The 57,671-nt window shown below is 51.4% G+C and carries 47 protein-coding genes, 5 tRNA genes, 2 rRNA genes and 1 other annotated feature (1 of these 55 cut by a window edge); of the genes, 7 read left to right on the top strand and 47 right to left on the bottom strand.

Annotated elements, in window-relative coordinates; translation table 11 throughout:
* Positions 1–1,848, top strand: partial view of a class 1b ribonucleoside-diphosphate reductase subunit alpha gene (gene nrdE, locus FG166_RS01840; protein WP_004562757.1) — the 3' portion only. Its footprint begins 324 nt before the window's first position; 1,848 of the gene's 2,172 nt are visible here — the last part of the coding sequence; the start codon falls outside the window, past its left edge; it ends in the stop codon at positions 1,846–1,848.
* A 61-nt stretch (positions 1,849–1,909) separates the two neighbouring features.
* A complete protein-coding gene (gene nrdF, locus FG166_RS01835; RefSeq protein WP_004562756.1) occupies positions 1,910–2,911 on the top strand; it encodes a class 1b ribonucleoside-diphosphate reductase subunit beta in 1,002 nt (333 codons plus the stop codon).
* A 74-nt stretch (positions 2,912–2,985) separates the two neighbouring features.
* Here nrdF and brnQ read toward each other — a convergent pair whose 3' ends face one another.
* The 8 genes from brnQ to rplJ form a co-directional block, all read right to left on the bottom strand.
* The gene (brnQ, locus tag FG166_RS01830; protein WP_004562755.1) at positions 2,986–4,365 is read right to left on the bottom strand and encodes a branched-chain amino acid transport system II carrier protein; all 1,380 of its coding nucleotides are present in this window, start codon (positions 4,363–4,365) and stop codon (positions 2,986–2,988) included.
* A 526-nt stretch (positions 4,366–4,891) separates the two neighbouring features.
* Entirely contained in the window at positions 4,892–7,495 is a 2,604-nt protein-coding gene (gene adhE / locus FG166_RS01825; protein ID WP_004562754.1) for a bifunctional acetaldehyde-CoA/alcohol dehydrogenase, read from the bottom strand.
* A gap of 478 nt (positions 7,496–7,973) precedes the next feature.
* Complete coding sequence (gene cydC, locus FG166_RS01820) at positions 7,974–9,725, bottom strand: thiol reductant ABC exporter subunit CydC (RefSeq protein ID WP_004562753.1); 1,752 nt, start codon at positions 9,723–9,725, stop codon at positions 7,974–7,976.
* Entirely contained in the window at positions 9,715–11,445 is a 1,731-nt protein-coding gene (gene cydD / locus FG166_RS01815; RefSeq protein ID WP_004562752.1) for a thiol reductant ABC exporter subunit CydD, read from the bottom strand. Before cydD ends, cydC begins: the two co-directional genes overlap by 11 nt.
* A complete protein-coding gene (cydB, locus tag FG166_RS01810; RefSeq protein WP_004562751.1) occupies positions 11,445–12,461 on the bottom strand; it encodes a cytochrome d ubiquinol oxidase subunit II in 1,017 nt (338 codons plus the stop codon). The genes cydD and cydB overlap by 1 nt, the downstream gene beginning before the upstream one ends.
* A gap of 1 nt (position 12,462) precedes the next feature.
* Positions 12,463–13,899, bottom strand: coding sequence for a cytochrome ubiquinol oxidase subunit I (locus FG166_RS01805; protein ID WP_004562750.1), 1,437 nt, complete (start codon positions 13,897–13,899; stop codon positions 12,463–12,465).
* 444 nt (positions 13,900–14,343) lie between these two features.
* Positions 14,344–14,709, bottom strand: coding sequence for a 50S ribosomal protein L7/L12 (rplL, locus tag FG166_RS01800; protein WP_004562749.1), 366 nt, complete (start codon positions 14,707–14,709; stop codon positions 14,344–14,346).
* A 68-nt stretch (positions 14,710–14,777) separates the two neighbouring features.
* Entirely contained in the window at positions 14,778–15,281 is a 504-nt protein-coding gene (rplJ, locus tag FG166_RS01795; protein WP_004562748.1) for a 50S ribosomal protein L10, read from the bottom strand.
* A 32-nt stretch (positions 15,282–15,313) separates the two neighbouring features.
* Positions 15,314–15,430, bottom strand: a sequence feature (ribosomal protein L10 leader region).
* Between the two features lie 227 nt (positions 15,431–15,657).
* On the opposite strand from rplJ, the gene FG166_RS01790 reads away from it, so the two are divergent.
* Positions 15,658–16,986 carry an APC family permease gene (locus FG166_RS01790; protein WP_004562747.1) on the top strand — a complete coding sequence of 443 codons (1,329 nt, stop codon included), beginning with the start codon at positions 15,658–15,660 and terminating at the stop codon, positions 16,984–16,986.
* Between the two features lie 103 nt (positions 16,987–17,089).
* Here FG166_RS01790 and FG166_RS01785 read toward each other — a convergent pair whose 3' ends face one another.
* From FG166_RS01785 to FG166_RS01715, 15 genes are all read right to left on the bottom strand, one after another.
* Positions 17,090–18,076: an IS30 family transposase gene (locus tag FG166_RS01785; RefSeq protein ID WP_014562415.1), complete on the bottom strand. Its 987-nt coding sequence runs from the start codon at positions 18,074–18,076 to the stop codon at positions 17,090–17,092.
* A 154-nt stretch (positions 18,077–18,230) separates the two neighbouring features.
* The gene (rplA, locus tag FG166_RS01780; RefSeq protein ID WP_004562746.1) at positions 18,231–18,923 is read right to left on the bottom strand and encodes a 50S ribosomal protein L1; all 693 of its coding nucleotides are present in this window, start codon (positions 18,921–18,923) and stop codon (positions 18,231–18,233) included.
* A 93-nt stretch (positions 18,924–19,016) separates the two neighbouring features.
* A complete protein-coding gene (gene rplK / locus FG166_RS01775; RefSeq protein ID WP_004562745.1) occupies positions 19,017–19,442 on the bottom strand; it encodes a 50S ribosomal protein L11 in 426 nt (141 codons plus the stop codon).
* Between the two features lie 119 nt (positions 19,443–19,561).
* Positions 19,562–20,107 (bottom strand): transcription termination/antitermination protein NusG, encoded by a 546-nt coding sequence (nusG, locus tag FG166_RS01770; RefSeq protein ID WP_021349745.1) that lies wholly within the window; start codon positions 20,105–20,107, stop codon positions 19,562–19,564.
* Positions 20,108–20,215: 108 nt separating this feature from the next.
* Positions 20,216–20,392, bottom strand: coding sequence for a preprotein translocase subunit SecE (gene secE / locus FG166_RS01765; protein ID WP_004562743.1), 177 nt, complete (start codon positions 20,390–20,392; stop codon positions 20,216–20,218).
* Between the two features lie 14 nt (positions 20,393–20,406).
* Positions 20,407–20,553: a 50S ribosomal protein L33 gene (rpmG, locus tag FG166_RS01760; protein ID WP_004562742.1), complete on the bottom strand. Its 147-nt coding sequence runs from the start codon at positions 20,551–20,553 to the stop codon at positions 20,407–20,409.
* A 64-nt stretch (positions 20,554–20,617) separates the two neighbouring features.
* Positions 20,618–21,196 (bottom strand): RNA polymerase sigma factor, encoded by a 579-nt coding sequence (locus tag FG166_RS01755; protein ID WP_004562741.1) that lies wholly within the window; start codon positions 21,194–21,196, stop codon positions 20,618–20,620.
* A gap of 238 nt (positions 21,197–21,434) precedes the next feature.
* On the bottom strand, positions 21,435–22,190 hold the full coding sequence (gene rlmB / locus FG166_RS01750) for a 23S rRNA (guanosine(2251)-2'-O)-methyltransferase RlmB (RefSeq protein WP_004562740.1): 756 nt from the start codon (positions 22,188–22,190) through the stop codon (positions 21,435–21,437).
* The gene (locus tag FG166_RS01745) at positions 22,180–22,593 is read right to left on the bottom strand and encodes a Mini-ribonuclease 3 (protein WP_004562739.1); all 414 of its coding nucleotides are present in this window, start codon (positions 22,591–22,593) and stop codon (positions 22,180–22,182) included. The genes rlmB and FG166_RS01745 overlap by 11 nt, the downstream gene beginning before the upstream one ends.
* Positions 22,594–22,599: 6 nt before the next feature.
* The gene (gene cysS / locus FG166_RS01740) at positions 22,600–24,018 is read right to left on the bottom strand and encodes a cysteine--tRNA ligase (RefSeq protein WP_004562738.1); all 1,419 of its coding nucleotides are present in this window, start codon (positions 24,016–24,018) and stop codon (positions 22,600–22,602) included.
* A 347-nt stretch (positions 24,019–24,365) separates the two neighbouring features.
* A complete protein-coding gene (locus tag FG166_RS01735) occupies positions 24,366–24,935 on the bottom strand; it encodes a TIGR01440 family protein (protein ID WP_004562737.1) in 570 nt (189 codons plus the stop codon).
* Between the two features lie 67 nt (positions 24,936–25,002).
* Positions 25,003–26,499 (bottom strand): glutamate--tRNA ligase, encoded by a 1,497-nt coding sequence (gltX, locus tag FG166_RS01730; RefSeq protein ID WP_012390831.1) that lies wholly within the window; start codon positions 26,497–26,499, stop codon positions 25,003–25,005.
* 70 nt (positions 26,500–26,569) lie between these two features.
* Complete coding sequence (locus tag FG166_RS01725; protein WP_004562735.1) at positions 26,570–27,703, bottom strand: PIN/TRAM domain-containing protein; 1,134 nt, start codon at positions 27,701–27,703, stop codon at positions 26,570–26,572.
* A gap of 32 nt (positions 27,704–27,735) precedes the next feature.
* Positions 27,736–29,109: a DNA repair protein RadA gene (radA, locus tag FG166_RS01720; protein WP_004562734.1), complete on the bottom strand. Its 1,374-nt coding sequence runs from the start codon at positions 29,107–29,109 to the stop codon at positions 27,736–27,738.
* A 12-nt stretch (positions 29,110–29,121) separates the two neighbouring features.
* Entirely contained in the window at positions 29,122–29,661 is a 540-nt protein-coding gene (locus FG166_RS01715) for a dCTP deaminase/dUTPase family protein (protein ID WP_004563338.1), read from the bottom strand.
* A gap of 199 nt (positions 29,662–29,860) precedes the next feature.
* Between FG166_RS01715 and FG166_RS01710 the strand changes: the two genes are divergently transcribed.
* From FG166_RS01710 to FG166_RS01695, 4 genes are all read left to right on the top strand, one after another.
* Positions 29,861–30,172, top strand: a complete 312-nt coding sequence (locus FG166_RS01710; RefSeq protein ID WP_004562732.1) for a GNAT family N-acetyltransferase — start codon at positions 29,861–29,863, stop codon at positions 30,170–30,172.
* An 11-nt stretch (positions 30,173–30,183) separates the two neighbouring features.
* The gene (rpiA, locus tag FG166_RS01705; RefSeq protein ID WP_004562731.1) at positions 30,184–30,870 is read left to right on the top strand and encodes a ribose-5-phosphate isomerase RpiA; all 687 of its coding nucleotides are present in this window, start codon (positions 30,184–30,186) and stop codon (positions 30,868–30,870) included.
* 27 nt (positions 30,871–30,897) lie between these two features.
* Positions 30,898–31,512 carry a sugar O-acetyltransferase gene (locus FG166_RS01700; protein WP_035431296.1) on the top strand — a complete coding sequence of 205 codons (615 nt, stop codon included), beginning with the start codon at positions 30,898–30,900 and terminating at the stop codon, positions 31,510–31,512.
* 63 nt (positions 31,513–31,575) lie between these two features.
* A complete protein-coding gene (locus FG166_RS01695) occupies positions 31,576–32,913 on the top strand; it encodes a C1 family peptidase (protein WP_004562729.1) in 1,338 nt (445 codons plus the stop codon).
* 316 nt (positions 32,914–33,229) lie between these two features.
* On the opposite strand, the gene FG166_RS01690 is transcribed toward FG166_RS01695, so the two are convergent.
* The 24 genes from FG166_RS01690 to FG166_RS01575 form a co-directional block, all read right to left on the bottom strand.
* Entirely contained in the window at positions 33,230–34,105 is an 876-nt protein-coding gene (locus tag FG166_RS01690; protein WP_004562728.1) for an alpha/beta hydrolase, read from the bottom strand.
* A 3-nt stretch (positions 34,106–34,108) separates the two neighbouring features.
* Positions 34,109–34,786 (bottom strand): 2,3-bisphosphoglycerate-dependent phosphoglycerate mutase, encoded by a 678-nt coding sequence (locus tag FG166_RS01685; protein ID WP_004562727.1) that lies wholly within the window; start codon positions 34,784–34,786, stop codon positions 34,109–34,111.
* Positions 34,787–35,074: 288 nt separating this feature from the next.
* Complete coding sequence (locus tag FG166_RS01680; RefSeq protein WP_004562726.1) at positions 35,075–36,031, bottom strand: AEC family transporter; 957 nt, start codon at positions 36,029–36,031, stop codon at positions 35,075–35,077.
* A gap of 141 nt (positions 36,032–36,172) precedes the next feature.
* Positions 36,173–37,135 carry a beta-galactosidase small subunit gene (locus FG166_RS01675; RefSeq protein WP_004562725.1) on the bottom strand — a complete coding sequence of 321 codons (963 nt, stop codon included), beginning with the start codon at positions 37,133–37,135 and terminating at the stop codon, positions 36,173–36,175.
* On the bottom strand, positions 37,119–38,999 hold the full coding sequence (locus FG166_RS01670; RefSeq protein ID WP_014562148.1) for a glycoside hydrolase family 2 TIM barrel-domain containing protein: 1,881 nt from the start codon (positions 38,997–38,999) through the stop codon (positions 37,119–37,121). Before FG166_RS01670 ends, FG166_RS01675 begins: the two co-directional genes overlap by 17 nt.
* Before the next feature lie 151 nt (positions 39,000–39,150).
* A tRNA-Leu gene (locus FG166_RS01665) sits at positions 39,151–39,235 on the bottom strand.
* A gap of 50 nt (positions 39,236–39,285) precedes the next feature.
* Complete coding sequence (locus tag FG166_RS01660) at positions 39,286–39,741, bottom strand: SprT family protein (protein WP_004562723.1); 456 nt, start codon at positions 39,739–39,741, stop codon at positions 39,286–39,288.
* Complete coding sequence (locus FG166_RS01655) at positions 39,734–41,911, bottom strand: Tex family protein (RefSeq protein WP_004562722.1); 2,178 nt, start codon at positions 41,909–41,911, stop codon at positions 39,734–39,736. Before FG166_RS01655 ends, FG166_RS01660 begins: the two co-directional genes overlap by 8 nt.
* Before the next feature lie 3 nt (positions 41,912–41,914).
* On the bottom strand, positions 41,915–42,745 hold the full coding sequence (gene nadE / locus FG166_RS01650) for an ammonia-dependent NAD(+) synthetase (protein ID WP_004562721.1): 831 nt from the start codon (positions 42,743–42,745) through the stop codon (positions 41,915–41,917).
* Positions 42,746–42,761: 16 nt separating this feature from the next.
* The gene (locus FG166_RS01645; protein WP_004562720.1) at positions 42,762–44,222 is read right to left on the bottom strand and encodes a nicotinate phosphoribosyltransferase; all 1,461 of its coding nucleotides are present in this window, start codon (positions 44,220–44,222) and stop codon (positions 42,762–42,764) included.
* 30 nt (positions 44,223–44,252) lie between these two features.
* On the bottom strand, positions 44,253–44,954 hold the full coding sequence (locus FG166_RS01640) for a GntR family transcriptional regulator (RefSeq protein WP_004562719.1): 702 nt from the start codon (positions 44,952–44,954) through the stop codon (positions 44,253–44,255).
* Between the two features lie 154 nt (positions 44,955–45,108).
* Positions 45,109–45,822, bottom strand: coding sequence for an aspartate/glutamate racemase family protein (locus tag FG166_RS01635; RefSeq protein ID WP_004563349.1), 714 nt, complete (start codon positions 45,820–45,822; stop codon positions 45,109–45,111).
* 82 nt (positions 45,823–45,904) lie between these two features.
* A complete protein-coding gene (locus FG166_RS01630) occupies positions 45,905–46,546 on the bottom strand; it encodes a hypothetical protein (RefSeq protein ID WP_004562717.1) in 642 nt (213 codons plus the stop codon).
* Between the two features lie 56 nt (positions 46,547–46,602).
* Positions 46,603–46,674 (bottom strand) — tRNA-Gln (locus FG166_RS01625).
* Positions 46,675–46,683: 9 nt separating this feature from the next.
* A tRNA-Tyr gene (locus FG166_RS01620) sits at positions 46,684–46,766 on the bottom strand.
* A 76-nt stretch (positions 46,767–46,842) separates the two neighbouring features.
* Positions 46,843–47,688, bottom strand: a complete 846-nt coding sequence (locus FG166_RS01615; RefSeq protein WP_004562716.1) for a metallophosphoesterase — start codon at positions 47,686–47,688, stop codon at positions 46,843–46,845.
* A gap of 93 nt (positions 47,689–47,781) precedes the next feature.
* Positions 47,782–49,278, bottom strand: coding sequence for a peptide MFS transporter (locus FG166_RS01610; RefSeq protein ID WP_035431291.1), 1,497 nt, complete (start codon positions 49,276–49,278; stop codon positions 47,782–47,784).
* 232 nt (positions 49,279–49,510) lie between these two features.
* Positions 49,511–51,736: an SEC10/PgrA surface exclusion domain-containing protein gene (locus FG166_RS01605; RefSeq protein ID WP_003684238.1), complete on the bottom strand. Its 2,226-nt coding sequence runs from the start codon at positions 51,734–51,736 to the stop codon at positions 49,511–49,513.
* Between the two features lie 203 nt (positions 51,737–51,939).
* The gene (locus FG166_RS01600; protein WP_178958856.1) at positions 51,940–53,115 is read right to left on the bottom strand and encodes an RNA-guided endonuclease TnpB family protein; all 1,176 of its coding nucleotides are present in this window, start codon (positions 53,113–53,115) and stop codon (positions 51,940–51,942) included.
* Positions 53,115–53,513, bottom strand: a complete 399-nt coding sequence (gene tnpA / locus FG166_RS01595) for an IS200/IS605 family transposase (RefSeq protein WP_014081459.1) — start codon at positions 53,511–53,513, stop codon at positions 53,115–53,117. The genes FG166_RS01600 and tnpA overlap by 1 nt, the downstream gene beginning before the upstream one ends.
* 729 nt (positions 53,514–54,242) lie before the next feature.
* A tRNA-Thr gene (locus FG166_RS01590) sits at positions 54,243–54,315 on the bottom strand.
* A 47-nt stretch (positions 54,316–54,362) separates the two neighbouring features.
* Positions 54,363–54,435, bottom strand: a tRNA-Asn gene (locus tag FG166_RS01585).
* A gap of 5 nt (positions 54,436–54,440) precedes the next feature.
* Positions 54,441–54,557, bottom strand: a 5S ribosomal RNA gene (rrf, locus tag FG166_RS01580).
* Positions 54,558–54,622: 65 nt separating this feature from the next.
* Positions 54,623–57,543, bottom strand: a 23S ribosomal RNA gene (locus FG166_RS01575).
* Positions 57,544–57,671: the final 128 nt, after the last annotated feature.

Here is a 57,671-nt window from a genome sequence, read left to right as displayed (position 1 = left end):
GCCATGCGGACCAACGACAAGGAATACTACCTGGAAAACTACATCGACCGGGTGGCTATGAACGCCTTGTACCTAGCCAACGGGGACGAACAACTGGCCATGGACCTGGCTGATGAGTTAATCCACCAACGCTACCAACCGGCCACGCCAACCTTCTTAAACGTTGGTCGCAAGCGGCGCGGGGAATTCGTTTCCTGCTTTGAAATCCAAGCTACCGATGACATGAACACGATCGGGCAGACGATCAACTCCGCTTTGCAACTATCCAAGATCGGTGGCGGGGTCGGCATCAACTTAAATAACCTCCGCGAAGCCGGCGCCCCAATCAAGAAGATCAAGGGGGCCGCTTCCGGGGTTGTCCCGGTCATGAAGCTCTTAGAAGACGCCTTTTCATACTCCAACCAACTGGGGCAGCGCCAAGGAGCGGGGGTTGTTTACCTCTCCGTCTTCCACCCCGACATCATTGACTTTTTGGGGGCCAAAAAGGAAAACGCCGACGAAAAGGTTCGCTTAAAGACCCTTTCCCTGGGGGTAACGGTGCCGGACAAGTTCTACCAGTTAGTGGAAGAAGACGCCCCAATGTACCTCTTCTCCCCGTACGACGTGGAACGAATCTACGGTAAGCCCTTCTCTTACGTTGACATCACCAAGGAATACGACAACCTGGTTGCTAACCCTGAAATCACCAAGAAGAAGGTCAACGCCCGTGAGTTGGAAGACGAAATCTCCAAGTTACAACAAGAATCTGGCTACCCATACATTGTTAACGTCGATACGGTTAACAAGGCCAACCCAATTGAAGGAACAATCGTAATGTCTAACCTCTGTTCCGAAATTGCCCAAGTTCAGATTCCGTCCCGGGTCAACGATGACCAAACCTACGAAACCCTCGGCACCGACGTTTCTTGTAACCTCGGTTCCACAAACATCGCTAACCTGATGGAAACACCAGACCTCGGACGCTCCGTTCGGGCGATGATGCGTGGTCTGACCCACATTTCCGATGCTGAAAGCTTAACCGTAGTCCCATCCATCAAGCACGGCAACGACCTTTTCCACTCGGTTGGGTTAGGAGCGATGGGGCTACACGGCTTCTTAGCTAAGCACCACATCATGTACGGTTCTCCGGTTGCCCTTGAGTTCACCAGCGTTTACTTCATGCTTTTAAACTACTGGACCTTAGTGGCTTCTAACGAAATCGCCCAGGAAAAGGGTGAAAACTTTGCCAACTTCGAACGGTCTGCCTACGCTGACGGTTCCTACTTTGACAAGTACCTGACTAAGGACTGGGGGCCAAAGTCCGCCGCCGTTAAGGAACTCTTTGCCGGCTTCTTTATCCCAACCCCAGACGACTGGCAAGAACTCAAGCAACGGGTTCAAGAATCCGGTCTCTACAATGCCTACCGCCTCGCCGTGGCACCGAACGGCTCGACCTCTTACATTGGGGACTCCACGTCTAGCCTACACCCCATCATCAACCGGATCGAAGAACGGCAAGAAAAGATGATTGGTAAGGTCTACTACCCGGCCCCATACCTATCCAACGACACGATGCCGTACTACCGCTCCGCTTACGATACGGACATGCGTAGCGTCATTGATACCTACGCCGCCGCCCAGGAACACGTCGACCAGTCCCTGTCGATGACCCTGTTCATGCGCTCGACCATTCCAGCCGGCATGTACGAATGGAAGGACGGGCGGACGGAAAAGATGACCACCCGCGACCTAAACATCCTTCGTCACTACGCCCACCAAAAGGGCATTAAGTCGATTTACTACATCCGGACCTTCACGGATGATAACGAAGAAGTCGGCGCCAACCAATGTGAATCTTGCGTAATTTAAGCTGATCAGTCATAATTAAATCGTTCACATTAACAAATTAATTGATAGGGAGATTAATCGAATGGCAATTAAGAATTATAAAGCAATCAATTGGAACCAAGTGTCCGATATGATTGACAAGGCGACCTGGGAGAAGTTGACGGAACAATTCTGGCTAGACACCCGGATCCCGGTTTCAAACGACCTGGATGACTGGCGCGAATTAGACGACGACCACAAGTGGACGGTTGGCCACGTCTTCGGTGGCTTGACCCTGCTGGATACCTTGCAATCAGAAGCTGGGCTGACCGCTTTGAAACAAGACGTTAAGACCCCTCACGAAACGGCGGTCTTAAACAACATCCAATTCATGGAATCCGTTCACGCCAAGTCTTACTCAACGATTTTCTCCACCTTAAACACGCCAGACGAAATCGATGAAATCTTCTCATGGTCCGATAGTGAAGAATACCTGCAAAACAAGGCCGTTAAAATTGGTAACCTCTACTTGGACGCCCAAGAAGACCCGCTGAAGAAAAAGGTGGCTAACGTCTTTTTGGAAACCTTCTTATTCTACTCCGGCTTCTACACCCCGCTGTACTACTTGGGGCACAACAAGCTTAACAACGTTGCTGAAATCATCAAGTTGATTTTGCGGGACGAATCCGTCCACGGCACTTACATTGGCTACAAGTTCCAAGTTGGCATGAACCAACTGACCGAAAAGCAACAACAAGACATGAAGCGTTGGATGTACGACTTCTTGTACGAACTTTACGACAACGAAGAGAAGTACACTCACGTCTTATACGACCAAATCGGCTGGACCGATGACGTCTTGGTCTTCATCCGCTACAACGCTAACAAGGCCTTAATGAACCTTGGTCAAGACCCACTCTTCCCTGACACGGCTTCCGATGTCAACCCAGTGGTCATGAACGGGATCTCCACGACCACGTCCAACCACGACTTCTTCAGCCAAGTTGGGAATGGTTACCGCTTGGGGGCCGTTGAAGCAATGAGCGACAGCGACTACCACGTGGCCGACCCGAACGCCGGCAAGGACATTAACGCTAAGGACTAATTTCAAGTAAAAACACCCGCCATGGTCACGGCCATGACGGGTGTTTTATTATGGTTAAATGAATTGGATCCCACCTAGTCTCGTTCCCCCTGCATCGTCGGCGCCGTACTAGCTTGCCGGTTCAACAGGAAGTGGCCGGCCAGGCCCAACCCGAAGCCGGCAATCCCAAAGGTCAGCCAGCCAAAGCCGAGGTTGAAAAACGGCAAGAAGTGACTGGCTAGGTTGATCAACCATTGAGCTGATGCGGTTGCCCGTAAGATGGCTGGTAAGTTGTTCACCATGTCGAAGAAGGCCGGGATCAGGGTTAACCCAGTGGTCAGCCGGTAAACCAAGCGGTCATTATTAAAGAGTGGCGAGGCAATTCCCAAGATAATCAGCGTGATTGCTAACGGGTAGAGGAACATCAACACCGGCGTCGACCAGGTGATGATCCGGTTCAAACCGAGGTTGGCCACCACAAAGGACAGGCCACAGTTAAAGAGTAAAAAACGCTGGTAGGAAACCTTAGGGAAGCGCTTGTGGAAGTCCTGGGCAAAGGCCACCACCAGCCCCATCGCCGTCGTCAAACAGCCAACCGTGGCTAGGGTGGCTAACAGGGCGTCGCCAAAGGTCCCCAGGTAAAAGTGAGCGATCTGCGCCAGGGTGATCCCCCCGTTTTCGGCCATTGTAAAGTGATGTAAGCTAGTCGCTCCTAAGTAAATCAGGCCGATGTAAATCAGGGCAATCCCGATGATCCCAACGGCCCCACCCTTGGCCGTGGCAATCGCAACTTGACGATCGTTTTTAAGCTTAAAGGACCGGATCGCGGTGATCACCGTCACCCCAAAGGCCAGTGCGGCCAAGGCGTCCATCGTGTTGTAGCCCTGCAAGAAGCCGTTCGTCCAGGCCGCGTGTTGGTAAGCCGCCGTGATCGTGGTGGTGGACGCCTTCCCCAGTGGGCTGATGTCGGCGAGTAAGAAAATGGCCAGCAGCATTAGCAAGAAGAGCGGGTTTAAGACCTTACCAATGATGGTCGTAATGCTGGTTTCCTTTGAGGAGAAGTAGTAAACCAGGCCAAAAAAGATTGCCGAATAGATCAACAGACCCACCCAGTTTAGGTTCGCTGGGATATGGGAGGCAAAGCCGATCGTGTACGGAACGGTGGCCGTCCGCGGGGTGGCAAAGAGCGGCCCCAGGGTGGCGTGCACCAGGATTAAAAAGAGCAAGGCGTACCAGTGTCCGTTGGGCCGGGCGAGGTCGTAAATCCCCTTAGCACGGGTAATGGAAATCGCCAGGAGCGCCATCAGCGGTAGCAACACCCCGGAGAACAAAAAGCCCCCAGTAGCCGCCAACCAGTAGGCCCCCGCCATTTGGCCCAGGTGAACCGGAAAGATCAAGTTTCCCGCCCCAAACAGCATCCCGAAAATTAACGAGCCGATTAATAGGTATTTGCGAATTGATAATGTTTGTTTCATGAGTTGGTCCTCCTTATAAATGCTTACGTCAGAGAACTTAGCTAAGTTCAGATCCCAACGAAAGAAAAAAGGCGCCCCCTCAGGTCATTAACCTGAAGGGACGCCTAAGCGTGTTACCACCCTTGATTTACGGCACCATCGCTGGCCCCGCCTCAACGCGTACTCCGCGGAATACGCCGGCGCGATTACGGGCGCACCCGTTCGACACTCAAACTTCGCATCGACCACTCCCAGGCTACTTTCGCTCCCTTCAAACCAGACCCCCTTCCACTCAACGGGGCTCGCTTACTGGTTTATAACGGGAGTTACTCTCCTGTTCACCGTGTTTCTTTCGTTGTTAACTTATTTCTAGAATAACGGAGGGGCGCCGCTATGTCAATCAGCAAATTAGAGTCCTTTAACCTAAAGGGGCCGGAAAAAGCTCTGTTTTCCCGGCCCCTTGCTGTATTCCCGAATGTTAGACAGAAATTGTGGTAACGGCCTAGTGTCTAAGCAGGCCCAAGAGATTATTCCCCACTTTTCGTACTTACTTGGTTTCGACGCCCTTCCCGTCGTATTCGTCGATCATGATTTGCTTCAGGTCGGCAATCAGTGGTTCTTGCGGGTTAGCCGTCGTACATTGATCTTCGTAGGCTAAGACGGCTAGGTGGTCAACCACCTTGTCGAAGTGAGCCTTGTCGACGCCCCAGGCCTTCAAGCTCAGGGTTACGCCCAGCGAGTGGGCCAAGTCCTTGATCTTGTCGCAGAGCTTGTTGATCAACTCTTCGTTGGAGTCGCCGGTCAAACCGATCGTGCGGGCGATCGTTGCGTAGTCATCGGCGGCCCGGAAGGCTTCGTACTTCGGCCACGTGCTAAACTTCTTTGGCAGGGTGGCGTTAAACTTGATGACGTGTGGCATCGTGATGGCGATGGCGATCCCGTGGGTCAGGCCAAACTCACCACCCAGCTTGTGGGCGATTGAGTGGTTGATCCCTAAGAAGGCGTTCCCAAAGGCCATCCCGGCTAAGGTCGAAGCGTTGTGCATGGCAGCCCGGGCTTCTTCATCCCCATTGTACGAAGCGGTTAAGTTGTCAAAGACTAACTTGATGGCTTGCAAGGACAGCGGCCGGGTGTAATCGGAGGCCATGCTGGAAACGTAGGATTCAATCGAGTGGCACAAGACGTCCAAACCGGAAGCGGCGATGTTGCCCTTTGGTACCGTGTCCACAAACTGGGGGTCAACGATGGCCACGTCCGGCGTCAAAGCGTAATCGGCCAGTGGGTACTTCACGTGGGTCTTGGCGTCCGTAATCACGGCGAACGGCGTTACTTCGGACCCGGTCCCGGAAGTGGTTGGGATCGCCACCATTTGGGCCTTCTTCGGCTTGTCGAAGCGGTAGGCCCGCTTACGGATGTTCAAGAACTTTTGCTTTGCCCCGAAGAAGGAAGCATTTTCGTCCTCGTAGAACATCCACATCCCCTTGGCGGCGTCCAGCGGCGAACCCCCACCCAAAGCGATAATCGTGTCCGGCTTGAAGCTCTTCATCAGGGCGACCCCTTTTTCAACCGTCGTCGTGGATGGATCGGCTTCGACATCGGAGAAGACCAGGTATTGGACATCGTTTTCCCGCAGCCTCAATTGGTCGGTCACCACATCAACGTAGCCGTGGGCTTGAATTGATGGGCCAGTAACGATGAAGACCCGCTTGATCCCTGGCATATCCTTGAGGTAACGAACAGAATCGCGTTCGAAGTAGATCCGTGGTAATTTAATCCATTGCATGTTATTCCGCCTCTTGGCAATTGTCTTTACGTTTAGCAAATCGTAATCGGTCACGTTGTGGGAAATCGAGTTCTCCCCCCATGAACCAGTCCCTAGGGTCAAAGATGGGGTCATCCGGTTGTAGATGTTCCCAATCCCACCGAGTCCGGACGGGGAGTTAACGATGATCCGTGAGGCCTTCATCGCCACCCCAAATTCACGAGCTAGGTCCATGTTTTGGGTTTGAATGGCAGCCGTGTGGCCCAGTCCCCCGTAGTTAAGTAGGGCTTCACACTTATCAAAGGCATCTTGTTGATCCATGGCCTTGTAAACCGACAAAACTGGGCTCAGCTTTTCACCGGAGAGTAGTTCTTGCTTACCAATGGCATTAACTTCGACGGCCAGGACCTGGGTGTCTTCTGGCACCTTAATGTCGGCCATTTCGGCAATTTGCATAGCGGACTTACCGGCGATCGGGCCGTTAACCCCACCGGTTTGTTCGTTAAACATTACCTTGCGCAACTTAGCGTGTTCATTTTGGGGAACGAAGTAGACGCGGTTCGCCTTCAAGTCGGCCTTCACTTCATCGTAAATTTCGTGGTCAATAACGGCAGAGTTTTCCGTGGCACAGATCATCCCGTTATCAAAAGTCTTGGATAAAACAATGTCGTTGACGGCCCGGGCAATCTTAGCGGTTTTTTCGATATAAACCGGACCGTTACCAGGTCCCACCCCCAGGGCTGGCTTCCCGGTGGAGTAAGCAGCCCTCACCATGCCGGGGCCCCCAGTAGCTAAGGTACAGGCAATTCCAGGGTTGTTGATCAATGCGGTTGAAGATTCCCGACTTGGTTCGTCAATCCATTGGATCGCTCCTTCCGGTGCCCCGGCGGCGATGGCGGCATCCCGCACGATTCGAGCGGCGTGACGGGAGCATTCCAAGGCTTGTGGGTGGAAGGAGAAGATGATTGGGTTGCGGGTCTTCATGGCAATGATGGCCTTAAACAGCGTCGTTGAGGTTGGGTTGGTAACCGGCGTGATTCCGGCTAAGACCCCGAGCGGTTCGGCAACCGTAATTAACTCATCGGCCTTGTTGTCTTCAATTACCCCAACGGTGTGGTCCTTGCGAATGTTGTGCCAAATTTCTTCAGTCGCAAACATATTCTTGATCGCCTTATCTTCCACGATCCCACGACCGGTTTCCTTGACGGCTTCGATCGCCAGTTCCATGTGCTTATCTTGGCCAGCCTCGACCATTTGGTGGGTAATGTAGTCCACCTTCTTTTGGTCGAATTCGCTCATGATATCGAGCGCTTGGTGGGCCTTTTGGACCAGGTCGTCCACCATCTTTTCGGTCTTCGTCATCTTTTGTGGTTCACTTTGCTTCGCCATTTTAAAGCTTCCTCCTCAGGTTTTGTGAAGAAATTAACTTGTTTACGGTTATAAGATTAATCCATTTTTGTGATTTAGTCAACAAGGTTTTTTCCCTTATATAAAAAGGTCTAATGGCTTTTTACTGGATTGATTGTGAATTAAATTTCAAGACATAAAATCGTTAACCCGTCTTGTAAGTAAGAAAGCGTTTTCAAGATTATGTGAATAATTGAATTTGTTTACTGACCAAAAAATATTGGTCTAATTTTACCCACCAAATACCTTTGGGCCGCCCCTAGCTCCCGGAAGAAAATAAAAAAGGTCGGGAGAAAACAGGCTTCTCCCGGCCTCTTACTTTATTCATGAATGTTATAATCGCAAGCCAAGTGCCTAAGAAGGCCGAAAAATGGTACGTAACGCCTTAGTCTTCGTCCGACCTTACCTATAATCTTGTCAGGAGGGTACTTCCCAACCGCTCAGCCATCATTTCATTCGTTTACTCCTCACCCCGGTCGGCCGCCAGTAGGTGACGGTACCGTGCGGAACTGACTTCCAATTCTGCCGGGGTCCCCTGCATGGCGAGGTGACCATCTTCAATGAAGACCACCTGATCCATTTTAGCGACCCCCTGGAGGTGGTGAGTAATCCAGATTAGGGTCTTGCCCTGTAACTGGGTCATAAAGGTGTCTAAGACCTCCTGTTCCGTAACCGGGTCCAGCCCGACCGTTGGCTCGTCCAATAGGATGATTGGAGCGTCTTTTAGCAGGATCCGGGCCAGAGATAGGCGGTGGCGTTCCCCACCGGAGAAGCGGAGGCCGGCTTCGTCAACCTGGGTCTCCAGCCCCTGGGGAAGCTTCTTGATCATCTCGGCTAACCCCACCCGTTCGAGCACGTCCCACACCTGCTCGTCACTGGCGTTCTCATTCCCGATCCGGACGTTATTGGCGACCGTCGTATTGAAGAGGTGAGGTGACTGGTTAATCACCCCTACGTAATCGGCCACCTGGTCGCCCAACGTGGCCGTAGCTACCCCGTTTAAGGTGATTTGCCCCTTGGTTGGTGTTCGGTCCCCCCGCAACAGGGCGGCGAGGGTGGACTTCCCAGACCCCGACCGACCAAGAATGGCCAGCTTTTGGCCGGGCGTGATTGTTAAATCAATACCACTTAAGACCTCGCGCGTTGTTTGCGGGTAGGTGTAGTGGACGTCTTCAACCTTGACCGTGAACGGGCCATTCAGGGCCACGGCGGTTTCTGGGGTAGCTTGTGGCTTAGGCAGGTTATTTAACCGTTCCAAGGAATCGGCGTAAATGTTGGTTTCCTGGGCCGCATCCGGTAAACCGGCAAAGGCGTCGACCAGTGGAAAGGCCGCTAAGACGAAGGCGGCGATCCAGTTAGCCGGGCCCCCATATTGCCCGCCAAAGTAAGTCCCGGCCCACAAGAGCAAGCTGACCACGATTAGGATGAATAGCATTTGCAAAACGAAGTTACGGAAGAATTCAAACCGGTGCATCCGGTGTTGCACCTTCATCAACTGCTCTTCGTGTTGGTTATGCAAGTTAACGTATTCCTGCCCCCGTTCGGCCAGGACCCAGTCGGTGATTCCCATTACGTTATCGGTTAGGTCGGTGTAGAGATCATTTTTAGTCTTCTTTTCCACCGCCTGCCGGGCCCCGTTAATGATGACGGACCAGAGTGGAATCGCAAAGATCATTAGGCCAAAGGTGATTAGCACCCATAGCCCCATCAAAGGTGACAAAAAGCCAATCCCCACCACGATGATGACGTACAGGCTCCAGGAAACGATCATCGGAAAAACCGTCCGTAAGTAGAGGTTTTGGATGTGGGAAACGTCTTCGGACAAGAGCCCCAAGATGTCGCCCAGCTGGTACTTACTGTTAAAGAAGACGGCGTCACCTTCTAAGGAATCATACAGCTTCTTGCGAAAGGCCGAGGTCATCCTTAACACCCAGTTGTGGCTGACCAGCCGTTCCACGTAACGTAGGGCCGGCCGGCCAATCCCAAAGGCCCGGGTCAAGACAATTGGTACGTAGATCAAGAGGATGTTATCCGGGTGGGTGGCGGCCTTTGAAATCAGGTAACCGGAGTCAAACATCAACCCGGCCCCACAGACAAAGGTTAATACCCCGAGCGTCAGGGCTAGCCACAGGGTCTTTTTGTAGTAATGCAAAAAGGGGCGCACCCATTGGTCATTTTTCAAATCCCGTAAGAGACGAACTTTATTGAACATCTTGCTCCCCCTCTCCCTTCGTTTGTTGAATCAGCTTGGTGAAGTAACCATTCTTGGCCAACAGTTCTTGGTAAGTCCCCTGCTCGACCAGTTGACCGTGGTCCATCACCAAGATGTAGTCCATCTTCTTCATCCAGTGCAACCGGTGGGTGGCAAAGAAGACCAGGCGGTTTTCCATCAACGGTAACATCCGTTCCTTTAAGTCTAGCTCGGTTTCGATGTCCAAGTGGGCGGTTGGTTCGTCAAAAATCATCACCCGCCGCTTGTGGTCCAAAAAAGCCCGGGCCAACGCAATCCGCTGGGCTTGGCCACCGGAAAGGGCTCGTTTCCCGCCCCCAATCATGGTGTCTAAGCCCGCTGGTAGGTCAGCCAACAGGTCATCGAGACCAACGACGTGGATGGCATCCTTCACTTCTTCATCGGAAACCCCCGGGGTATAAAAGGCGACGTTATCCCGTAAGCTAGCGGCGAAAACGTAGGGGCTTTGGGGGATGTAGGTGATTTGGTGTTGCCAATCGGCGATGTTCATCGTCGCACTAGTTTGGCCCTGAAACTTAATCTCCCCTTGCTCAGGCGTTAAAAATCCCGCCAAGAGGTTAATTAAGGTGGTCTTACCGGAACCGGACATCCCGATGATTCCGACCTTTTGGTAGCCACGCAACCGAACGGACAACGGGGCGATCTTGCCCCCCTCGTGGTAACGGAAGGCCAGGTCGTTAATTTCTAGCTGGTCATCAGCTTGCCAGGCGTGCAGCTTAAATTCTGGTGCGGGGGCTTGCTTTTGACCAACGATTTCCATCACGTCTCGAAAGGAGTTCTTCCCGTCCAAGGTAGCGTGGTAATCATTGGCGAAGTTGCGGATCGGTAAAAAGTAGTCCGGGGCCAAAATCAAGGTGGCCAGGGCCGGGAAAAGCGGAATTTCGGCGTCAATCAAGCCAAACCCCAGGTACACGGCCACGATGGCAATCGATAGGGTGGTGAAGAAATCAAGGGCGAAGGTCGATAGCATGGCGACCTTTAAAACGTCCATGGTCGACTTACGAAAGGACTCGCTCGACTTAAAGATCGAGTTGGAGTAACGCTTGGACAAGCCAAAGTACTTTAGGGTATCAATTCCCCGCAAGGAGTCGATAAAGTTGTTGGAGAGGCGCTGAAAATTTTCGTACTGCCGGTCGGCCCGGGTCTGGGCGGCGTAACCTAAGATGATCATAAAGAGGATGATGAGTGGGTAGATCACCAACATGATGGCGGCTGATTGCCAGTTTAAAAAGGCTACTGCAATCAGAATCATGACAGGAGTGATCATCATCGTCACGATCTTAGACAGGGTCAGTTGCAGGTAATCTTCAACGTTAGAAATCCCATCGAGGGTGACGGTAACCATACTCCCGGTCCCCTTCTTGGCCACCGCTTCGGGACCGAGTGCGAAGACTTTTTGTAGCAGTTGTTTGCGCATATCCTTGGCCACGGACCCGGCAAAATCGTCCAGGCGCCGGGCGTTGAACCAGTTAATTAACTGGCGGCCAATGAAACACAGTGCAAAGTAAGCAATCGGACCCGCCACCGTCTTTAGGGCGTGACCCTGCCACAACCCGGTTATTGACTGACTCAAGAAGAGTGCTTGACCGATAATCAAAAGAGCTTGTAGGACATCGAGTCCCACAAGCCCCATGATCATTGATCGGGCACCCGGTAATTTAAACAGGGCACGATCAATCATTAGTTACTCCCCCCAATGGCTGGCATTTCAATCCGCTTACGGAAGATCCAGTAAGCCCAAGCCGTGTAAAGTAACACGATTGGAACTAAGATTACCGCAGCCGTCGTCATGATCACCAGCGTGTACGGCGACGAGGAACCACTCTTAATTAACAGGTCGTACGAAGAGGAGATGGAAGAAACCATCAGCCGTGGGTACAGGCCTTGGAACAACAGCACCACCAAAGCGACCATCGTCAACCCGCTGGAAATGAAGGCCATTCCCTGCCGGTTGGTGATCACCCCAACGTGGGCGATCACGGAGAAGGCCACGATTAAGACCAGGCAAATCAGAGTGCCGGCCGGGTGAAGCTTCATAAAGTCGGTTTGGAAGATCAACAGCAGGGCGAAGACCACTTCACCCGCGTAAAGGACCCAATAAAGCAACTTAGCAAAACTCTTGGACCGTTCGTGGATTGGTCCCACCGTCTTCAAGGTTAGGTAGTTTAACCCGTGTAGGTAGGTCAAGAGTGTCAAGGCTACCCCTCCAACGAGCGAGAACCAGTTGAAGTAGTCAAAGAACGTGGCGTGCATGTTCCCCTGAGCGTCAATTGGCATCCCCTTAATCATCGAGATGAACAGGGTCCCGAATAAGAAGGGCACAATGAAACTCCCCAAGGCCAAGGTGGTGTCCCAAACATGCTTGTACTTAGCTGGGCTCTTAGCCCGGAATTCAAAGGAAATCCCCCGAATAATCAGGCCAACCAAAATGAACAAGAGCACCAGGTAGTAACCGGAGAACAGGGAAGCGTACCAGTACGGGAAGGAGGCAAACATGGCCCCCCCGGCGGTAATTAACCACACTTCGTTCCCGTCCCAGACGGGTCCAATTGTTTGAATCACTTGTGTACGTTCTTCATCGTTGGTTGCCAAGGTCTTAACGGCCATTCCGACCCCGTAGTCGAAACCATCAAGGAAAAAGAAGCCGGAGAATAAGACCGCAATTAAGATGAACCATACGAGTTGTAATGCTGACATCTTAGAAGGCCCCCTTTGCAAACGGATCGGCGGTAAGCTTTTCTAATTGTCCTTCTTCAACTTCGTTCGGGTCGTGACGAAGCTCCCGGCAAACCAAGGCGATCATCACGGCGGCTAAACCAGTGAAGAGTAAGAAGTAGACAATGTTAGAAATGAGCAGGGACGTAACGGAAACGTTTGGCGAAACGGATTGGGCAATCGTGAAGAGCCCGTACACCGTCCACGGGTAACGACCAAATTCAGTGATCATCCACCCGGTCGTGTTAGCCAGGAACGGGCTGAAGGTTAAGAGGCCAAACAGCCACATTACCCAACGCTTCTCGTACATTGCGGTCCTGCCCCTTCTGGTGGCAATTAGTCCACAAAGCGATACCAAGAAGAGTAAGCTACCAAACCCGACCATCACCCGGAAACTCCAGAACAGGGTGTTAACCGGAACGTAGTAGCTAACCTTTTGGCCGCCAATCTTGGTGCCGTACTTCTTTTCAAGCTGAGCGTTGATTTCCTTCATCCCGGTAACGGAACCAGTCGTCTTACCGTAAGTCAGTAGCGACAACATGTCCGGAATGTCAATGCTTGCTTCCGTCTTGTGGGTCTTCGGGTCAACCAGGGCCACCACGGACCATGGCGCCTTTTTACCCGTCGTCGTGTAAACCGCTTCGGTAGCGGCGAACTTCATTGGTTGTTCCTTAACAAGGTACTTCATTTGAAGGTCCCCAACTAAGATCGTCCCCAACGAGAAGATGAGCATCATCCACATCCCCATCCGCATCGTCTTGTGGTAGATCTTCTTGTTGACGTCGGAAACCGTCCGCTTCTTTTTAAGCAGTTGGAAGGCTGCCAACCCGGTAATGACCGTCGCACCGGTTAAAAGGGCTGCTAATACAACGTGACCGTATTCGAATAATAATTGCTTGTTAGCGAGCAGCGCCCCAAAGTTAACCATTTCGGCCCGGCCGTTTTTGATCGTGTAACCAACTGGGTGTTGCATAAAGGAGTTGGCAGTTAAGATCCACAGGGCCGAAACGGTCGTCCCAATGAAGACCATCCAGATGAAGAAGAGGTGCAAGCCCTTCTTTACCCGGTCCCAAGTAAACATCCACAGTCCAATGAAGGTGGATTCCACGAAGAAGGCCATCAAGGCTTCAAAGGCTAACGGCGCCCCGAAGATGTCCCCCATAAACCGTGAGTAATCCGACCAGTTCATCCCGAACTGGAATTCTTGAATCAAACCAGTAACCACCCCAACGGCAAAGCTCAAGAGGAAAATGTTCCCCCAAAACTTGGTCATCTTCCGGTAGGCTGGATCCTTGGTCTGAACATAGCGCGTTTCCATCACGGCAACAACGAAGACCGTTCCGATTGAAAACGGAACGAAGAAATAGTGGAAAATCGTCGTCATCGCGAACTGGAAACGTGCAAGACTAACAATTGTCATTTTCAGTTCCTCCCCAAATGATAGGCGGTGATAAGTTCTTATCACCTGTTAATAATAATTGCTTCTTCCACTAAAGAATACACCAGATCACTAATCATTTCAACGACTGTTTTTTCATAATATAACGAAATTAATTACCACGAAGGCTAAGGGGACGCCTTGAAGGTTCTCTTAGCGACACCATAAAAACGGTTATTGTTTAGCGGACGATTTGTTCATTTTTGTATTAATGATCATTCGATAATCAAATATCACTTTTAGACAAAAACGAGCTAGCTATTCAACAACACCCCTTTACTACCCGCTAACCCATTTAACATCGTAGTCATCACTATTTCTAATTAACTGACGGTTTTGATTACCGATCAGGAAAACCAAGCCTCTTTTCTTAGGCAACAAAAAAAACACTCACCAAAGCTAGTGAGTGTTTTAAATGATGCTTGATTACTTAAGGGTAACGGAAGCACCAACTTCTTCAAGCTTAGCCTTGATGTCGTTGGCTTCGTCTTCCTTAACGTCTTCCTTAACGTTAGAAGGTGCACCATCAACAAGAGCCTTAGCATCCTTCAAGCCAAGACCAGTGATGTCCTTAACCACCTTGATAACCTTAACCTTAGCAGAACCTGCAGAAGTAAGTTCTACAGTGAAGCTGTCCTTAGCAGCAGCTTCGCCACCAGCAGCGCCGGCAACGGCTACCGGAGCAGCAGCAGAAACGTCGAATTCTTCTTCGATTGCCTTAACAAGGTCGTTAAGGTCAGAGATAGAAGCTTCCTTGAGGGAAGCGATGATAGCATCCTTATCAAAAGCCATGTTATTTTCCTCCAATATTTAGGTAATGAATTGTGTTAATGGTCGATACGATAACGTAACGATGACGCTTAGGCGGCTTCTTCGTCGCCCTTGTCGGCAACGGCCTTGACAGCCCGTGCGATCTTGCGCATTGGATCTTGCAATGCGGAAGCAAGCATGGACAGCAAGTCTTCGCGACCAGGCATCGTAGCGTATTCGTTGATGGCGTCGAGCGTTTGGACCTTCTTTTCGATGATCCCACCCTTGATTTCAAGGGCATCGTGATCATCAGCAAACTTCTTCAAGATCTTTGCTGGCGCAATCGGGTCTTCATCAGAAAAGGCAACGGCCGTTGGGCCAACAAAGGTAGCCTTCAGGTCTTCGTAGTCAGTCCCTTCAACGGCCCGTTCCAAGATCTTGTTCTTGATAACGCTCATCTTGATGTTGGCGTCACGGAGTTGCTTACGCAAGTCAGTGACTTCTTCAACAGTTAAACCACGGTAATCAACCACGATGGCGGATTCAGCGGCCAACAGTTGGGCGTTAACGGACTTGACTTCTTCCGCCTTCTTAGCGATAGCTGCTTCACTCATGAAATTACACCTCCTACATGTTAGTTTGATTGGAATTTATAAAAAATTCCCTATGACTGGCAGACATAGAGAAGGAACATTTCATTTCTTCCTCGGCAGGGTATTGAGGCTTGCGCCACCTGAGTCTTAGGCAGAGTCATATTTAATCAACTCCCCTAGGATACCAAGGTTCACCTTTAATTGCAAGTCTTTTTTGATTGTTCAGCAAAGTTCGTTTCCTAGCGGTGAAAATTTCATTTCTTCACTTTTACTAACAAATAAAGGCGAACTTTATTAAATATCTACACTAGATTGTTTTTATCTATGACCTTTGTTAGGATAGATTTATCTAATATTAACAATTTTTCCAGATTACGCATAAGGAGGTTCATCGGTTATGCAAGAACAACCACAAGAAGAGCTTAAGCGATCCCTCGGTTTGTGGTCGGCCCTTTCAATCGTGATTGGGACGATCATCGGCTCCGGGATCTTCTTTAAACAAGGGGCCGTCCTTGACTCCGCCGGCTCTTCCACCATGGCTATTTTCGCCTGGATTTTTGGTGGCGTCATCACCCTGGCCGCCGGGCTTACCATCGCCGAAATCGGTTCGCAAATGCCCTACACCGGGGGGCTGTACGTCTACATCGAAAATCTGTATGGCCGAATCTGGGGCTTTTTAGCCGGGTGGATGCAAGTCATCGTTTATGGTCCCGCCATCATCGCTTCGGTGGCTGGCTTCATGGCAATCATGATGACCAACCTCTTTGGCCTCTCCAGCGACTGGCGAATTCCCCTCGCCCTGATCACAATCCTTTTTATCGGGGCCTTAAACCTGCTCGAAAACAAGGTTGGCGCCGCCTTTTCCGTTATCACCACCGCCGGCAAGTTAATCCCGATCGCTGCCATCATCATTTTCGGTTTGCTTTGGGGACACCACAATGCCTTTGGGCAAACCGTGGGTCAAGTTAGCCAGGCCGGGGGCGGCTTCGGGGTCGCCGTTTTAGCAACCCTCTTTGGTTACGACGGCTGGATCTTGATCGCTAACCTCGGTGGGGAAATGAAAAACCCCCAAAAGTTACTACCCAAGGCGATCGTGATCGGGATCACCGCCGTCCTCGTCATCTACACCTTGATCACGGTCGGGGTGCTGCGTTTCTTACCGGCCATAATGATCCACAAACTTGGCGATAACGCCACTTCCTACCTCGCCATGGCCGCCTTTGGCCAAATGGGAGGGAAGCTGTTATCAATCGGGATTATCGTCTCAATGATGGGGACGATCAATGGTAAGATCCTGACCTTTCCGCGGATCGTTTACGCCATGGCTAAGCGCCACGACCTCCCCTTCTCCCGCCCCCTTTCCTACCTAACGCCTAAGTCAAAGAGCCCGGTGGTGGCCACCCTGTTCATCATCGTCTTGGCCACTATTATGATGCTCTTCTTTGACCCCGATCACCTGTCCGACCTGTGCGTCTTTACGGTTTACTGCTTCTACACCCTGGCCTTTTTTGGTATCTTCATTCTCCGGCGCAACAAACTGGTCAAGCGGCCCTTTTCGACCCCGTGGTACCCGTTCGTTCCGCTGGTCGCCATTGCCGGGGGGATCTTCGTTTTAATCAGCGAAATCTTTAACGATCCAGAAGGGGTGCTCTTATTTATCGGGATCGTGGTCGTTGGCCTCCCCGTTTTCTACCTGGTTAAAAAAATCGACCGGCGCCATGAATAACTAGGAACAATCAATTACCGAATCACAACTTTAACCAAAAATAGCTGGGGCATGCCGCTTTAACCACGGCTCCCCAGCTATTTTCGTTTTAACGGGCGAATTGTCAAACTAAGTGCAACGGTTTGTCAAAAAATACTTCATATGGGGTTTCATAGTTTAACACTTTGCGAGGACGTTGATTTAACTGCTTTTGGCAGTGTTCAACGTCCTGTTCTGTATAATTATCAATATCTGTTCGCTTGGGAAAATATTCCCGGATTAATCCATTTGTATTCTCATTTGTTCCACGCTGTTCAGGCGAATATGGATCGGGCCAATAGACAGTAACACCTAACCTTTCGCTGATTTCATCAAGATGAAGAAATTCGGTCCCATGATCTGGTGTAATAGAATGAACAAATTCTTTAGGAATGGCCCCTAACAGTTCAACTAAGCCTTTATTTATCTCCTGCGAGTCCTTTTGCACAACCTTTTTGATAAGCGTAAGCCGACTAAGCCGATCGACAACCGTTAAAAGGATGGAGTGACCCGTTCGACCAATCACAGTATCAATTTCCCAGTCACCTATACGTTGACGCTGGTTGATAAAACCAGGGCGCTCATGGATCGAGATATAGTCGGTCTGTACTTCTCGATGTCGTCTAGTATTCTTTGAATGCCGGGTCCGATGTTTATGTCTGAGATGGCGCTGAATACCGGTATCACCACGTGAGGAGTACTTTTCACCTAAATTGTGTTGATAGATATGACGGTAAATTGTGTTGTAGCTAACACACCATTGATGTTCCTTATTAAAGCGAGCGGTAATCTGCTCTGGTGACCAGTGCAGATCTAAGATGTAATGAACAATTTGACGGCGTAATTGTGGATGGCTGTCTAATAGCCGCTTCTTGTGACAATTCTGCCGCTTTTGATGATAGTCATTATCTGCTTTGCTTGGGGAATAATTACCTGCACAACGTTTTAACTCCCGTGAAATAGTGCTTGGATTTCGCCCCAGCCGTAACGCGACAGCCCGGATAGATAACCCCTTAGCTCGTAAAAACATAAGTATTTCACGTTCTTTTATAGTAAGATGTTTATAGCTCATACCGGATACCTCGAATTGTTTGATTTGGTCGTTAAACATATTCTACCCGGTATGGGTTTATTTTTTTACTTTGTGTTGCATTTCAATTGTAAATTCGCCCGGCACAAAAAAAGACGTGGTACAGTTACCACGTCTTTTTTACTTGAACGACAACTTAAAAAGTCGTCAGGTCAAGGGTAACGCTCGGGCCGAACGTTGAAGCGATGGAAGCGTGCTTGATGTAAGTACCACGCACAGCTGCCGGACGTGCCTTAACAACAACGTCTTCGATCGTCTTCAGGTTTTCAACCAACTTAGCGGTGTCAAAGGATACCTTCCCAAACGGTACCGCAACGTTTCCGTCCCGGTCAGTCCGGTAAGTAACTTGACCAGCCTTGGCGTCAGAAACGGCCTTAGCCACGTCCATCGTCACCGTCCCAGTCTTCGGGTTTGGCATCAGGCCCTTAGGACCAAGCACCCGACCAAGACGCCCAACTTGTGGCATCATGTCTGGAGTGGCGATGGCAACGTCGAAGTCGAGCCAGCCATCTTGAATCTTTTCAACTAAGTCTTGGTCACCAACGAAGTCAGCACCGGCTTCTTGGGCCGCCTTAGCGTTTTCACCCTTGGCAAAAACGATTACGGTTTGGTCCTTACCAGTACCGTTCGGGAGCACAATGGCACCCCGAAGTTGTTGGTCAGCTTGCTTAGTGTCAACATTTAAGTTAAATGCAACTTCAACGGTTGCGTCAAAGTTTGCGAAGTCGATTTCCTTGACCAAGTCCACCGCAGCGTCAACAGCGTATTCCTTCTTGCTGTCAACCTTCTTTAAGGCGTCTTGGTACTTCTTACCACGGTTTTTAGCCATCTTGTGTTTTCCTCCTTGCAAATATGTGGTCGAACGGAGTTACCTCCCACGTAAGGTCAGCACGTTTTAGCGTGTGACCCGGACTGCTGGGTCTTAGCCTTCGACAACGAAGCCCATGCTCCGAGCAGTACCTTCAATCATGCGCATCGCTGCTTCAACGTCAGCGGCGTTTAGATCTTGCATCTTCGTTTCGGCGATTTCCTTAACTTGGTCCTTGGTTACAGTTGCAACCTTGTTCGTGTTAGGTTCACCGGAACCGTGTTCAACACCAGCGGCCTTCTTGAGTAATACCGCAGCAGGCGGCGTCTTCGTAATGAAGTCGAAGGAACGATCCTCGTAAACCGTGATTACAACTGGGATCAGCATCCCCTTTTGATCAGCGGTCCGGGCGTTGAATTCCTTCGTGAAGCCCATAATGTTAATACCTGCTTGCCCAAGCGCAGGACCTACTGGCGGAGCTGGTGTAGCTGCACCGGCAGGAATTTGCAACTTGACAACGTTTGCTACTTTCTTTGCCACGAGACAAAACCTCCTTAGTCCGTGTTGTGGTAATGATGGGGGATTGAAATTTGCCCCTCCCACAGTATGACGATAGCATACCGTATTAATCTAGCACACCCATCGCCTAATTACAAGTCTTATTCCACCGTATCGATCTGGTTGAAGTCTAGTTCAGTCGTCGTCAAGCGGCCAAACATTTCAATTTCAACTTTTAACTTCAACTTGTCGCGGTCGACTTCGATCACCTTCCCGGACAGGTCCGCAAAGGCCCCGGCGATGATCTTAACGTTGTCACCAACTGCAACGTTGATATCGGTGCGGGCAACATCTTGGCCCATCCGTACTAGGATCCGATCCACTTCTTCAGGAAGGAGCGGGGTCGGCTTGGATCCCCCACCGTGCGAACCTAAGAAACCAGTTACGCCAGGGGTGTTTCGGGCAACGTACCAGGCTTGGTCAGTCATCACCATTTCAACTAGGACGTAACCAGGGAAGGTCTTTTCTTCGACCTCTTTTGCTTGGCCGTCCTTGACTTGGCGAACCGTTTCTTCCGGAACCACCACTTGGAAGATGTAGTCTTCCATCCCCATTGATTGGGCCCGGGATTCCAAGTTACTCTTAACACGGTTTTCGTAACCGGAGTAAGTATGCAAAACATACCAACGTTTTTCGTTTGTTTCCACGATGTCTCTCCTTTTAGAAGTGTTTTTGGCAAAATAAAAAAACCCCGTCCGCAAACGAAGCTTTTGTCCTTATCAATTAGTATAGCAAACTTTTGGCCCGCTGACTAGCTAGACGAATAACAACATCAGAAGATGAATTAGCCAGCCAAAGAGGGCAAAGAAGAGAATGAAAAAGATCGTAATTGATAAAACGATGGTGGTATCGCGCCGGTTTTCCTTTGCCGTTGGCCACACCACCCGGTGCATTTCATCCCTAACGCTTCCGATAAATTTCAATGGGTGCATGTTTTCCTCCAAAATTAGCGTGTTTCCCGGTGAACGGTCACTTTTCCGCAGTGCTTGCAAAACTTTTTGAGCTCCAAGCGCTCCTCGTGGTTAGGACGTGCGGGCACGGAATAGTTCCGGCGCCCGCATTCGCTGCACTCGAGGGCCACTTTTTTCACCATGCCATCGCCTCCCTTATCTGCTCTAGATTAGCACGAATCACCCGGTTTGATCAACCGGTGTCCCCTAGCCAAGGTGCTTCTTTAACTTCGCCCGGGCCCGGTGGAGGGCGTTTTTCACCTTCCGTTCAGAACACCCCATTACCTGCGCAATTTCCGTTAAGTCTCGGCCCTCACTCTCTAGTAGGTAGGCTTCCCGCTCGTTTGTCGAACACTGGGCCAAAAATTCCTGGTAGCTGGCCCGCCACATTACGATCTGCTCTGGGGTTAGCACCGGATCTTGGATCATCGTCACGTCGTTTTCGGCGTTGAGGTCTTGAACCAGTTGGGCGGGGATCCGCTTTTCCGCCCGGGTTTGCCGGTACAAGTCGCGCAAGCGGTTGGTGAGTAACTGGCGGTAATACCAGCAAAAACGCGTCCTTTGTTCCTGGCGATAATTGTGGACCGCCCGGTCTAAAACCAAGAAGGCCTCTTGTTGCCAGTCCTGACGATCCAGGTTGGCGATTGAGTAATTTAACCACAACCGACGCACCAGTGGTTGGTAGCGGTCAAAGAGTTCTCCCAACGTCTCATTATCACCCTTAGTCGCACCATTAATCAAAGCTAACTCCACCCGCTCTTCATCACTTAATTGATAGGCTTCCATGAATTTTCCTCCCCCGTATTTATTATTCTCCTCCCTTGCAATAAATTACGTTATCAAAGTCCGGAAGCGTTTACAAATACTGAAAATCGCGTTTTAGCACTTTGTAAATTTTCATAGCCAAATTGCGAAAATTTGGTTTCGCCAATTTGGCTTTCTCGCTAATCAACTTACAAACAATTAAACCCCCAGCCCAACTTGGACTGGGGGGTCGCTTTCGCTTATTTTTATGTCGTCATGATTAGTCGAGCGGGTGACGAGTGGCAAAGCCCTGATAAATTAGTAAACTAGCCGCAACTGAAGCATTTAAACTTTGTACATGCCCAATCATCGGGATTGTTAGCATCTCGTCACAAGTTTTTTTCAGTAGTGGAGAAATTCCCTTTCCCTCGTTACCAATTACCAGCGCCACAGCGCCCTTAGCGTCCCAGCGCCGGTAGTCAGTTCCTTGCATATCGGTGCCAAACAGCCAAACACCGCTTTTTTGCAACTCTTTAGCTACCTGAACCAGGTTGGTCACCCGGGCGACCGGAACGTGTTCGATTGCCCCCGTTGACGTCTTGGCTACCACCGAGGTCAGGCCCACCGACCGCCGCTTGGGGATAATGATGCCGTGAACCCCGGCCGCATCCGCCGTCCGTAAAATCGAACCCAAGTTGTGCGGGTCTGCTAATTCATCCAAAATCAAGAAGAAGGGTTCCTCATCCTTTTGGGCCGCGTTTTCAAACAGGTCGTCCACGGTGGCATATTGGTACGCCGCCACGGCCAGGGCCACCCCCTGGTGGTTTTGCCCGGCCGTCATCTGATCCAGCTTCGTCTTGGGAACGTTTGAAATGACCAGGTGCCGTTCCTTAGCCGACTTCACCAGCTGAGCAATAGCGTCGGTCTTTAATCCCTTTTGGATAAACACCTTGTTGATTTCTTGGTCGGACTTTAAAGCCGCCATCGCCGGGTGGCGCCCAATGATAAATTCGCTGTTTTCTTCGTTAGTCTTCATGGATTAGGTTCCCCCGTTCAACTTGCTTGATGCACCACGCCGCCAGTTCGGCCACCCGCTCCTGCTGACCAGCTAGTTGCAAGTAGCCAAACAGGGCCTCAAACCCGGTTGACTGCCGGTAAGTTAAGACCGAGGTATTTTTGGCGTGGGTGTAACTGTTGGCGTTACGCCCCCGTTTGTAGTAGGCCCACTCTTCTTCGGTCAGGTAGTCTTCTTCTTGCATCTTGAGGATTAGGGCCGCCTGGGCCTTAGCCGAAACGTAGTTAGTGGCCTTTTTTTGCAGGCGGTTAGGCTTACTCATCCCGAGGGCTAACAGGTGTTGGCGGATGAACACCTCATAGACGGCGTCGCCCAAATAGGCCAGGGCGATCCCGTTCAATTGCTGATAATCTGCTTGTTCCATTGGTGACTAATTTGATTCCTTTCTGTAACGGGTCCCCTGGGGGGTGTCCTCTAAAATGATCCCCTGGTCCCTTAACTGGTCGCGGATCTGGTCACTTAAAGCGAAGTCTTTTTCCGCCCGGGCGGCGTTGCGCTTTTCGATCAGTTCCTTAATTTTTTCGTCGTTAATTTCAGTAGCGGAAACGGCCAGGTCAACCCCAAAGACCGCTACTAACCGTTTTAACATTAATTGAATGGCAACGATTGGTTCGCGCTGCACCAGGCGTTGTTCAACGTACTGGTTAGCAAAGCGCATCAACTCGTAAACCACGGCAATCCCGTTTTGAACGTTAATATCATCATCCATGGCTGCCACAAAGCGGGCCCGGAAGTCCGCTAGTTGCCGTTGCACGCCGCCATCGGTCCCGGACGTAGCGTCTTTGAGCCGGTAAGCCAGGTTGTCGTAAGTGTTTTTTAAGTGCTCTAAGTTAGCTTGGGCTTCCACCAAGCTTTCTTGACTGTATTGAATTGGGCGCCGGTACTGGGTCGTTGACATGAAGAACCGTAACACCTGCGGGTCAACTTCCTTAATTAAGTCGTGCACCGTGACGAAGTTGCCCAGGGACTTGCTCATCTTTTCGTTGTCCCTACCGATCGTTACAAAGCCGTTGTGCATCCAGTAGTTAACGAAGCGGTGGCCCGTCTTGGCTTCGCTCTGGGCGATTTCATTTTCGTGGTGGGGGAACTCGAGGTCCTGACCACCGGCGTGAATGTCTAGGGTATCACCCAGGTACTTGGTTGACATCACCGAGCACTCAATATGCCAGCCCGGGCGCCCGGCCCCCCACGGGGAGTCCCACTTGATCTCGCCGGGCTTGGCCGCCTTCCAGAGGGCGAAATCGAGCGGGTCCTTTTTTTTTGCCACCTCTTCTGTTGAAACGTGTTCGCTAGCCCCGACTTCCAGGTCGTCTAGGGACTGACCGGACAGTTGACCATAGTGGGCAAACTTGCGGGCCCGGTAGTACACGTCGCCCCCACTTTGGTAGGCGTAGCCCTTTTCAATCAGGTCTTCAATAAAGGAAATAATCCCGTCAATGTTTTCGGTTGCCCGGGGGTGGGTAGTGGCGGGTTCGACGTTCAAAGCGGCGGTGTCTTCCATGTAGGCTTGGATGTACTTATACGCCAACTCTGGCACCGTGATCCCCTGCTCCTTGGCGGCCTTTATCATCTTGTCATCAACATCGGTGAAGTTGGAGACGTAATTAACTTGGTAGCCAGAAAACTCTAGGTAGCGGCGCACCGTATCAAAGGCGACCACGCTCCGGGCGTTGCCGATGTGAATATAATTGTAGACGGTCGGACCACAGACGTACATGTTAACGATCCCTGCTTGTTGGGGGTGAAATTCTTCTTTTTGCCGGGTGAGTGTGTTGTATATTTTCAACATGTGATTACCTCCAGTGGTCGATCTAGAATAGTACTATCTTACCACAAGTTGGACGGGACCAGTGGCGAACCCAGAAATGGGGTTTGATAATTATTAAGCACTTAGTCATATTTTCTTCACAACCAACTGATACTATATAAACCGTAGCAAGGAAACGAGCTACATTTAACCGAAACCTATTATTTTTCAATTACTCCTCCCAATAGTAACCGAAAAATATACTTTTACGAAATCTCCCCCAAGATATCGTAATACTCCTCTGCGGTGGTCCTCCCAAGCCACCGCTTTTTTATTGCCAAAAATAACGCCCAGTGAGCTTCGTTAAACCGAACCCCACTGGGCGTTTGTTATTTCTTTTGATCAAACGGGTCCCATTCGTACTTGGCCCGCGCCCCACCAATTAACTTGGGCCGGGAACGTAAGTAAGTAACGTGGGCCTGGCCAATTTCTTTGACGCTGGTCCGCACCGGAATCTGGACAAACTTAACCTGCATGCCGATACTGGTGTCGCCAATGTCAATGCCGGCCTCGGCCACCACGTGTTCAACTTCAACGGGATCATCAAAGAGTTCAAAGGCCGCCACCTGTCCGGCCCCACCAGCGTGCAGCTGCGGGTAAACGGTCACGATCTCCAAGCCCCGTTGTTCTGCCACCGCCCGTTCCACCACCAGGGCCCGGTTAAGATGTTCACACCCCTGCACGGCCAGGTTAATCCCCCTCGGTGCCAATAATTCCACGATCGCTTTAACGACCGTCCTTCCAATCTCAATGTTGGAATCTTGGCCGATGTGTTCACCCTGCACCTCACTGGTGCTCAGCCCCAAGACAAACAGGTCGCCACGCTTTAAGTGGGCGGCTTCTAATAACTCCGTCACCCCGGTTTGGGTGGCCGCTTTAATTTGATTTAGTGACTCCATAGGCTCCCTCTTTTGGAACAAAAACCGTCCCTTTGCTGGCTTGCTAAGGGACGGTTTTTCAATGTGCTTACTTGTTTTCTTCTAACTGGGCAATCATCTCATCCAAGTGGGCCAAGGTCTTTTCCTGCCCAAAAAGTTCGATGCTTTCCGGTAACTCCGGCCCGTGCGTTTCGTGGGTTACGGCGATCCGCAGTGGCATCCAGAGCTTGCGCCCCTTCACCTTGGTACTCTTTTGCACGTCCTTAATGGCGGCTAAGACACCGGTTGCGTCCATGAAGTCCATGGCGGCGACCCGGTCCCGGAAGGCCTTAATCACTACCAGGGCGGTGTCTTCTTGCATTTCGGCCTTCGCTTCTTCAGAAATGTCTTCCGGGCCGTTCACAAACGGCTTAACGTAGTCGACAATTTCTCTTGCGTAAGAAATTTCGCGCTTGAAGAGTTCCACTAACCGCCGCATCCATTCCATCTTGTATGGGTTGGCGTTCTTTTCAATCAAACCAGCGTCCAACAGCTGTGGCATGGCCACGTGGAAGACCTCATCGGCTGACGAAAGTTTCATGTACTGGTTGTTGATCCACTGGAGCTTCTTGCGGTCAAAGGCGGCTGGTGACTTGGACAGCCGCTTTTCATCGTACATCTTAACGAATTCCTTTAAGGAGAAGATTTCGTCTTCCCCAACCGGGGACCAGCCCAAGAGGATGATGAAGTTATCCATTGCTTCCGGCAGGTACCCCAGGTCGCGGTATTGCTCGATGAATTGGAGCACCGATTCGTCCCGCTTGGAAAGCTTCTTACCGGTTTCGTTATTGATGATCAAGGACATGTGGCCAAATTCCGGTACCTTCCAGCCCAGGGCTTGGTAGATGGCCATTTGCTTTGGCGTGTTAGAAACGTGGTCATCGCCGCGGAACACGTGGCTGATCTTCATCAGGTGGTCGTCAATGACAACGGCAAAGTTGTACGTTGGCATCCCGTCGCGCTTTTGGATGACAAAGTCGCCCCCAATTGATTGGGCCTCAAACGACATGGGTCCCTTAACCAGGTCTTCCCATTCAAAGACTTCATCCTTAGGTACCCGGAACCGGATGACCGGCTTTAATCCCTTTTCTTCGGCTGCTTCTTGGGCCGCCTTGATTTGGTCATCGCTCATGCCGGCATATTCGTATTCATAGTGTGGCATTTGGTGGGCCGCCTTTTGGGCTTCCCGTTGGGCCTCCAGTTCCTCTTCGGTCATGTAGGACTTGTAAGCCAGGCCCTTATCCATTAATTCTTGAATGTATTGGGCATAGATGTCCTTACGTTCGGATTGGCGGTAAGGACCAAAGTCGCCGCCCTTATCCGGACCTTCATCCCAGTCCAGCCCCATCCACTTCAGGTTGTCGAGCTGGCTGCGTTCCCCGTCCGCAATGTTGCGCTTGGTGTCGGTGTCTTCAATCCGGATGATAAACTTTCCGTGGTTGTGCCGGGCAAATAAGTAGTTGAACAATGCGGTCCGTGCGTTCCCAATGTGTAGGTGTCCGGTCGGACTAGGAGCGTAACGAACGCGAATTTCATTCTTTGACAAGATTTCCGCCTCTTTCGTAAAAATAAGTGTTTCCTAACTAGTGTAGCCTTCCCCCCTTAAAAAGAAAAGGCTATTTCTTGGATTGTTCCTTTTGACCGTGGTGATGACCATCAATTCCCTTGGTGGAATGCAGGGGACGGGCAAATATCATCCGCCCGGCGTCGGTTTGCAACGCCGAGGTAACCTCCACTTCAATCCGTTCGTTCATGAAGTAGCGACCGTCTTCGACCACCACCATTGTGCCATCATCTAAGTACGCCACCCCTTGCTGGCGCTCGGTCCCCTTTTTGACCACCGTTACCGTTAAGTGTTCACCCGGGATTACCCGCGGACGAAGGGACTTGGCCAGGTTGTTGATGTTTAAAACCTGAATGTTTTGAAACTGGATGACCTTGTTTAAGTTCCAGTCGTTAGTCACAATTACCCCATCCACCTTTTTGGCCAGGGCAATCAACTTGGAGTCGACCTCGTCGATGTCATCAAAGTCGCCCTCGTACATTTCAACGGGGGCAATCCGTTCTTCTTGAAGCTTATTTAAAATGTCCAAGCCCCGCCGGCCCCGGACCCGCTTGATCGAGTCCCCGGAATCGGCGATGTATTGTAATTCATACAAGACAAAGTTAGGGACCAACAGCGTTCCTTCCAAAAAGCCGGTCTTAACTAGGTCGTAAATCCGTCCGTCAATCAAGATGTTGGTATCTAAAATCTTATAGTGGTGGTAGTTATCGTCTTGACGTTTAATAACTTGACTCTGCGTATCCTTATCGAGATCGCGCCGCATACCTAAGAGGTTTCGCCAATCATCGAGCCGGGTCGTCCCGATCCGAAACCCCCAATAAGAAAAGACCACCATTAACAAAAGGGGCAAAATATTATTCACCACCGGTACTCGCGTGCGCCAGAGAGGAATGGAAATTAAAATTGCTAAAATAAGGCCGACAATGGTGGCCAGCGCCCCAAAGATTAGGTAAATCGGGTTCTGCTTAGCTAGGGCTTGTTCGGTTCGTTTCATCAGGCTGGCGACCCAGTCGGCTAGGGATAACGATAATAAGAAAAAGAGCACCGCCCCGATTACCATGTCCACAATTGCCAACAACGAAGTGGCCAGCTTAAAGCCAATTGCCGCCCACAACAGTGGCAGGTAGTAAAAGCCAATCGCCGCCCCCACAATCGTGAAGGCTAACCGAATTATCCGTTTTTTCATTATTACACCCCCCTTCGCTACCAATTTTACCCCTATCCAAGGGCAATTTTAAGTGCTTCGCCAAGGGTCGTTACCCCCACGACTTCGATGTCTTGCGGCGGGTTCCAACCCGCTAAATTGTTTTTGGGCACTAAAATCCGCTTAAAGCCTAGTTTAGCGGCTTCGGCCACCCGCTGTTCAATTCGGCTCACCCGACGGATCTCCCCGGTTAAGCCAACTTCACCGACGAAGGCGTCGGTCGGCCGGGTCCCCTTATCCCGGTAAGAAGAAGCAATTGCCACCGCGATCGCAAGGTCGATGGCCGGCTCGTCTAACTTAACGCCCCCGGCCGCCTTCAAGTAGGCATCCTGGTTTTGTAAGAGCAGGTTCGCCCGTTTTTCTAGGACCGCCATGATCAAGGAAACCCGGTTGCGGTTTAAACCTGTCGCCGTTCTTTGGGCGTTTCCAAAGACGGTTGGCGTGATCAAGGCCTGGATTTCAACCAGGATCGGTCGGGTTCCCTCCAGGGATACGACCACGGCCGACCCGGTGGCATCCTTAAGCCGCTCTTCCAAAAAGATTTCCGAGGGGTTTGCGACCTCGGTCAAACCGCGGGTATTCATTTCGAAGATCCCTAACTCATTGGTGGACCCAAACCGGTTTTTGACCGACCGTAAAATCCGGTAGGTGTGGTGGAGGTCCCCTTCAAAGTACAGCACCGTGTCAACCATGTGTTCCAAGATCTTGGGCCCGGCTAAGACCCCACCCTTGGTGACGTGACCAACCACGAAGACCGTGATGTTTTGCCCCTTGGCAATCTGCATCAACTGGGCGGTGACCGCCCGGATTTGGGAGACCGACCCAATCGCCGAGGTCACGTCGGCCGCCTGCATCGTCTGAACCGAGTCAATGATTACAAACTCGGGCTGAATGGAATCAATCGTCGCCCGGATGGCTTCCATGTTGGTTTCCGGGTAGATATAAAAGTCCTCGCCGGAAACGTCTAAGCGTTGGGCCCGCAATTTAATTTGGGAGGCTGATTCTTCCCCGGAAACGTAAAGAACCTTGTGGTGTTCCACGCTCAGTTGCCCCGACACTTGTAAGAGCAGGGTGGACTTTCCGATCCCGGGATCCCCACCAATTAAGACCAACGAGCCGGGTACAATTCCGCCACCTAGCACCCGGTTTAACTCATTTAAGCGGGTCTTAACCCGGGGCGTTTTTTTGGTGTCAATTTCTTGGATTCGCTGGGGCCGGGCCACAATCCCGGTTAAGGTTGCCGTAGCGTTTTTAGCCGCCGGGGTACTTGCCTGCTCGACTTCTTCAACTAAGGTACTCCACTGGCCACAATTGGGACACCGCCCTAAATAGCGCGGTGAATTGTAACCGCAGTTTTGGCAGACAAAGTGTGTTTTGGCTTTTGCCATCCTGGTTCCTCCCTATTGTTTCGTGGAACCAAAGCCCCCGCTTCTCTTTGCCTGTGGAACCTCCTCTTGGTCGGCCACCAGGTAAGGGACAAAGATTCCCTGGGCGATGCGTTCGCCCTTTTTAATGTGATAATCGCGCAGGCCGTAATTGACCAGCTGAACAAAGATTTCCCCTTCGTTGGCGGGGTTATCGTAGTAATCGGCGTCGATGATGCCAACCCCGTTTGGTAAAATCAACCGCCGCTTTAGGGGGCCACTGGACCGGTTGACTAAGATTAAGACCTCATCTGGTTGCATATAAGCCTTGATTCCGGTCGGCACTAAGTACGGCTTTAGTGACTTATCGGCCCGGTCAAGCTCTTCTGTCGTCAAGTAGCGCTTAGCTTGGCGAAGCTTGTACAGGGCCCTAATGAAGTTACCCTTCCAAATTGAAGGAAGGGTAAAGTCCGTTGCCGCCGCAAAGTCGTAACCAGCCGCCTGCTTTGTTTGCCGCTTAGGAAGGGTTAACCCCGCCTCTTGATAAGTAGAGACCACTTGGAACCCACGTTTCATTTCGTTCACCTCAAAATCAATTTTGTTATTCGATTGTACCATGGTTTCAGACTTGGTTACTCCCTAAACGACCATCAAAATTCAAGACCCAGCTTGGTTCGGTATGGAAGGGGTTTCGCTCCTGAGTTGACATTTGAATTTAAAGCGGGCACAATTTAGGCAAAGGCGTCTAACGCTTGTTTTACAAGGAGGTAAAACGATGCACTACAAATACGAAAATAACGTTTTAACCGTGACTAACGATCAGGGCGAATACGTCGGCGAACTTGACTACCCGGCCATCCCTGATTACGACAACCGTTACGCTATCGAACGGGTCTTCGTCGCTTCCACTTACCGGGGCACCGGGGTGGCTAGCGACCTAGTCAAGACCTTCGTAGAACACGCTAAAGAGGAGGGCTGGGTGATTAAACTAATGTGCCCATACGCCGTGGCTCAGTTCAAGCGCCACCCCGAATACCAAAAGGTCCTCTTGCCAGAAGATCGCTTCCCCACCACTTTTACCGATTAAAAGGAATTTTTATGAACCAACAAGACATTTTAAAACAATTGGTTGGCCAAACTGCCGCCAAGCTCGTTAAAAACGGCATGATCGTTGGGCTGGGCACCGGCTCCACCGTTCGTTTTTTAGTTGACGCCCTAGGCAAACGGGTCCAAGAAGAGGGCCTAGCAATTACTGGGGTCACCACCTCCAACCGGACGACCGCCCAGGCCACTTCCCTGGGGATCAAAATCGTTGACCTCGATGACGTCGACCACGTTGACCTGACGATTGACGGCGCCGATGAAGTCGACCGAGACTTTTATGGTATCAAGGGGGGCGGGGGTGCCCTCTTGTGGGAAAAGATCGTCAACGACGCCTCAACCAATAACGTGTGGATTGTTGACCAATCCAAGGTGGTTGACCGGATTGGCGCCTTCGGGGTCCCGGTGGAAGTGATCCCGTTTGGTGCAAGCAAGGTCTTTGCGAAGTTTGAGCACCAGGGTTACCAGCCACAATGGCGAACGGACGAAGCGGGTCAATTATACCGGACTGATGAAAACAACTACATCATCGACCTCAAACTGGGGCCGTTAACCGACCCGCTGGCCCTGGCTGAAGATCTCATTAACACGGTTGGGGTGGTTGAACACGGTCTCTTCTTAAACCGGGTCAACCAAGTGATCGTCGGTAATGAGGCCGGGATTACCACCCTCACCGCTCCCTAAGCCCTTCATTTCGAAAGGATGGTTACAATGGAAGAAAACACTAACAACATGCTACAAGGCCTTCCCTACACCCCGCAAAGTGCGGAACTAACCGCCTTTCGCACCGAGGGACACCGGCTGTGTGCCGCCTACAACCAAACCCTAGAAACCGAGACCGGAAAACGGGCGTCCCTGCTCCAACAGTTGGTACCCCAGCACGGTCACAACTGTTGTTTGCAAGGACCCATCCAGTTCGACTATGGGCGCTTCACTACGATTGGTGACAATTTTTACGCCAACTTCAACTTAACCGTTTTAGACACCTGCCCGGTGACGATCGGCGATAACGTGATGTTCGGGCCCAACGTTACCCTGACCACGGCTAGTCACCCCTTACGCTACCAGCAACGTAACGCCCGGGTTAATGAAGACGGCGAACTATTCGACTACGAACTGGGCGCCCCGATCACAATCGGTAACAACTGCTGGCTGGGGGCCAACGTAACCGTCTTGGGCGGGGTCACAATTGATGACGGCGCCGTGATTGGCGCCGGTAGCGTGGTCACCAAGGACGTTCCTAAAGACGCCCTGGTGGTTGGTGTCCCCGGCCGGGTTGTCCGGATAATCTCGGCCGCCGATCGCTTAGAGAACTTTCCCTACTAACCACCCCGCCGCCCGATTTCGTATTATAATGGGTCCTAAATCAACAAAGGAGCGTATTTTTAGATGAGTTTTTCAATTTCTGCCGCCGACTTAGCGGCCTTTCACGAAGACTATGCCGGTCGTAAGGACAGCGCCGTTTTAGAGCGAGCCGTCACCAAGAACGGGGTCAAGGCCGCTAGCTTTGATTGGCACTCCAAGGCCGACAACGACCAACACTTTTCGATTGACCTTTCCACCGGTAACGTTGCCGACCAAAAGCAATCCGGACGCTGCTGGATGTTTGCGGCCTTAAACACGATGCGCCACGACATGCAACAAAAGTTCAACCTGCCCGAAGACTTTGAGCTTTCCCAATCCTACCAATTCTTCTGGGACAAGTTCGAAAAGGCCAACTACTTCTACGAAAACGTCATCCAGACCGCCAACCTTCCTCACGATGATCGGAAGGTGGCTTGGCTGATGGAAACCCCGCAACAAGACGGGGGTCAGTGGGACATGTTGTGCGCCCTGATCGAAAAGTACGGGGTCGTTCCGCAAAGCGCAATGCCGGAAAGCTACAACTCCTCTCAATCACGCGAAATTAACGCCGTTTTAAATAACCAGCTGCGCCACGACGCCGTTATTTTACGGCAACTGGTCCAACAAAACTACGCCCCCACCCGGATCGACGAAGAGCGCCGGTCGATGCTCAACAACGTCTACCGGATGCTGTCATATGCCTTTGGCGAACCAGTAACTACCTTTGATTTTGAGTACCGGACCAAAAAGGACCACGAGTTCCACCGTGACGCTAACTTAACGCCGACCGAATTCTTCCAAAAGTACGTTGGCTGGAACTTGGACGACTACGTTTCCATCATTCAGGCCCCGACTAAAGACAAGTCCTACCACCAAACCTACACGATTGACATGTTGGGTAACGTGGTCGGGGGCCGGCCAATCAAGCACTTAAACCTACCAATGGATGAATTTAAGGCCTTGGCGGTTAAGCAACTCGAAAACGGTGAGAGCGTTTGGTTCGGCTCCGACGTTTCTAAGTATTCCGAAACCAAGCTAGGCTTGATGGCTTTAAACACTTACGCCTACGAAGACCTCTTCGACACCGAACTAGCCATGTCAAAGGCCGACTCCTTAGACTATGGCGAATCAATGATGAACCACGCCATGGTTTTGACCGGGGTCGACATCGTTGACGGCCAGCCAACCAAGTGGAAGGTTGAAAACTCCTGGGGAAGCAAGGTCGGCGAAAAGGGCTACTTTGTCATGTCCGACGCTTGGATGGATAAGTACTGCTACCAAGTGGTCATCAACAAGGCTTACTTGAGCGACGACCTCTTAGCCGCCCAAGCAAAGGAACCAGTCGTTTTAAAGCCGTGGGACCCAATGGGAACTTTGGCCTAAACCTAAGATTAGTTCAGGACGAAAATTACTCGTTCTGAACTTTTTTGTTACCCTAACAGATGGAGCTAAGGTCGTCCATGGCCTCAGGGACTATGAGAGTGGGAAATAATCTCCTCGGCAGGTCGCATGTAAGCTCGGACGAACGGTTGATGCGAAACGCACCGTTCTTCGGCCGTACTTAGGCATACGGCCTGCGGTTTATTGACCACGTTTTCTGTCTAGCCTTCGGATATATAGCAAGAGGCCGGGTAAAACTCCGTTTTTCCCGGCCTCTTTTATTTTTATAATCAATGTTAAAAAGCGTGGTCAAACGTCTTTAATCGGCCACCGGTTGGTTAATTGGCTTCAAGAAGTTCGCTACGTAATCGTAGATCGCTTGACTCCAAAAATCCCGTTCGTGGTTAGCACCGTGTACCCGTACCCCGTCGACTTGAACGTGGTGGGCTAACAGGGCGTCATACATTTGCTCCATTTGTTGGTAGGGCACGATTTGATCGGCATCCCCGTGTAAGAGCAGAAACGGTGGGTAGGATTTTCCCTCCTTGATTTGGTAAAGGGGGCTCATTTCCCGCTTGAGTTGGTCCCACTTAGTCCGATCGGTGCCAAACAGGGAATACTGCAAGACATCGCTACCGGGGACGGTTTGGCTATGTTCAAAGGTCGCCACCACATCGGTAGGACCGAAGCAGGCTACCACTGCGTTAACCGCATCCGACTGGTCGGCATCGGCAGCCGTTTTGTATTTAGGATCGTCACCGGTCAACCCCACCAACATGGCGGCGTTGGCTCCCGAAGACGTCCCCCAGACCGACACACGCGCCGGGTCGATGGCATATTCCGTTGCGTGGGCCCGGAGGTAACGAATGGCGGCCTTAACGTCGGTCAAAAAGGCCGGAAAGGCGTGGCCATCAAGTGAATTCCGGTGTTGAACCGTCGCCACCACGTAGCCCTGGTGAACAAACTGGACCAGTTGGGGAATTTCTTCCCCCAGGGTTGGTAGGCACCAAGAGCTCCCCTGGACAAAAACGATTAATGGTCGGGCGGGTAACTGTGCGGCCTGATAACGCTGGGCCCAGGGGGTCAACAAAGACATTTGCTGGGCCTCACCATCCGCCGCGCCATAGACTACGTTTTCAATTAAGCGGACCTGACCGGCTAAGGTGGGGTTATTGTTTAACTCGTGAATCGCCATTAGTTATTCCTCCATTAAAATTTCCTTGTGTACGGGGACGAGGTGGTCGTCAAATTGGTAAATAATCGGTTGCCCGTTTAAGACCTCCACCTGGTCAATTTGGTCATCGCTGATCCCCTCAATGTACTTGACCAAAGCGCGCAGGGTACTCCCGTGGGCCACGATTAACTGATCGTGGCCGGCAAGGAGGCGGGGCGCCACCTGGTCTTGCCAGTAGGGAAGGATCCGCTCTAGGCACATTTCCAGGCTTTCGGCCAGTGGCTCTTTTACCCCTAACCGATCGTAGCGCCGGTCGTGAGCGGGGTGAGCAAGTTGGGGCGGGACGGCAAAGAAGCCCCGGCGCCAAGCGTGTAACTGCTGTTCGCCAACTTCTCGTTTAACCGCCTCCTTGTTGAGGCCACTTAGGGCGCCGTAATGGCGTTCATTCAGCCGCCACGTTTTGTGGATCGGCAGGTATAACTGATCCAGGGCCTCCAAAATGTAATCGGCGGTCATGATCGCCCGCTTCATGTAGGACGTGTGAACGTCGGTAAAGGTGAACTCGCGGGCGGCTAGTTCCGCCCCCACCTCCTTACCCTGGGCAATCCCTTTGGCCGTCAGTGGTACATCGCTCCACCCCGTGAAACGATTGTCTAGGTTGGCCTGACTCTGCCCATGACGCACCATCACCAGTTTTGTCATCCTATTTCCCCCTCTCTTACCCTATCCATGATAACGCAAACGCCCCCCAATTTCTTGCTAATTTCCCGGGAAATACTGGTTAATCATTACGAAAGTGAGCAACTTCCGGAGTAGGTCGTATGTAAGAACGGACGAACGGTTGATGCGGAACGCGGCGTTCTTCGGCCTACTTAGGTATTAGACCCGCGGTTATTGGCCCCGTTTCCAGTCTAACCTTCGTAACTGCAAGGGGAGGCTGTTACCCCCCGCTTTTCCAGCCTCCCTTAATCTTTCCCACTCACCGTAACACTAGTAGACAAAAGTTTTGATCAGCACCATCAAAATTGGGATCACGATAATCGACAGGACCGTCGTTTCCGTCACCATAATGGCGGCGTAAGACGAGTCGGCATGGTACAGTCGCGAAACGACCGGAGCGTTGGTCATCACCGGCATCGCCGCTTGTAAGATAAAGACCTGCTTCATTAACGGTGACATCGAGTGGCTCGGCAAGACCAGCAGGGCCATCAAGCACGGGGCAAACAAAAAGCGCCCTAGTAAAATCCCCCAGGCGTCGTGGTCAAAGCGGATGCGGGAGAGTCCCGCGTTGGAAACCGCAATCCCAATGAAGAGCATCGACAAAGGGATCGTCAAGCTCCCCAAGTAGGTACAGGTTTGGCTGATAAACTTGGGTAAGTGAATCTTAAAGACCACCAGCAAAACCCCACCAATGAAGCCTAGTAAGGGCGGCGAGAAAATCTTTTGCACGGCCTGTTTAACGTTGATTTTGGCTTCGTGCACCCCGTCGCGCTGAATCAACCACACCCCAAGCGTCCAAAAGAAGGTCGTGTTGGCCATGTAGTAAACCAGCACGTAAGGAACCGAGGGCGCCCCGAAGAGAGCCATGTTAATTGGTAGGCCAATGAAGACGGTGTTGGAGTTGAAAAACATCGACGAAAAAAGGCCGAGGTGGCTCTTTTGGATGGCCAAGGCACGGGCAACGGCAAAGGAGAGGGCAAAAAGGATCAGCATTGAAATCACCGGATAACGGAGGTCCGGCAAGAGGGTTTTTAACTGGTCGGTCGTAAACTGCTTGGTAATGGTGGCGATCATGTAGGTCGGCAAGGCGACCTGGGTTACCACCTTAGAGATGATTTGCGGGGATTGGGGGCTAAACCAGTGGCGTTCGTTCATCACAAATCCGCACACCACCATGATCAAGATCACCAACACCCCGGACAGGCTTTCCCAAAAGATTGTCAGCATGGTTAATTAACGCTCCTTTATCAACATGCCTTAAATTTTACACCCAAATCCCGGCCACTGCTGATCAAATATTAAAATCCGATTAAAACAATAAAAAGCCCCGCCGCTTTTCTTAGTAAACGACGGGCTCCGTTATTGAATTTAGTTAAGCTCGGGCACGATCTTAAAGGAGAAGTCGTGATCCACCGTGGCGTCAATGTGGTACTTTTCTTCCACGTCGGCGCCCCAGGAGTCAATCCCCCCGACCCCCCGCACTTCACCGGCAATCACCAGTACCGTCCGGTGGGCAGCTGGTAATTCCTCTGGGTGGGTGGCGTTTTCCAATTCCGCGCTGGTGTACGGCAAGCACGAGAAGTTTAACTTTCCCTTCTTAGGGGCCTCAAACTTCAAGCGGAACGGTGCCGCATCCGGGTCGGCGTTGTTCAAGGTGGTGGCGCGGGTAATTTGAACCCACTTATTGGCCATGTGCATCCCGTTTTCTTGCGGAACCAAGTATGGGGTCACCGGCAACCCTTCCACGTGGTAGGTTCCCTCGATCCCCCCGGCCATCCGGTCCGGGTAGGTTTCCCCGGATAGCCCTTCGTAATCAAAGCTAGTGGCCGGCGTCGGCATGATCATCCGCCAACCCAATACCGGCAGGCTTGGTAACTGGGCCCCGGTGTAGTGAACGTTGACCTTGATCTTACCACTAGCCTTGACCGTGTAGGAAACTTGGACCGTCGTCGCCGGTACCGTCTGGGTCTGGTAGGTAAAGGTGATTTTGACCTTCTTGGCAAATTCTTGGTTAGAATAGCGGTTGGTTTTTGGTGCTAGCGGTAGCTTCTTATCCTTACCGTCGACTTGTAAGGCGATGTCTTGGCACGGCAAAACATAGTCGGCCGCTAACCATTGAACCGACGAGACGTTGAAGCCGTTCCCGCGGTCGTTATCGGTCGTTGCCCGCCAAAAAGTGGGGCGCGGGCTCCGGTAAAGCCACTCCTTACCCTTAATCTTAAAGGATTCCGGCCCCCCTTGTTCATAGGAGAAGAGGTACTGAAAGTCCTTGCCGTCCAGTCCTAAGATGTTGTCGTCGTAAACGACGTGCAGCTTATTTGTGTAATCCATAGTAGTATTTCACCTCCTGCATGGCCGGCTTCGGGGTCCGGTCAGCAAAGCAAATCCCGTCACCTGAGAATTCATTGTCAGCGTGGTGGTCATCAAAGTCGCCCCCGTAGCGCATCGACTTTTGCCCGGTTACTGGGTCGACCACTTCAATGGCTTGGTCAACGAAGTCCCAAATAAAGCCCCCACAGTACTGCGGGTACTTATCCAAGAGTTTGATGTATGAACCCATTCCCCCAACGGAGTTCCCCATCGAGTGCATGTACTCACACTCGATAAATGGTTTGTCCGGGTTCTTTTTCAGGTAGGCTTCAACTTCCTTTGGCGGTAGGTACATCCAGCTTTCAAAGTCGGAAATTTGGTCACGGTATTCCTTGGTGTGCACGACCCCTTCGTAGTGAACTGGCCGGGTATCATCAACTTCTTTGTAGTAGTTATTCATGGCTAAAATGTCTTCACCGGCATAGGATTCGTTCCCCACCGACCAGAAGAGGATGGCGGTGTGGTTCTTAAAGGTTTCGTAGTTACTGCGGGCCCGGTCGACAACGGCCTCTTTCCACTGGGGAAGCGACCCTGGCACGTTATATGACGGCTCGTCTTGGCCAAATTTTTGCCAAGTAGCGTGGCTTTCCAAGTTGTTTTCCGCCATCATGTAGATGCCTTCCCGGTCACACAGGTAATACCACGAAATTTGGTCTGGGTAGTGGCTGGTCCGCACGGCGTTGATGTTATTTTCCTTGAAGATGCCCAAATCGGTGTGCATGTCTTCTATGGTCACCGCCCGGCCCCGGTGGCAATTCCACTCGTGGCGGTTGACCCCGTTGATGATGAGGCGCTTACCGTTTAAACGCAGCACCTTGTCTTGGTCGATTTCAACCCGGCGGAAGCCAAACTGATATGGGATTACTTCGACGACCCGGCCCGTAGCGTCACGAACCGTCAGGGTTAATTGGTAAAGGTACGGATGGTGGTTATCCCACAGGTGAATCCCCACCAGTTGGACTGGTGCCATTGTCCAGTTGCCATCGGCGTTTAACTGGCGGTTGAGCACGGCGGCCCCGGTTTGATCGGCGACTTCAACCTGAACGCTCCCCGGTTGGCCAACCATCTTCAACACCAGCCCTAGGCTCCCGGTCTTCATGTCATCGGCCACCCGGGCGTCGATCTTTAAGTCTTGGACGTGGATGCTTGGTTGGGCCACCAAGTTGACGTCGCGGAAGATCCCGGAGAAGCGGAACATGTCTTGGTCTTCAATCCAAGAAGAGGTAGCGTGCTTGTAAACCTCAACGGCTAAGAGGTTATCGCCATCTACTAAGTACGGCGTTAAATCAAATTCGGACGGGGTAAAGGAATCCTCGGCGTAACCGATAAAGTGGCCGTTTAACCACACGTACATCGCCCGTTCAACCCCTTCAAAGACCACGTGAACGTCGTGGTTTTTGAGACCCTCTGCTAGGGTGAAGTGGCGCACGTAAGACCCCACCGTATTGTCTTGCCCCTGGCTAAAGGAACCCTCTTCCTTGTTATCCCCCAGGGTGTAGGCAGGCCGGCGGTAAATTTTCCCAGTCCAAGGCATCGTGATGTTGGTGTAGTTGATCTGGGCAAAGTTACTCAGCTCGATTTCACTTGGCACTTCAATCTCACCAAAGTCGTTACGATCAAAATCAAGCTTGTAAAAGTCGACGGGGCGCTCCATTGGGTTCTTGGAGAACTTAAAGCCCCAACGCCCATTTAAATTCTGAACGTAGCTACTCTTTTCCAAAGCGGCTTCTTCTTGGTCCCGGTAAAAGCGATGATCGCTGTGGGCCGGCAGTTGATTGACCCGAAAAACTTCTGGGTCGTCCAACCATTTCAGCTCTGCTTCCATAAAAATAACCCTCCTTAAGTTCGTTACCATTAATGATAACGGTTTCAGCAAGAACTTAAAAGGGTTTTTGGTAAAAGTTTAGTAAATATTATTAGCTTAATTAGTTAGGCAAACAAAAAAGCCCTCAGCATCTGCCGAGAGCCTTAAGTAGTGCGGCGAAGAGGACTCGAACCTCCACGGTCTCAATGACCACAAGATCCTTAATCTTGCGCGTCTGCCAGTTCCGCCACCGCCGCATCAACAAATAATATCTTACCAAAGATACTACTTGTTAGCAAGAACTTTTTTAAATTTCTTCAAAGCGGTGTCCGCAACGGCGGCAGACGAAGCAGGCCAGGTTAAAGCGCCGGTTGCGCCCGATGATCAGACCGCAGCCCGTGCACCGGTAGCGGTAACGAACTACCACTCCCCCCGGGCGCCGGGCCTTGGAAGTCGGCGGGGCGTACCGGCTCCCCCCTACCTGCATTAGCAAGGCCTTAAAGTCGCGATCGCGGTGACCAAACCCCCGTCCCGTTAAGTGGAGATGGTAATGACATAGCTCATGGAGAACCACCTGCTTGAGGGTTGCTAGGTCGTACTCCTCTAGCATCAAGGGGTTGATGTCAATGTGGTGGTCACCCAAGTGGTAGCGGCCCCCGGTTGTTTTCAAGCGCCGGTTAAAGACCGCTTGGTGCAAAAAGGGGCGCCCAAAGCTTTCTTGCGACCACCGTTCCACTAGGTTCTGGAGCTCTTGGTTAGTCATTGTCACCCTTCTTTGGTGGCAACATGGTCAACTGAATCCGGTCACGCTGTTTATCAACGGCGTGCACCCAAACGGTGACGATGTCGCCAACCGCCAGTAGGCTGTGCGGATCCTTCGGGTACTTCTTAGCCATCCGCGATAGGTGGACTAAGCCATCGTGTTTAACCCCGATGTCAACAAAGGCACCGAAGTCGACGACGTTGCGCACCGTTCCCTCTAGTTGCATGCCGGGCTTTAAGTCATCCATCGTCATTACGTCCTGACGCAGTAACGGCGCCGGCATCCCGTCGCGTAGGTCCCGCCCCGGCTTTTGCAGGGCCTCTAGCACGTCTTTTACCGTTGCTAAGCCGACCGTTTCGGACACGAAGTCCGCTGGCTGAAGCTTAGCCAGCCGGGCGTTGGCCTGCTCGGTGCCCAGCTCGGTCACCGTTACGTCGGCCGCCGCCAAAATTGACTTGGCCACCGGGTAGCTTTCCGGGTGGACATCGGTGTTATCGAGCGGGTTTTGCCCACCGACGATCCGTAAAAAGCCGACCGCTTGTTGAAAGGCCTTGGGCCCGAGGCGGGGAACCTTTTTTAACTGATTCCGGTTCGTGTAGGCGCCGTTATCATTGCGGTAAGCAACGATGTTTTGGGCAATCGTCTTGGTCAACCCCGAAATCCGGGTTAGTAGCTGGTAGGAAGCGGTGTTCAAATTAACCCCCACCCGGTTAACGGCCCGTTCAACAACGGCGTCGAGCTCACTCGCTAACTCCTTTTCCGGGAGGTCGTGTTGGTACTGGCCGACCCCAATGGCTTGCGGATCAATCTTAACCAGTTCCGCCAACGGATCCTGGAGGCGGCGCCCAATTGAAATGGCGCTCCGCTTTTCCACCGTCAGGTCCGGGAATTCTTCTCTGGCGGCTGGCGAGGCCGAGTAGACCGACGCCCCGGCTTCATTGACAATTACGTAGTAGACTGGCCGGCTAAGCTTTTGCAGGGCCGTAGCCACAAACTGCTCGGATTCACGGCTGGCCGTCCCGTTCCCGATTGCGACCGTCGAAACCTGGTAGCGTTCCACCAGGTCCAAAAACTCCGCTTCGGCCTGGGCCCGCTTAGCTTCCGGGGCGGGTTTGTGGGGGTAGATGACGGCAATTTGTTCCACCTTCCCGTGGGGATCTAACACCGCCAACTTGCACCCGGTCCGGTAGGCGGGGTCAAAACCTAACACCACCCGGCCCTTTAACGGCGCTTGCATCAAAAGGTGGTAGAGGTTTTGCCCAAAGACCTTGATTGCCCGGGCGCTGGCCCCTTCGGTTAACTTAGCGCGCACCTCCCGCTCAATCGCCGGTCCCAAAAAGCGCTTGTAGGCGTCTTTGGCCGCCGCTTCCACCAACTCGGTCGCGGCGTTTGGCTGGTGGCCACGTACCAGGCGGAAGTTCAGGTAGTTGATTACCGTGGTTGGGTCGGCCACCACCTTAACCCGCAGGATTTTCTCCTTTTCCCCCCGGTTGATCGCTAGGATCTGGTAGGAGCTAAGCTGGCTAACCTGCTCGCTAAAGTCATAGTACTGCTCGTAAACGCCTCGCTCATCAAGTTGCTCCCCGTCCTTTTTGACGGCGACTTCTAACCGGCCGTGCTCAGTGGTGTAATTACGCAACCAGCTGCGCACCGTCGCCATTTCGGCAATCCCCTCGGCGAGAATTTCGTGCGCGCCGGCCAGGGCCGCCTCAGCGTCTGGCACCTCTTGATTAACGTAGTGCGCCGCTTCTGTTTTCGGGTCCGCGGTCTCATACTTGAGCAGCCAGTTGGCTAACGGCATCAAACCGTTTTCCTTAGCCACTTGGGCCTTGGTCCGCCGTTTTTGCTTGTACGGTAAGTACAGGTCTTCAACGGTGGCTAAGTCATCGGCGCCCTGAATTTTTTCTTGTAGCGGTGCCGTTAACTTCCCCGCCGCCTCGATCAACTTAATCACGGCGTTTTTGCGGTCAAAGAGTTCCTGCTCTTTTTTAGCCTGTTCTTGAATCGTTTGTAGGGCCACTTCGTCTAACGCCCCCGTCGCCTCCTTGCGGTACCGAGCGACAAAGGGGATCGTGTTGCCATCGTTTAATAAATCAAGGGCCACCCGCACTTGGGCGCCCTTGAATTGGGTGAGCTTAGCCTGCACCCGGGTTAGTACTTCTGTTTCCACTCTTTAATCCTTCCACCACGTGTCTAAGGGAGCAACCGGCATGTGACGCTTGTGGCCAGTCCGTTGGTACCAGGCCTCGATCTTTTCGGCCGCGGCTTGGTCAACCTCCCGGCCCTCCAAGAAGTCATCGATATCCTTGTAGGTTACCCCCAGGGCTTGTTCGTCCGGTAAGGCCGGCCGGTCTTCTTCTAGGTCGGCCGTTGGGGTCTTTTGGTAAAGCTTTTCCGGCGCCCCGAGGTACTCTAACAGGGCCCGCCCCTGGCGCTTATCGAGTTGGGAGAGCGGCGTCACGTCGGCACCCCCATCCCCGTACTTGGTGTAAAACCCGGTTACGGCTTCGGCGGCGTGGTCGGTCCCGACTACCGCCCCGTGGTATTCCCCGGCAATTGCGTACTGGACAATCATCCGTTCGCGGGCCTTAATGTTCCCCTTGTTAAAATCGGAAATCTTAGTCCCGGCGGCTTCCAGTGTCATTACCATCGCGTCAGTGGCCGGCTTAATGTTGACCTTAACCACACGGTCCGGGTGGATGAAATCGTCAATCGCCATCATGGCGTCGGATTCGTCGGCTTGTTCCCCATAGGGCAGGCGAACGGCGATGAACTGGTAGTCTTCGCTCCCCGACTCCTTGCGCAGTTCTTCGACCGCCAGTTGGGCCAAGCGCCCCGCCAAGGCGGAATCTTGCCCCCCGGAAATCCCCAGCACCAGGGTTGCCATCTTAGTTTGCTTGAGGTAGTCCTTTAAAAAGTCGATCCGGCGTCGTACCTCAACCTGCGGATCAATGGTGGGGATCACCTTGAGGTCTTCAATAATTTGTTCTTGCAATTGACGCATTTTTGCTTTACTCCTCTTAAATCTTATCGACGTAATCGTGGATTTCTTGAATCATTGCCATCTTGTTGTCGTAGCACTTTTGGGAGAGGTCGACGGGGTAAACTTCGGGGTTTAAGTCCCGCTTGTATTCGTCCCAGAGACGATCCAAGTGGGTGGCCCGGGAAGCCCGGATCGTCTCCAAGTCTGGCTGCTCGTAAACCAGCTGGCCATCAACGAAGATGTCTTGCAAGAGCGGTCGGGCCACGAAATCCTTAACCGTCTTGTGCAAGAAAGTATAGTTCGGGTCAAACATGTATAAGGAGTCCAGTTGGCGCGGATCTTCGCCACTTAAGGTGACGTAATCGCCCTCGCTTTTGCCGTCCACCCGGTCGGTGATTCGCCACACCTGGTGCTTACCCGGCGTGGACATCTTGGAAACGTTGTTGGATAACTTCATGGTGTTAACCATCTTACCGGTTTCGTCTTCCACTAGAGTAAGCTTGTAAACCGCCCCCAGGGTTGGTTGGTCGTAAGCGGTGATCAGCTTGGTGCCAATCCCCCAGACGTCAATTTTTGCCCCCTGCATCTGGAGGTTTTGGATTGTCTTTTCGTCGAGGCCGTTGGAGCAGACAATCTTGGCGTCCTTAAAGCCCGCCTCATCCAGCATTTTCCGGGCCTTCTTGGACAGGTAAGCCATGTCCCCGGAGTCAATCCGGATCCCCTGGAAGTTGATCCGGTCGCCAAATTCCTTGGCCACCCGGATGGCATTCGGCACCCCGGAACGCAGGGTGTCAAAGGTATCAACCAAGAAGGTGCAGTCGTGGTGAGTTTCGGCGTAGGCCTTGAAGGCTTCGTATTCATCCCGGTAGGTCTGCACCAGGGCGTGGGCGTGGGTCCCGGAAATCGGAATGCCAAAGAGCTTACCGGCCCGGACGTTACTGGTGGAATCAAACCCGCCAATGTAGGCTGCCCGGGTTCCCCACAGGGCTGCGTCAAATTCCTGGGCCCGCCGCGAGCCAAACTCCATTACCGTTTGGTCGCCGACGATCGACTTAATTCGGGCGGCCTTCGTAGCAATCATGATTTGGTAGTTGATGATGTTTAACAGGGCCGTTTCTACCAACGTCCCCTCCATAATCGTACCTTCAACTTGTAAGAGTGGCTCGTGATTAAAGACCAACTCCCCTTCAACTACCGAGCGCAGGGTCCCTTGAAACCGGAAGTTAGCCAGGTAGTCCAAAAAGTCATCATCAAACTGCCCGGTCGTCTTCAGGTAGTCAATGTCCGTCTTTGAAAAGCGGAGGTTCTTTAGGTAGGTGATGATGTGTTCCAAACCGGCGAAAACGGCGTACCCATTTTCAAAGGGCATCTTCCGGAAAAAGGCTTCAAAGACCGCCTTCCGGTTGGCCAACCCCTTTTTATAGTAGGTCTGCATCATCGAGAGTTCGTATGCGTCGGTATGTAGCGTATAGCTATCATCAGGATAGTTGTAATCCATTTGTTTTTCCTCACAAATTAAAGTCTGGCCTTATTTTTCCAAGACAAATTCAAAGCGACTGCCCACGTACTGGGTGTGGACGTATTCAAAGGGGCGCCCATCCTGCAAATAAGAAATCTGCGTCATTCGCAAGAGGGCGTCACCGCGCTTGATATCCAGGTACTCAGCGATCTTTTCGGTGGCGTTGGTTGCCGAAACGTTCTGAATGGCGTGCCCCGGGTAGAGGTGCGAGCGCTCAGCCAGGGTCCGGTAATAAGACGTCGTCACTTCCTCTTTTGAAAAGTCCGCCACTAGTTGAGCGGGAATCGTTGCCACCTCGTAGCAGATCGGAATCCCGTTCCCGTAGCGAATTCGCTCCATCCGTAAGACCTGCTCGTCACCCTTTAACTGTAACTTTTCCATCTCACTTTGCGACGGAATGGTCAGGTGATAGGAAATGGTCTTACTAGACGGCACCTTGCCCATCCCCTCCATCAGGTCGGTAAAGGAGGTGACGCCGGCCATTTTCTCTTGAACCTTGCGGCTGGCCACGAAGGTCCCGGACCCGACCCGACGCTCCAACACCCCTTCGTCAACAAGGGTTTGAATCGCCTGGCGCAGGGTCATGCGGCTGACCCCAAACTCGGCCGCCAGTTCCCGCTCGGCCGGAATCTTTTCGCCGACTTGCCACTTACCGCCTTCAATGTTTTCCCGTAGTTGGTTATGAATTTGAATGTATACCGGTGATCCCATGCTTGCTCCCCCTTACTACGCTAATCAATTCAATATGTTCATTTTAACACTGTCAATATGGGCTACCAAACATTTGGCAACAAAAAGGGGTAACGGGGCCCCGAAATTCACGTTTTCGTGGTCGGTTCCCCATTACCCGTTGATTAATCTCGTTTTAACGCCCCTTTTGCGACTTGAGGGCCAACTCTAAGGTCCGGTCCGCAATGATGGATTGCGAATCGGCCACCGGGTAGGTCGTTTCCGGGTTCAGCTCCTCAGCGTAGGATAGTTCCGTGCAGCCCAAAATGACGACGTCGGCCCCTTGTTCTTCCACCATCTTACGGACTAACTCGTGGTACTTGGCACCATCGGAATGCCCCGCCTCCTTGATGTCATGGTAGATCAGGTCTTCGGTTGCGTCTAAAATCTCTTGGGTCGGCTTCAACTCTTCGTAGCCGGCCGCTTGGATGTAGTGGTCGTAAATCCCGGATTCCACCGTCCCCGGCGTGGCTAACAGCCCCACCTTTTTAGCATCCGGCTTAATCTTTTTGATCTCCTTAACCGTTTCTTCTAGCATGTTTAAGATCGGAATTTCGGTTGCCGCTTGCAAGTCCTTAAAAAAGTAGTGGGCGGTGTTACAGATCAAAACAAAGAACTCTGGTTGCAGTAAGCTCTGTTGCTTGACGTCTTCGACTAAAACCGGCACCGGACTTTCTTGATCGTGATCTAAAATCCAACTGGTCCGATCCGGTACCGTGGCGTGGTTAACTACGATGTAATCGAGGTAATCCTGGTCACAATTAGTTGGCGTCCGTTGGTCTAAAATCCGCATGTAACTTTCGGTGGCCAGGGTCCCCATCCCACCAAGTACGGTAAAGAACTTTTGCATGGCAAGTGCCATCCTTTCTACTCATCAATTCGTGTATTGTGTCTATGATAACAAGCCCCCGCGGATCCGTAAACGGGAACGGTTAAACCTTAACTAAGTCTAAAAGCCACTGCCTAGTGCCGTCATCAACGTTTTCTGGCACCGTATAGCCTAGCGGGGCATACAGCACCCGCACCTGGGCCCAGCTAATTTGCCCGTTTTGATACAGGGTTTGTTGCATCGCGGTCGCCAGCATCTCCCGCTGGTCGGCACTGTTAGCCTTGTTTAACAGGGTCAGCGCCGCAATTTGGCGGGTCAACTTGGCAACTAGCAGTTCGTTAAACTCCGCTTCGGTCGGTAAGGATGCCACCCGGAGCCTGTCTCGTAGTGGCACGGCCGGCAACTCCCGGCCGAGGAATTGGCGCAACGTTGGCCAGTTGTTGGCTACTTGCATAAAGAACTGCCAGGGCAGCTGGGGCAATAAGTCACCGACAAGCCGGGCGCTGAATTGGTCCATCACCACGTTGCCCCCGTTCAGGCGGCTCGCTACTTCCTGGAGGAAGCGTTGGCAACTCTCCCGCTCACTAGGATTAATGTGACGCCGGGCGGTCAGGGCGTAGCGAACCAGCAAAAAATTCTCTAACTGATCCGGGTCAATCAAGCGCCCCTGTCGCTTGACCTTCCCCCCGCCGTTTTTAATTCGCACCTGGCGACTGGCTTTAGCTACTTTTCCTTGCTTTGGCATCAAAATCCCCCTTTGGAAACAAAAAACCGCTCCGGAATCCCGGAACGGTTAATTAGTTGGGCTAGCTGGGTTCGAACCAGCGCATGACGGTACCAAAAACCGTTGCCTTACCACTTGGCTATAGCCCAATAATAAAATGGAGGAGAGTGGATTCGAACCACCGAACCAAAAGGAACGGTTTTACAGACCGTCGCGTTTAACCAGACTTCGCTACTCCTCCGAAAAGGTCATGACTGTTTGGTAACAATCAACGAATATTATATTACCGAACCTTCCGGATAATTGCAAGACCTTTTTCAAACTTTTTTGTCCAGATCGACAATTTTAGTTCGCCAGGCCCATTGTTCCATAAATGCCGGCCGTTGCCACTCGTTCATCCGCTTCTTGTTGACGCCGACCGCGGGGTTGACGTAGGTCACCCCGCCGTGGGTAAAGGTCGGATGCAGGCCGTGGAGGTGGCCGTAATAAGCCGTTTGTACCACCCCGCTCGCTTCGAGTAAGTCGCCCAACTGATCAGCCCCCATCAGGGCCCGAATCATTTGAAAGGAGCGCTCCATTCGCGGTCCCTTGACCTTGGTTGGCCTAACCATCAGAGCCTGGTGGCGGGGGGCAAAGTGGGTTAAAAAGAGAACCTGTTTGCCGACCCGCTTGGCTGCCGTAAGTTGACTGGCGACTTGCCCTAGCACCAAATCCTCGCGTGCTTGGTCACTGATTGGTTGGTCGATTGTTGAATCCAGCCAGTAAACCCGCTTCCACTTGGCGACCTCCGCGGGCTGGTCGTGGTAAACGGAAAAGTCATAGTTGTACCAACCGTTATTGCCCACCACCCGCCAGTTAGCACCCAAATCGAGGTAGCGGCGGTGAAAGTAGCACGGATCGTCATTCTCTTCGATTTCTGCAAAGCTCGCCCCCTTAATCATATCGTGGTTACCAGCTAGGTAATGAATCCCCACGCCCGGTAGTTGGTCCGCTAGTTCTTTAAAGTAGGACTGGGTCCGGGTGAAGTCGTTAAATAAATCCCCCAAGAAAAAATAGTGGGCGACTTCTTGTTGTTTCAACCAGGCGGCCTGGGCCTCCATGATGGCGGCTACGTCCACCCGGTTAACGTCTAAGTGGTTATCGCTGCTAATGGCAATTTTCATCGTTTCGCTCCTTTAAACGACTTTATTATGGGCGCTGCCGCCTTTTTAGACAAGCAAAAAGCGCCCCCACCTGGAGAGCGCTTTTTATGTTATTTAGTCGACCCCTTCCATCAAGCCATGGATCCGCTTGATGAAGAAGAAGAGGATGAGCCCAAAGACAATCGAGACTAACCCAACGGCTAAGAAGTACGGAACTTCGGTTGCTGACGAGTAGTACTTAACGATTTGGGCGTTGACGGCTTGCCCAGCGGAGTCAGCCAGGAACCACATTGACATCATTTGTGACTTGAAGGCCTTCGGGGCCAGCTTAGTCGTTACGGACAGCCCAATTGGTGAAATCAGCATTTCGGCGATTTCAACGATGAACCAAGAACCGACCAGCCAGAACGGGGAAACCCGGCCATCAGTGCCGTACAGCATCCCCGGAATCGCCATCCAAACGTAGGATAACCCGGCGATGATCAGCCCGGCGGTGAACTTACCAGGGGCACTTGGTTGGTTCTTCCAACGGTCCCACAGCCAAACGAAGAATGGCGTTAAAATCATGATGAACACTGGGTTTAAGGTCTGGAAGTTAGCGGCGGCAAAGTGCCAGCCCCCAATGTGGAGCACCGTCCGTTGTTCGGCAAACAGGGCCAAGACCACGGAACCGGATTCTTCAATCCCCCAGAAGATGGCGGCCGCAACGAACAGCGGCATGTACGCAATCACCCGGGAACGTTCCACCTTGGTTACCTTCTTGCTGGAAATCATCATGATAAAGTAGATGATCGGCAAGATGATGGCTACAAAGGTGATCAGGTTAATGATGTTAGTAACGTTGAGTTGTCCCATCGCCGCCATCAAGCCGAGGATGACTGCTAAGGCTACCAGGCCGATAATCGTCCAGTTGATGATTGGGCGCAGGCTTTCCTTGTCAATCGGGTCGTCCGGGTACAGGCTGTCCTTGGACAGGTACTTCTTCCCGTCGAAGTAGTACTGCATTAACCCAAAGAACATCCCGATCGCGGCTAGGGAGAACCCGGCGTGGAAGTTTTGTTCACTCCCGAAGAGGTTAAGTCCGAAGCCACTGGCCGCCCACGGAACGGCCCACGGTGCCACGGCGGCCCCCAGGTTAATCCCGAAGACAAACATCGAGAACCCGGCGTCACGCCGCTTATCGTCTTCTGAGTAAAGGCTCCCGACCATTTCGGAAACGTTTGGCTTCAACAGCCCAGTCCCGCAAACAATCAAGAGGATTGAAGCGTACAGGGCCGGTGCGCCAAATGGTAAGGAGAGGGCGATGTGCCCAAACATGATCAAGATCCCACCGTAAAAGACGGTCTTGCGTGAACCCCAAACCCGGTCAGACAGCCAACCGCCGACCACCCCGGATAAGTAAACTAAGGAACCATAGATCGACATGATCGATGCCGCCGTGGTTTGGTCCATACCCAGACCACCCTTGGTAACGGCGAAGTACATGTAGAACAACAGGATGGCACGCATCCCGTAGTAACTGAACCGTTCCCACATTTCCGTAAAGAACAGCGTCGACAGACCCCGGGGTTGCCCGAAGAAGGCCTTGTCGGTATTTTTTTGCTTATTCATCCATTTCCCTCCCATTTTGTAGATTCAACCGGCAATCGGTTTGATTTAGAAATGAATTCGCATCCAAAGTTAAAGTGATCTCATTAACTTTTAAAGTAACACTTAACATTATAGACTAAATTTTAAATTCTCGCCAATTTATGGCAAATAATCTCATTTTATTTTCAAGTCGATAAAAAACCCCGATAAATAATTAAGTATCTACCGGGATTTTCATTATTAAATTAAGTGGCTATTCAGTTATCTTCTTCTTGTAACCATATAAGCCGGTCGTGAGCCCCAACATTCCTAACCCAACAAGGGCCATTGCGGAGGCTTCCTGGTCGTCATTACCAGTTTGCGGTAGGCGACCTTGATTGGCGCCCTGCTTCTGTTTTGCAGCGCTAGCCGTTGCGACCGTTGCCGTCAGCGCCCGCCCGTTAGTCTTTAAACTTGTTGCATCTTGCCCCGCCGACTGGCGGTCGTTTGCGGTAGACCCATTAAGCTGTTGATCAACTTGAGCGGCAATTGCGGCCCGGACCTTCGCCTGTTCAGCTGTGTCTTCGGCCAGGGCCAGTTGTGACTCGGCCTTAGCTAAGTCAACTTGAGCAGCCCCCAAATTCCCCGTCGCAGTCGTCAAATTAGCAACCGCTTGCTCGTAGGCGGCTTGGGCGGCTGCCAGTAACTGATCGGCGTTGGTTAAGTTAGCCACCGTTTCTTCTAACTCGGCTAACTTGGCCTTGGCGGTTGCTAAGGTTGCTTGATCAGCTTCCAGTGACGCTTGGGCAGCCGCCAAGTTATCGCCAGCCTTTTTTAGGGCCTCCTCCTTTTGCTTGTAGGTAGCCAGGGCGGTTTGGTAACTGGTCTCAGCGCTAGCTAATTGCGTCCGCGCCTTCGTCACGGCTACTAAATCGTTGGCTGAACTATTTTCCAAAGCCGCTAACTGGTTTTGGGCGGCGACCACCGCCGCCTTCGCCACCATCAAATTGGTGGTCATCCTCTGGAGGGACGCTTTAGCGGACGCTAGGCTAGCCTGGGCGTTGGTTAGCAGGGCTTGGGCGGCCGTCTGAACGTCTAAGCTGTAGGCATTGTTACCTAATTGGTTCCCTTCCGTAGCGTTGTAAAGTTCGTAGTGGGCGTACCCGTACTTATCAAAGGCCACCCCTAGGTATACGTTGTTAAAGCCGCCAGTTCCTAGGATCGTCCCGTCTTCAAAGATTGACTGGGCGTGGCTCCAATTGTTGGTGCCCCCGTCGTCAAAGAGCATTGTGGCGATGTCGGAGTAGACAGCGTAAAGTAAGTTGTGCAGCGTGGTGGTGGCCATCGTTGCCTTACCGTTGACCCAGGTCGTCAGCCCTGAACCCGCATCTTCGGCAATGCTAGTATTGAGCTGATCAGCATAGGCGTCTAATCCATTTTTGTTGTGGCCTTTGCCATCGCTACCGGTGGTGCCGAAGATGTTCCAGTCTTCGTCATCGTAGTACTTTTTGACAAAGTCTATCGCCGCTACGTTAGCGTTGGCACTGGCACCAAAGGCGGTCGTCAACCCGTACTGATTACGCAGATGATTGATTAAATTAACCGCGTAAACGGACAGGGCTTCTTGAACCGTTGGGTCACTTGGGTCCACCACCACGTCTAAGGATGCATCTGATTTGAACTTTTGTTGTAACTCTTTTACATAATCAGCACCCTTCGCCACTTCCTGTAAGGCGGCTGCGTTTGCGGAACTTGGGTTCGCTAAGTAGTTCTTTAAAGCGGTGATGTAGGCCACTGACATGTTGATTACATCGCTTGACTGCACTTCAGCAACTGCGTCCACAATGGCCTGAGCACTAGCCACGGCCGCTTGAGCATTGTCAACTGCTGCCTGACCAGAAGAGACCGCCGCACTGGCGGATGAGGCCGCACTCTCAGCGGCTGATAGGTTATTAGCGGCGGTTGACTGGTCACTAGTCAAAGCAGCTTCAGCAGCACTCAGAGCACTAGTAGCACTAGCGACGTTGGCCGAGGAAGAAGAAAGGCTAGCTGAAGCACTAGTCGCCTCTGCTTGGGCACTAGCTTGAACGCTAGCAGCCGCGCTAACTACCCCCGCCTGCTCACTGACCGCCTGAGAGGCCGATGCCACTACAACGGCTTGCGAGGAAACGGCACTAGTTGCCGACGCAATGTTTTCCGAGGTAGCGGCTTCCTTATTGGCAATTGCGGACGAGAGGGCTGCCGACGCAGACGTTACGTTGTTAGAGGCGCTCGTGACGTTAGCTTGGGCGCTATCCACACTAGTCTGGGCAGTATCAAACGTACTTTGGGCAGCATCGACAGCCGCTTGGGTACTTTCAACGCTAGCGTTGGTGGTTTGGTTAGTAGTCTCGGTAGTTGTGGTGGTAGCTGCGTGAGCTTGATTAGCCTCCGCAACTACCCCCGTTGCCGTGGCGACCCCTACTAAGGCCGTCAGGCGAATCATTTTCTTCTTATTCATGTCGTAGTCTCCTGATGCTATTTTCAATGCTAAGTTAGCAATTATTATACGTTGAACTACTCCCACTTAGCTAAGCCTACGGCTTGACGCTTGAAGTGGGAGATTCTGGGAACATCGCATACTTACTCTACCGGTTCTAAGTGAACTTTCGAGCAGAGGTTACGACTATTGACCAAGGCCCGTCCCAGGCCTAAATAGCTTAATTATTGGGTAGCTAACCCCTTTTTCAGAATTACTTGAGCTGCATTGATATCGCGATCTAGGCGGGTCCCGCAGTTGGGACAATCCCATTCACGAACGTCTAGCCATTCCGATTTATCTAAACCTAACCGATGGTTGTTTTTCCCACAGTTAATACAGATTTGACTAGTATAAGCTGGATTAACCTGAATGAGTTTTTTACCGTACCAATCACATTTATACTGCAAGATACTAACTAGCTTAGACCAACTAGCGTTGGTAATCGCTCGAGCTAGTTTATGATTTTTCAACATACCCTTAATGTTAAGTTTCTCTAGCACAATGATATCATATTGTTTAACTAACTTGGTTGTGAACTTTTGTAACTGATCCAACCGTTGGTTGGCGATTTTTTGACGATATTTAGCAACCATGACACGAGCTTTTTGGTAATTTTTGAAGTCGTCTAATTGCCGTGGAGCTAAGACCTTATCGTGATAATCCCAAGCAATGGCTTGTTTAGCTAATAAGTAGCGTCGACTGCGCAACTTTTCCCAATGGTGTAGCTTCTTACGATACTTATCTTCAAAATGGTGAATTGGCTCTTTGTAACCGTCGGATAGATTAAGTAATGATTTTAATCCTAAATCACCACCAACGCTCTTACCAGTCTTAGCTAATGTTTGGTTTTCGCATTCAGTTAAAACGGTAATGTAGTATTGATTAGCAACAGTTAGGCGAACAGTAACGTTCTTGATTTTGCCTTGTGGTAAACGTCCTGATCGAAAGTAAACTACCCCTAATTTAGGCAACTTAATATGGTGATTATCAATCACTTTAATGTTGTGGTTAACACATTTCGAGTTATAGCTCTGTGCATACTTTCGTGACTTAAAGTGTGGAAATTTATTTTGCCCTTTAAAAAAACGCTGAAAGGCGTCGGCTAGATTGCGATTAGCACTTTGCAAGGATGTTGATTCTGCTTGCTTCAACCAGGGATATTCTTCTTTTAATCGTTTTAGAAGATTGTTCATGCCAAAGGCATTGACAAACTTGGCGTCTGGATTGTTCTTTCGCCGCTCAATTTGCATATTAAGCATCTGATTCCACACAAAACGAGCGCAACCGAAGGTTTGCATTAAACGGTCACGTTGCTCGGAATTAGGATATATACGCATTTTCACGGCTTTAAGAACCATTACTTTCTCCCTTGACTTTCAATGTACTTTTTTACTACTTCTAACGGTGCACCACCAGTACTAATTAAACAATAGCTTTGGGTCCAAAAAGCGGATTTCCACAACTGACGCTTAATTTCTGGAAATAGTTTCTTAACCATTCGAGAACTTGATGATTTATAAGCGTTCAGGAACTTAGCCATCTCCGTATGCGGTGTTGCGCGGAACAAGACATGAACATGGTCAATATCATGGTTCCACTCTTGAAGATTAATACCATAAGACTGACCAACTACTACAAAACGATGTTTCAGATACTCAGATATTTCATCGTTAATGACTTTACGCCGATATTTAACAACCATTACTAAATGATAATTGAGTAAATATACTGAGTGCTGATTTCTATCTAATTCTATTGTTATCACCACGATCCTTTAACATATACTAAATATACCATAGCGCAAAAGAAAAAGCACTATCGTGCTTTAAGGAGGAGATTCATCCCCCACTTGTCGAAGTGGGGGTATTCTCGCCAATTATGGATAAACAGTCGTACAGGCGTTTTAAATAGTAAATAGTGGAAATTTTATCCATCACGCAGTTATAACGGCTTAAAACGGACCAGAGAGGCGAAATATAGAGGGTGGCGAAAAAGCACCCCCCCGCCCTACCGCCTAAAAAGGTAGAGCGCACACATAGCCGTCGCCTTACACGATAACGAGCTTTCAAAACTTTTTGGGTACGGGGGGTAGACCGTCGCAGTTACTAACGACGCATGTTGTCGCTAAAACGGAGAACGTGGCAAACAGTCCCGGATTAGACCGCNTGACAGCTCCCTAGCCCCATCAAGTGATCGCCTGGTGGGGCGGGTGGCGGATGCTGGTTAGAAATTAGCNTAAGAGCCAAACACGGACCCTTATTTCTTGGAGTAGGTCACCTTTACACCGTCGAAGTTGACCAAATAAAAAAGAGCTATCTATATCAGATAGCCCACATTGCGCCCTTCCCTTATTTCACAAACTTTTCTTCCTGGATTTTGACCCCAATTTGGGGTTAAAACTATGTTTACTAATGTTTAATAAGAAACAGAAACGCCGTCATATCAAGGTTTTAAACACCCCTGAAAATGACGGCGAATTAAAAAATGCCAACTAGAGGAGTCGAACCTCCGACCTTCTCTTTACGAGGGAGATGCTCTACCAGCTGAGCTAAGTTGGCAAAAAAGATGGCGCTGATGCTGATTCGCACCAACACCATCTGAAGAACTCCGGATGCCAGACTCGAACTGGCGACAGCCTGATTAACAGTCAGGTGCTCTACCGACTGAGCTAATCCGGAATAACGCGTGGCAACGTCCTATCCTCGCAGGGGGCGATCCCCCAACTACTTTTGGCGTGCTGAAGCTTAACTTCTGTGTTCGGCATGGGAACAGGTGTATCCTTCAGGCCATCATCACCACACTTTGAAAGCTTGTGCTTTCAAAACTAAACAATATCTTTTCTCATCAAGAATCCTCACACCTGACTTGGTTAAGTCCTCGACCGATTAGTAATGGTCCGCTCCATGCGTCACCGCACTTCCACTTCCATCCTATCTACCACATCATCTCTGTGGGGTCTTACTTCCAAAGGAATGGGAAATCTCATCTTGAGGCGAGTTTCACACTTAGATGCTTTCAGCGTTTATCTCATCCATACATAGCTACCCAGCGATGCTCCTGGCGGAACAACTGGTACACCAGCGGTATGTCCATCCCGGTCCTCTCGTACTAAGGACAGGTCCTCTCAAATTTCCTACGCCCGCGACGGATAGGGACCGAACTGTCTCACGACGTTCTGAACCCAGCTCGCGTACCGCTTTAATGGGCGAACAGCCCAACCCTTGGGACCGACTACAGCCCCAGGATGCGATGAGCCGACATCGAGGTGCCAAACCTCCCCGTCGATGTGGACTCTTGGGGGAGATAAGCCTGTTATCCCCAGGGTAGCTTTTATCCGTTGAGCGATGGCCCTTCCATGCGGAACCACCGGATCACTAAGCCCGACTTTCGTCCCTGCTCGACCTGTCTGTCTCGCAGTCAAGCTCGCTTGTGCCTTTACACTCTGCGAATGATTTCCAACCATTCTGAGCGAACCTTTGGGCGCCTCCGTTACCTTTTGGGAGGCGACCGCCCCAGTCAAACTGCCCACCTGACACTGTCTCCCACCACGATCAGTGGTGCGGGTTAGAGTGGTCATAATACAAGGGTAGTATCCCACCAATGCCTCCACCGAAACTAGCGTCCCGGTTTCTACGGCTCCTACCTATCCTGTACAAGTAGTACAAACACTCAATATCAAGCTACAGTAAAGCTCCATGGGGTCTTTCCGTCCTGTCGCGGGTAGCCTGCATCTTCACAGGCAATTCAATTTCACCGAGTCTCTCGTTGAGACAGTGCCCAGATCGTTACGCCTTTCGTGCGGGTCGGAACTTACCCGACAAGGAATTTCGCTACCTTAGGACCGTTATAGTTACGGCCGCCGTTTACTGGGGCTTCAATTCAGGGCTTCGCCGAAGCTAACTCTTCCTTTTAACCTTCCAGCACCGGGCAGGCGTCAGCCCCTATACTTCATCTTACGATTTTGCAGAAACCTGTGTTTTTGATAAACAGTCGCCTGGGCCTTTTCACTGCGGCTGGTCTTGCGACCAGCACCCCTTCTCCCGAAGTTACGGGGTCATTTTGCCGAGTTCCTTAACGAGAGTTCACTCGCTCACCTTAGGATTCTCTCCTCGACTACCTGTGTCGGTTTGCGGTACGGGCAGTTAAATACTCACTAGAAGCTTTTCTCGGCAGTGTGACATCGGCAACTTCGCTACTTTAATTTCGCTCCCCATCACAGCTTGTCAACCCGGCTTAAAGCATTTGACTCTAAACCTGACTTACTGCTTGGCCAGACACTTCCAATCGTCTGGTTTGCTTAGCCTCCTGCGTCCCTCCATCATTCAAACGCATTTAACTGGTACAGGAATCTCAACCTGTTATCCATCGACTACGCCTCTCGGCCTCGCCTTAGGTCCCGACTTACCCTGGGAGGACGAGCCTTCCCCAGGAAACCTTAGTCATTCGGTGGACAGGATTCTCACCTGTCTTTCGCTACTCATACCGGCATTCTCACTTCTAAGCGCTCCACTAGTCCTCACGGTCTAACTTCGTCGCCCTTAGAACGCTCTCCTATCACGTGTCCAAAAGGACACATCCACAGTTTCGGTAATATGCTTAGCCCCGGTACATTTTCGGCGCAGAATCACTCGACTAGTGAGCTATTACGCACTCTTTAAATGATGGCTGCTTCTGAGCCAACATCCTAGTTGTCTATGCAACTCCACATCCTTTTCCACTTAGCATATATTTAGGGACCTTAACTGGTGATCTGGGCTGTTCCCCTTTCGACGGTGGATCTTATCACTCATCGTCTGACTCCCGGACATAAATCATTGGCATTCGGAGTTTATCTGAAGTCGGTAACCCATGACGGGCCCCTCGTCCAAACAGTGCTCTACCTCCAAGATTCTCGATTCCGAGGCTCCCCCTAAAGAGATTTCGGAGAGAACCAGCTATCTCCAAGTTCGTTTGGAATTTCACCGCTACCCACACCTCATCCCAGCCTTTTTCAACAGACACGGGTTCGGGCCTCCAGTGCGTTTTACCGCACCTTCACCCTGGACATGGGTAGGTCACCTGGTTTCGGGTACATAACTACGTACTTCATACGCCCATTTCAGACTCGCTTTCGCTGCGGCTCCGGTTTTTCCACCTTAACCTTGCACGTAATCATGACTCGCCGGTTCATTCTGCAAGAGGCACGCCGTCACCCATTAACGGGCTCCGACAGCTTGTAGGCACATGGTTTCAGGAACTATTTCACTCCCCTCCCGGGGTGCTTTTCACCTTTCCCTCACGGTACTGGTTCACTATCGGTCACTAGGGAGTATTTAGCCTTGCGAGATGGTCCTCGCGGATTCCGACGGGGTTTCACGTGTCCCGCCGTACTCAGGATCCTGAACGGAGAGAACCAGGTTTCGTCTACTGGACTATCACCATCTCTGGTGTGGCTTCCCAGCCACTTCGACTACCTGATTCTTTGGTAACTCCAAAGTTCAGTCCTACAACCCCACTGAGCAAGCTCAGTGGTTTGGGCTCTTCCCGTTTCGCTCGCCGCTACTCAGGGAATCGAATTTTCTTTCTCTTCCTGCAGCTACTAAGATGTTTCAGTTCACTGCGTCTACCTCTTGGCAGCTATGAATTCACTGCTCAAGTAATCATCGACTAAGATGATTGGGTTTCCCCATTCGGAAATCTCCGGATCAAAGCGTACTTACCGCTCCCCGAAGCATATCGGTGTTAGTCCCGTCCTTCATCGGCTCCTAGTACCAAGGCATTCACCATGCGCCCTTCATAACTTAACCTTACTGATCGTAGATCAGTCAAGTTAGTTGAGTATGCGATTATAATTCGTTAAAAACTCAAATAACGCGGTGTTCTCGGTTTTCTTGATTTTATTAGAAATTGATATTATTTAGTTTTCAAAGTACAA

It is taken from the genome of Limosilactobacillus fermentum, assembly GCF_013394085.1.
In the GTDB taxonomy this organism is placed as follows: Bacteria; Bacillota; Bacilli; order Lactobacillales; family Lactobacillaceae; genus Limosilactobacillus; species Limosilactobacillus fermentum.
The sequence above is the reverse complement of the archived record's forward strand: the minus strand, read 5'-3'. Positions and strand labels throughout refer to the sequence as shown.

What these genes read in the sequence shown, in the direction of transcription:
- FG166_RS01670 (WP_014562148.1), bottom strand. Translation starts at nt 38,999, where the DNA reads ATGGAAGCAGAGCTGAAATGGTTGGACGACCCAGAAGTTTTTCGGGTC.
- nadE (WP_004562721.1), bottom strand. Translation starts at nt 42,745, where the DNA reads ATGCGTCAATTGCAAGAACAAATTATTGAAGACCTCAAGGTGATCCCC.
- FG166_RS01635 (WP_004563349.1), bottom strand. Translation starts at nt 45,822, where the DNA reads ATGCAAAAGTTCTTTACCGTACTTGGTGGGATGGGGACCCTGGCCACC.
- FG166_RS01725 (WP_004562735.1), bottom strand. Translation starts at nt 27,703, where the DNA reads ATGAAAAAACGGATAATTCGGTTAGCCTTCACGATTGTGGGGGCGGCG.
- rpiA (WP_004562731.1), top strand. Translation starts at nt 30,184, where the DNA reads ATGAACCAACAAGACATTTTAAAACAATTGGTTGGCCAAACTGCCGCC.
- cydD (WP_004562752.1), bottom strand. Translation starts at nt 11,445, where the DNA reads ATGATTGATCGTGCCCTGTTTAAATTACCGGGTGCCCGATCAATGATC.
- cysS (WP_004562738.1), bottom strand. Translation starts at nt 24,018, where the DNA reads ATGTTGAAAATATACAACACACTCACCCGGCAAAAAGAAGAATTTCAC.
- brnQ (WP_004562755.1), bottom strand. Translation starts at nt 4,365, where the DNA reads ATGAAACAAACATTATCAATTCGCAAATACCTATTAATCGGCTCGTTA.
- FG166_RS01605 (WP_003684238.1), bottom strand. Translation starts at nt 51,736, where the DNA reads ATGAATAAGAAGAAAATGATTCGCCTGACGGCCTTAGTAGGGGTCGCC.
- FG166_RS01645 (WP_004562720.1), bottom strand. Translation starts at nt 44,222, where the DNA reads ATGGATTACAACTATCCTGATGATAGCTATACGCTACATACCGACGCA.
- nrdF (WP_004562756.1), top strand. Translation starts at nt 1,910, where the DNA reads ATGGCAATTAAGAATTATAAAGCAATCAATTGGAACCAAGTGTCCGAT.
- rlmB (WP_004562740.1), bottom strand. Translation starts at nt 22,190, where the DNA reads ATGAAGACTAACGAAGAAAACAGCGAATTTATCATTGGGCGCCACCCG.
- rplJ (WP_004562748.1), bottom strand. Translation starts at nt 15,281, where the DNA reads ATGAGTGAAGCAGCTATCGCTAAGAAGGCGGAAGAAGTCAAGTCCGTT.
- FG166_RS01660 (WP_004562723.1), bottom strand. Translation starts at nt 39,741, where the DNA reads ATGACTAACCAAGAGCTCCAGAACCTAGTGGAACGGTGGTCGCAAGAA.
- FG166_RS01675 (WP_004562725.1), bottom strand. Translation starts at nt 37,135, where the DNA reads ATGGATTACACAAATAAGCTGCACGTCGTTTACGACGACAACATCTTA.
- rplA (WP_004562746.1), bottom strand. Translation starts at nt 18,923, where the DNA reads ATGGCTAAAAACCGTGGTAAGAAGTACCAAGACGCCTTAAAGAAGGTT.
- FG166_RS01745 (WP_004562739.1), bottom strand. Translation starts at nt 22,593, where the DNA reads ATGGAACAAGCAGATTATCAGCAATTGAACGGGATCGCCCTGGCCTAT.
- FG166_RS01715 (WP_004563338.1), bottom strand. Translation starts at nt 29,661, where the DNA reads ATGAAACGTGGGTTCCAAGTGGTCTCTACTTATCAAGAGGCGGGGTTA.
- FG166_RS01600 (WP_178958856.1), bottom strand. Translation starts at nt 53,115, where the DNA reads ATGGTTCTTAAAGCCGTGAAAATGCGTATATATCCTAATTCCGAGCAA.
- FG166_RS01610 (WP_035431291.1), bottom strand. Translation starts at nt 49,278, where the DNA reads ATGAATAAGCAAAAAAATACCGACAAGGCCTTCTTCGGGCAACCCCGG.
- FG166_RS01695 (WP_004562729.1), top strand. Translation starts at nt 31,576, where the DNA reads ATGAGTTTTTCAATTTCTGCCGCCGACTTAGCGGCCTTTCACGAAGAC.
- FG166_RS01790 (WP_004562747.1), top strand. Translation starts at nt 15,658, where the DNA reads ATGCAAGAACAACCACAAGAAGAGCTTAAGCGATCCCTCGGTTTGTGG.
- FG166_RS01735 (WP_004562737.1), bottom strand. Translation starts at nt 24,935, where the DNA reads ATGGAGTCACTAAATCAAATTAAAGCGGCCACCCAAACCGGGGTGACG.
- FG166_RS01700 (WP_035431296.1), top strand. Translation starts at nt 30,898, where the DNA reads ATGGAAGAAAACACTAACAACATGCTACAAGGCCTTCCCTACACCCCG.
- cydC (WP_004562753.1), bottom strand. Translation starts at nt 9,725, where the DNA reads ATGTTCAATAAAGTTCGTCTCTTACGGGATTTGAAAAATGACCAATGG.
- FG166_RS01640 (WP_004562719.1), bottom strand. Translation starts at nt 44,954, where the DNA reads ATGGGATCACCGGTATACATTCAAATTCATAACCAACTACGGGAAAAC.
- FG166_RS01680 (WP_004562726.1), bottom strand. Translation starts at nt 36,031, where the DNA reads ATGCTGACAATCTTTTGGGAAAGCCTGTCCGGGGTGTTGGTGATCTTG.
- rpmG (WP_004562742.1), bottom strand. Translation starts at nt 20,553, where the DNA reads ATGGTGAAAAAAGTGGCCCTCGAGTGCAGCGAATGCGGGCGCCGGAAC.
- secE (WP_004562743.1), bottom strand. Translation starts at nt 20,392, where the DNA reads ATGCACCCATTGAAATTTATCGGAAGCGTTAGGGATGAAATGCACCGG.
- FG166_RS01785 (WP_014562415.1), bottom strand. Translation starts at nt 18,076, where the DNA reads ATGAGCTATAAACATCTTACTATAAAAGAACGTGAAATACTTATGTTT.
- FG166_RS01805 (WP_004562750.1), bottom strand. Translation starts at nt 13,899, where the DNA reads ATGACAATTGTTAGTCTTGCACGTTTCCAGTTCGCGATGACGACGATT.
- FG166_RS01615 (WP_004562716.1), bottom strand. Translation starts at nt 47,688, where the DNA reads ATGAAAATTGCCATTAGCAGCGATAACCACTTAGACGTTAACCGGGTG.
- FG166_RS01685 (WP_004562727.1), bottom strand. Translation starts at nt 34,786, where the DNA reads ATGACAAAACTGGTGATGGTGCGTCATGGGCAGAGTCAGGCCAACCTA.
- cydB (WP_004562751.1), bottom strand. Translation starts at nt 12,461, where the DNA reads ATGTCAGCATTACAACTCGTATGGTTCATCTTAATTGCGGTCTTATTC.
- rplL (WP_004562749.1), bottom strand. Translation starts at nt 14,709, where the DNA reads ATGGCTTTTGATAAGGATGCTATCATCGCTTCCCTCAAGGAAGCTTCT.
- FG166_RS01755 (WP_004562741.1), bottom strand. Translation starts at nt 21,196, where the DNA reads ATGGAAGCCTATCAATTAAGTGATGAAGAGCGGGTGGAGTTAGCTTTG.
- FG166_RS01690 (WP_004562728.1), bottom strand. Translation starts at nt 34,105, where the DNA reads ATGGCGATTCACGAGTTAAACAATAACCCCACCTTAGCCGGTCAGGTC.
- FG166_RS01710 (WP_004562732.1), top strand. Translation starts at nt 29,861, where the DNA reads ATGCACTACAAATACGAAAATAACGTTTTAACCGTGACTAACGATCAG.
- FG166_RS01630 (WP_004562717.1), bottom strand. Translation starts at nt 46,546, where the DNA reads ATGCCAAAGCAAGGAAAAGTAGCTAAAGCCAGTCGCCAGGTGCGAATT.
- adhE (WP_004562754.1), bottom strand. Translation starts at nt 7,495, where the DNA reads ATGGCGAAGCAAAGTGAACCACAAAAGATGACGAAGACCGAAAAGATG.
- radA (WP_004562734.1), bottom strand. Translation starts at nt 29,109, where the DNA reads ATGGCAAAAGCCAAAACACACTTTGTCTGCCAAAACTGCGGTTACAAT.